This window comes from Paenibacillus sp. GSMTC-2017, assembly GCF_016019935.1.
Classification (GTDB): domain Bacteria; phylum Bacillota; class Bacilli; order Paenibacillales; family Paenibacillaceae; genus Pristimantibacillus.
The window spans coordinates 57,672-115,342 of the sequence record NZ_JAECMT010000006.1; the positions used below are offsets into that span (position 1 = coordinate 57,672).

A 57,671-nucleotide genomic window follows, 5' to 3' on the forward strand; every position below is an offset into this window, starting at 1 on the left:
AGATTGACGAGTACGATAGTCATGCAGTCTTTGTCAGCTTCTACATAAGCTTCGGTTAAATCTGTTTCTAGTTGTATTCCGAATTTATCAACTTTACCTTTCAGACTGTTCAGTACAAATTGGATAACTTGCTGTACATCGAGGCTTTCTTTATTAAATTCAAAATCATACTTTTCCATTGAGGCAAGCTGCAGAACCTTTTCAACCATTTCATAAAGGCGATCTGTTTCACTTTTAATCGTTATCTTTGCTGTTTCAATCAGGTTCTCGTCGTCAGGATACATATCGAGCAAATCGAGATAGGCTTTTATAGATGTTAACGGGGTTTTAAATTCGTGAGTAACGTTTCCGATAAACTGCTTTTGCTGCTTATCAAGTTGGGATAATTTATTTACCGCTAGTGTTAATTTTTCTCGTTCTTGATCCTTGTCCCGCATCGTTTTCATAATTTGTTCGCTCATTACCCGAATACCATCGCTTAGTTCACCGATTTCATCTTTACGTGTGAGCGTTTCTGTCTCAAAATGTCCTTCTCTAATCTTGTCCACCGTTCTATTCAGTCTAATGATTCCACTAGCAAAGGAATTAAAATAAAAATAAGCGAGTATAAAGCTGAGTAAAAATACACCTGTTCCGATATAAATAAACATTTGCTTAATTTGATTGTAGAAGGCAATATTTTTCGAGAGGGAGTAGTTGAACTGTACAACACCTACTTGCTCATTACCTACTTTTAATGGAGTGAAGTAAGTTAACGATTCTTTTTCCGTCAAATAGGCTGTTTTATTGTTGAGTGCGTATGTTAACGTCTTTTTAATGCCAGTGGATGTGATATTCGTATTATCCTTATTAACAATTGTCCCTTGCTGATCATATAACACGACGGATTGCCCGCTAATCAACTCCAATTGCTCCGCAAATTCGATACCTTTCGACGTTAGAAATGTTTGAGGTACTTTAATAGATTCGTCCATAATGTTCTGGATAAAATAAACGTTAGCAGTTGTTGCTTGCTGAGTAAAATATTGCTCAACTTCTATTTGCTGATTTTTTTTAATCCCTTCCAGCACGAGCAAACTTAACACGAATACAGTCAGAAGCAATAGCGCCGCCAAAAAAATGCTGAATTTAATTTTTATACTTATTTTCACTGTAACCTCCCGCGGCTTTATAACCGATACCGTGAACGGTTTGTATCGTTTCGCTGATCGTAGGTCCAAGCTTTTTTCTCACACGTTGTACATGAATATCGACGGTACGCGTACCGCCTGCATAATCCATTCCCCACACCAAATCCAAAAGTTGCTCTCTCGTATAAACTCTATCAGGTCTAGATACTAGTAGAGCGAGCAAATCGAATTCTTTAGGCGTTAAGTCGAGTTTCATATCATCTGCAAAAGCTGTTCGTTTACTAACATGCAGCACGATTTCACCTAGTCTAATCTCGTCCTGCTGTTGTGTTTCTCCTGCCGATTGCATTCTTCTAAGCAACGACTTTAAACGTGCAAGTAGCTCTAGCATGTCAAACGGCTTTGTGATATAGTCATCTGCACCTAGCTCAAGTCCTAAAATTTTGCTTACAATATCCTCTTTGGCAGTGAGCATAATTACACCGATGCGCCCTTTATCTTGCAGCTTTTTTAGAATGTCATAACCATCTATACCAGGAAGCATCACATCCAAAATGATAGCATCCGGACGAAATATATATAACCGTTCCATAGCTGATCCTCCATGATCAACAACTTCGACGGTGTATCCTTCTCTTTTTAAGGCGTAGGCAATTGCATCTGCAATTTTTCTTTCATCTTCTATAATCATAACTTTTGTGTTCATCGGTTCACCAACCCATTCCTGCTATATATTAACAGTCTATCATTGTTATATTTAAAGAAGTAGTTTAGGTATCAAATAGGGTCAGGTAAGAGGGAGAGAATTTATAGCATTAACTAAAATTTCGGAAAGGATTTCTTACTTTTTTGCTGAACATATATTCTTAGAAATAATTTCTTTATTCTACGAGAAAAACGTATGTTTGCTTAGCAAGGGCGTTGGCTGCTTTGGTAAATAAGATTCCATTGTCGTAAAACACGGAGAGTACGTTATCCGTTAATACAACGTTAAATTTAAGGCGGTACAAATCTCTTAAGATGATCATATCAATCGGGAGGAGTGACTGTATCTTGCTTTTTAAAGGATATATATTGGAGGGAATTGCTAATAGTACAATTTCGTTAGCATTTCGTCGATGGAGTAAGGCGCGTGTTAAGAAAGGAAGCCAATTGCACACCTCTATTGGGCTTATTGAGATTATGTCTATCGTAATTGTCGCTGATACGGAGATAACAGAATCCGATGTCGTTCTTGCGGGTTTCTCAACACGTTCAGCGCTATTTAAGGAGCTGGATTCGTTTAGTCAGGAAGGGGATATATACCGGATTGGAGTGTCGCGGGTTGGAGCTGATCCGCGTGAGGAACTGCGCGAACGAGATATTCTAACTGATGCAGAATGGTCTAATTTGCTTATACGGCTAGGACGACTGGATCGAGCAAGCTCATCTGGACCGTGGACATCGGAGTTCCTTAAGCTCATCGATAAGCATCCCGGCGTCAGGTCTACGGAGCTTGCTGCAGCTATCGGTTGGGAGACAGAAAAATTAAAATTGAATGTCCGCAAACTGAAAAACCTCGGCCTAACAATCAGTCTGGGTACGGGTTATCAGATATCGCCGCGCGGGAAGGCCCTCATGGACAAGTTTTGAAGCAGGGTAGAGGCTAATATAGATGGGCTACTTCAACTTATTCCGAGAGATTTCCATGAAAAAACAAGACATACTGGAGGACATCAATTTTGGGGAGGGAAAAGATAACTTGATTAAGGAATGGGTACATGTTCAAGCACCACCAACGGAAAAGGATATTCAAGCTGTTGAACAATATCTGGATGTTCAATTTCCTAAAGATTATATAGCCTGTGTTACAACGTATCATGGGGGCAGGCCACGTCCTTCTCTTTGTAAAACGGAAACAGATGACGAAGCGATCATCAATCAATTTCTAAGCTTTGATCCTAAAGGAGATAGTTATATCCTTAATAGCAAAGAAAATATTCAAGAAGGTCTTCCTGATGGAGTTATACCGATTGCTGCAACTGCTTGTGGAGACTACATCTGCTTTGATTATTACACGGAGAATACAGAGCCTATCATCGTTTTATGGAGCCATGAAACTGCTCCGAGCGAATACGAGTGCGGTAGTCAGGCCGAAATGCGCAATGCCAGTATATTTAAAATTGCAGATACATTCGATGAATTTCTTAATGGGTTATATTTCTCTAAGGACTAATTATACGTATTGGGAAAAACGTACTAAGCTTAAAACGTAAGATTATAAGCCGAGCTGATTTCAGGTATTCTCTCCTGATTTCAATCGGCTTTTCTTTGTACTCAAAAAGAGGGACGAATCCCCCTTTTACGAAAAATTTAATGCCATAAATCTGCTCGGCTATGAGGATTGTGATGCTGCGATTGTTGCGCCACGCTCCCGCTCTACATATGCGGCAATCTCATTAATTGCATGATCTAAAGGCTGGAAGCTAGCTTTTATCGATGTACTTCGGTTTCTAAACGTCGAATCAGACAGCACTTGCTGTACCGCTTCCCGTAGCTCCTCCGCACTTGGAACCATATTTCTTATGTAAACCCCGATTCCAGCACGTTCTATCATTACAGCACCCATAAATTCATCGAACGCTTGTGGTATGACCACTTGCGGAACCTCAAAGCATATGCTTTCGTACACGCTGTTCGTACCTGCATGATTAATAAACACGGTTGCCCGCTCTAGTATATCAAGCTGCGGTACGTAGTTGCGGACGATAAAATTGTCCGGAATACCTTTAAGGTCCTCCACCCGCAAATGGTATCCCACCGACATCACTACTTGTACATCAGATTGACCAAAAGCTTCAAAGCAGTTCAAGAATAGGTCCTCCAATTCGTTCAAGATCGTACCGAATGAAATATAAATTAACGGCCTGCCATCGAGCAGTTCGAAAGGAAATTCCACTGTCTCGTTGCGCGGAGTAATTGAATAACCAGCAAATAAATAGCTATCGTCGAACGAATCGGGGAATAAATAAAATGATTTGGAGCTATATAAAATATTTAGTTTCTCTTTGCTGCCGAGAATATCATTTATGACATTAACTTTATTTAGTCCGTATTTTGTTGCGATCGTCTTGGAGGACATATCGACCAGTCTCCGGTATAGATCAGCACTGTTATAATTTTTATAGACCGAATCATCTTCAATCCGAATAATGTTAGACATAAAAAAGTCAGGGTCATAATTCGCCATTTCGTCGATATATGCGAACGTAGCGAATGCCGAAATGCCAGGAACACCAAGCAGCTGGGCAAATTCTTTCCCCCAATATGCAAATGCATCATGAATAATGTAATCAGGTTTCCATGCAATAACCTCATCGCGGAATCGTTCTACGAGTTCTCGGCTTTTATCCAAAATGTAATGGGAGAATAGCAGGAACGTATCGACGCGATCTCCTTCACGCATTTCGAATCCACCCATATCCCCATAGCTGCGAAATTGAGCGCCGGTTGCTTCAATTTTTTCACGGAACGGTTCACTGGAATAGTAGAGAACTTCTTCCCCTTTCTCAACGAGTGCCCGTATTAGCCCGAGCGATACATTGATATGTCCATGTAAATCGATTCCAAAATAGATTAGCTTAGACATTACATTCCTCCTTCTTTAATATGCTAAATAGGAAATCTCATTAAACGTGTAGACACCACCTTTCAACATCAACAAACATTTTATATCTAATAAAAACAATTTCTATCAAAAATCGGTAAATCCTCTTTCTTTATGTTCAGAATAGCACTTACTAGCGCCTTCAATTTAAAAAATCGCCATTCTCTTCAGCTGATTAAGCTGAAGGGAGGGCGATTTTAGCAAACACTTATGCCTTTTAATGATGGAGAAACGGTGTATTCATAGTCGTGTTATGGTGCGTACTCCATCATTTCAATTTCACCGATCGACAAGAAACCCGCCCCGCCGTTAGCAGTTACGTTCAAACGATACTTAATATATGCGATAGAATTGTTAAATTCGAACGATTGTTTGACGTTATATTGCCAGCCTAAAACATTGGTTCGAGAGTCAAGAGTAACCCATGAGGACCCGTTCCATCCTTCAAATGTCCAATTTTTTGGCATATAACTTACAGCGTTGTTGATGTTGGGTTCGAGTGTATATTTGGTTATCGTTTTTGCCGATGAGAATTGGTATGCAATCCACCCCGTCGTTCCGCTAGAGTTATGCCAATGATTTTGATTGCTCGTTGTATTGTCGAATGCTTTCCAAGCATCGTAAGCGCTGCTCCATATGCTGCTGGCGCTAGCTATGCCGGAGGGAGCTGTATTGGATGTCAGATGTGGGATGACGTCTCCGGTATACGCTTTTTCCATCAATTCCAATTCGGCAATGGATAAATAGCCTGCTCCACCGTTTGCGGTAACGTTTAAGCGGTATTTCGTATAAGGCGTATTATTGGTAAATGTGAATTCTTTTTTGACATGCCATGCCCAGCCAGTTACATTGACACGAGTATCCAGAACGACCCAACTGCTGCCGTTCCAAGCTTCGAACGTCCAATTTTTTGGTGCATAACTAACGTGGTTGTCGTTGTTTGGTTGAATCGTATATTTGGCGATACGTTTGGAGGACGTAAATTCGTAAGCGATCCATCCGGTAGAGCCGCCGGCTATGCTTGTATGCCACTGACTTTGGTTCGCGCTAGTGTTGTCAAAGACTTTCCAAGCCTCATGATTACTGTTCCATATGCTGCTCGCGCTTGCCGTACCTGAAGGATTAGTATTGGATGTCAATTGCGGGACAAGATCAGCTGTATAAGAAATAGCAGATGCACTCAAGCTGAACATTGCAGTAATCATACATAGCAAAACAAATACAATGGACAATTTTCTCTTCATTTTACGATCACCTCATCAGTTATTGTATGTAGCTAAATGTTTGAAAATGGATTGGGTGTGTGCGTTCACTCTAAAGATGTTATTAAACGGAATTCTGGATTATTATCTTTTTTTTATGGGTAAGGAAATTAAGAAGTGGCGGTGTACAAAAAAAAGACAGAAGGGCATGTATTACTCCTTCTGTCTTTCGATATGATGCATAATAGCGTTGTACAGAAATTCAGCTAAGTCCCCATTGCTAAATTGATTGATATAATTTTTGAATCGATTATCATAGTTATACGAATTTGCAATACAAATTAACATTTCTGTGTCACATGCAATAGATTGTTCAAGATGGTTTTTCCATTCTAGAACTAATTGTTGTACCTCATCAGAAGCAGGGGTTTGATTCATACAGATAGCCATTTTATTAAAAATATGTTCCATGTTTTGTTTGAATTCGGAATCTAATTTCGCTCTCTCACTAGGAGAGCGCTTATTTTGTTTTTCCTCAAAAGCTTGATATGTTTCTGTTTCTCCATAGATGAGCTTCGCTTCTCGATCATATTGTTCTTGTAGGGGTAAAGCGGATGAATGATTGAAAATGGATAAGTGATACAAATCTTTTCCTGATACATACTTATCTAACGCAGTAATGATTGTTTCTAGTTGTTGTTTTTTTAATAATAACGTTTGGCTATGCTTTTTTAATATTTCTCTCTGTTCTTGTTTCGTATGTGTCAAAATGTTCGCAATTTCTTTAAGGGAAACGTCCATTGCTTTTAAAAATAAAATCGTTTGAAGCTTTTCTAAATTGTCCCTATCATAGAGCCGATAGCCATTTTCTGCGTGGTAAGACGGTTTTAACAAATTAATTTTATCGTAATAATGCAAAGTTCTTTTAGTTATACCTGTAATTTGAACGATGTCTTTAACTGCAAATAATGGTTTCTTCATCCCAAAATCCTCTAGTTTCTTCTAGTATTAGGTTAGCAGGGGTAATGGTAGCTTCATAGATCGTTTCCCCTGTTTTTTCTAAATAATATTTAATTAAATAATAGCCACAGGCGTAACCCGCTGCATAAGGCAAATTGACCGGCGTACAGTTTTGAAGTTTTGCTAATTCGTCACCATACAGATAAGGTGTAATATTTTCAAAGCCTGTTAGTTGCAATTGATCCTTGAGCACAGGCTTAATTTGCTTATTAAGCATTTCCATAGTTGTTTTCGTAACCCAAGGGCCAAGAAACTCGTCCCCGTAGATAGAAGTAGCGAAGTTTTCTGCTAATCCCTCACTAACGATAAATTCACCTAATGTAACAGCGGAATGATCCCACTTAATAAATTGATAGCGAACATTATGATTGCATTCGTGTGCTAAGGCAGCCTTCATTCGCGGTATTGTATATTCATTTGGCACAAGTACACCAAAGATATAACCTGGAATACCTCCTTCACCACTATATCCTTCATTTAACATTAATAACGGGCTATTTGGGTTCCCTAATAGAATAGTGAATAAATAATGAGAAACAGGGAGGTTCACGCCGTGCTTTATAAATAAATGAAAGCTTTTCTTAACTGCTTCTTCACACTCATACCAGAACGAGTCTGATGAAATTAAGTCGAGGTCTACTAAAATTTCAGTAGTCATTTGAGAAGGTGAGATAGCCGTTAGATTATTCAACGCAATAACATCAAAGCCATTAGGCTCCGCAGCTTTATAAGGAATATGCTGTATTTCCCATTTCCTCATAAATGGAGCCATCATCTCTTGTCTGAACAACTCAACCTTTTCTTCTTGCGGAGCATGTAAAACGTTTCGATAGATATGATCTGAACGTAGTGCCGTAATTTTCATTTGTTCCACCCCTTATTTGGTATAGTTTTCACTATGCACTATGACGTTGCGTTACAGTCAAGGGGTTAACTGTGAGCAAATTTCAGGAATGATTGCAGCTAAAATAATCAAATAGGATCATTATCGGTTTTAATGATAACTTCACCATTTGGATATTTGTCCTTTATGTATTTGTCTCCCCAATCATAAAGTCCCTTCAAAACTTCCTTTAAGGATTGTCCATACTCTGTAAGAGAGTACTCAACTTTAGGTGGCACTTGGTCATATGCTTTTCTAGCTACTAGACCATCTCGTTCTAGCTCTCTTAATTGTTCAGTGAGCATTTTTCTTGTAATCCCTGTTACTAATCGTTGTAGTTCTCCTGACCGTGTTGGTCCGTTAGTTAAGTGGTATAAAATATGCAGTTTCCACTTTCCTTCAATTAACTTTACTACTAACTCGCATCTATTATTAAATTCTGCCCTCATTTGTAACTCCTTCGTACATTTATAGGTACTTTTTCGTGTCTATGGTACAAAAAAGTACGTACTTTTTATTTTCTATGTACTATACCATAATAAGATTCATCAGCAACGTATGTGTCATACACATTAAAAATAGGTTTCAGAGTAAGCAGTATCACATAAATAAATAATAGTAAGGGGTAGAGTCAACATGAAAACAGAAAATCGTACAGCAGACTTTTATGATATTATCCGTAGCCGTCGTTCGGTTCGCACTTATGATTCTTCAGCTAAAATGACAGAAGGAGAACTAAAAGAGATTCTTGAAGAGGCTATGCTTGCACCAAGCGGAACAAATTTAAACCCTTGGCGGTTTATGGTGTTCACTGACCCTGCTGAGAAAGCCAAGCTTTTTCCGATCGCTTTTGGTCAACAACAAGTTGTTGATGCATCTGCAATCATTGTTGTTTTGGGAGATATGAATGCTTATACAGTCGAGAATGCTAATAGAATTAATCAAAGAGCTGTAGATGCTGGCTATATGACAGATGAGGTTAAAGATATTATTAACAACGGTGTAGAGAACTATTATGGCTCTGCAAATGAACAAACGAAAAAAGAGTGGCAAATGCTAGATGGAGGCTTATTAGCAATGCAATTCATGTTAGCTGCCAAAGCAAGAGGATACGATACCATACCTATGCTTGGTTACAGTATTGAACAATTCCGCAATGAGTTTAACGTTCCAGAAAACCTGGTTAACATCCTAATGATTGCTGTTGGTAAAGCGAGTGGACCAGCCTATCCAACCGTTAGATTAGGTGTTGATGAGGTAACTACTTGGAATGGAGTGGTATAATTATCATAGCTGTAAAATCTCATGAGGGATTGTGATGGGGATATGGTTAAATCAGTTCAGTAGACCTCCTAAAATGAACAATGCAATAATTTTAGGAGGTCAAAATAAATGATTTTTAATCCAATTGACATGAATAACTGGAATAGAAAACCCTATTTTGAACATTATTTAAACGATGTCAGATGCACCTATAGTATGACTGCAAACATTGACATTACCCTTCTGCTTTCAGAACTTAAGATTAAGGGGGTTAAGTTGTACCCTGCACTCATTCATATGATAGCTACGGTAGTAAATTGCAACAGTGAATTTCGCACATGTTATGATTCTGAAGGCAGATTAGGTTATTGGGAAAGCATGTCTCCTAGCTATACTATTTTTCATAACGACGATAAAACTTTTTCAAGCATTTGGACGATGTACAAAGAAGAATTTGATGATTTTTATAGCTGTTATAAAGATGATCTAAAAATGTACGGCAATGTTAAACAATTTACTCCTAAAGCAAACGAACCATCGAACACCTTCCCCATTTCTAGCATTCCGTGGGTTAACTTTACGGGTTTTAACCTGAACGTTTATAACGAGGGAATTTATTTATTACCCATCTTTACGATGGGGAAATATGTTCAGCATGATGGAAAAATACTATTGCCAGTATCCGGGCAATTCCACCATGCCGTTTGTGACGGCTACCACGCAGGCTTGTTTTATAATGAGCTGCAATTACGTGCAAATACATGTAGGGAATGGTTGCTAAGCAATTAATTTAGCCATTTTGTTTGGCAAAAAGGAACGATAACGCAATAATAACGGCAGTCTAGGACTTTGTTTTCTTGTCCTAGGCTGTCGTTTTTTTGAACACCTAAGTGATTATTATCACAGCGATATACGACCATTCGTGATGTAATGAAGGTAGGTCAAAGATACATATTATGAATCTAGGAGTGTTGATCATGCATTTCGAATATCTACATCCTGCGGATCAAAGTATTCTGATGATGGGACGAATCTACGACTACGATATGACCACAATTTCAGGGGAGGAACCACTTAATAGTGGAAGACAACGGAGATATTTAGATTTTCTTTGCTGGGAAAAAGACCGAAAGATCCCTTTCGAATAGTTGTAAAACATATAGGCAGGCAAGGGGGAACATCCGTGGGATCAACAAAACCAGACCAAATCGCTTTTATAACGATAGAAAATGGGATTAAAAAAGCAAATTTGCCTTTATTATCTCAAATCGTGTTGGGATTCGCAGCGGGGGCTTTTATTGCAATTGGCTTTTTATTAAGTATAAGGGTTAGTGGAGGCATGCCAATGGAGTGGGAAGGCTTCAAAAGCTTTATTGGCGCAGCCGTCTTCCCACTGGGGCTGATCTTATGTTTAGTAGCGGGCGGAGAATTACTCACAGGAAACATGATGGTTGTACCGATGGCTTGTTACGCCGGTAAGGTTCCTTATCGGAAGTGGGGAATTAATTGGTTGGTCATTACAGGAAGTAATTTTATCGGAGCTATTTTTGTAGCTTATGTATTCGGTCATGTTGCAGGCATGACGGAGCAGGGGCCGTATTTGGATCAAATGGTAGCTTTAGCTCATTCCAAATTAGAAGATTCATTCCTAATTGCTTTTATATCTGGTGTTGGCTGTAACTGGTTAGTTGCGCTTGCGGTTTGGATGGCCTATGGATCAAAAGACGGTACTGGGCTAATTTTAGGCATATGGTTTCCGACGATGGCTTTTGTAGCGCTCGGATTTCAGCATGTAGTGGCTAATATGTTTTTAATTCCTGCTGCGATCTTTGCAGGGCATGCGACATGGGCGGAATTCGCAACCAATTTTGTTCCTGTCTTTTTAGGTAATGCCGTTGGTGGAAGTATATTTGTTGCAGGTATTTATTGGACCGCCTATATGAAGAAAAAAACGACAGCTTAGTTTAGAAATAAGTCCTTCTTTAGAGCTATATCAAATCCGGCAAACTTCCTTCGGGCAGCTAGGACATGCGGGACAATGGCACATTAGCCTCAATGCGTTGAGGTTTAAAATAATGATTCGACCTTTGACGATGTCAATTGTTCCGTCCTCCTTTAATCCATTCAACATGCGGTTCACACTTTCCCTTGTTGTTCCGATGAAATCGGCAAGTTCAGCATTCGTAAGTTTGAGACTAATTCGGATACCCTCTGCACAGGCAATGCCATATGAATTGGCCAAACGAATAAGAGTAGAAGCAAGCGCCCCTGGTTTGCCGAATAGGAGAAGATCACGGAATTTGGATTCAGTTACCCGATGCATGAGGGCAGTCCAGTTAAGGAACCGAACAGCAAAGTCCCCATGACGATATAGTAGAATCTCAAGATCTTTCCACTGAATGACACCAAGCTCCGCATTTTCAATGACCTCAGCGCTAAAGCTATGTACCCCGCGCATACCGTCTTCTGGTTCGCAGAGCATGTCTCCAGGCTGAAGAATCGATAAAATAAAGTCTTTTCCATCTTCAGTAGATTTTCTTAGTTTCACTTTACCAGAGCGAATATAATACAGCTTGCCTGTCGGCTCACCTTCCCAGAACAGGAAACTGCCTGCTTCGGCACGTTTAGGATACATGAGTTCTTGAATTCTGGCGAACTGCTCCTCCGAGAAAAAATTTTCAATACCAAGGGGATTTTCTTTCTGTACAGTACCCTTGTCTGATTTATTCCATTCGGTTTCGTTCATTACCATATCCGCCAACCCCTTTTACTTGATAATTTCATCATATCCCTCGCGGATAGTAATTGTTATCAGGGAAAGTCCTGATTTTAATAGAGGGAATTCCCTTAAATTACTGTGCGAAATATCACAAATGTAAAGAAACTAGAGGTTTTCCTCCTCTATAATTCAGGGATGTCCCTGAATTACATCCAATGGCAACTAGGTTACACTTAAATTCATATAAGGCTACAAAGAAAGGAGGGAGTTGCATGGAGAGTTTAGAGTCTACCTTCATACTAGAATTAAACAGGCTACGAGGTGAATTAAGCAGCGACTTCTGCGCGTTAGCGATGCTTGATGTGGACGGATTTACACTTAAATGGAAGCTCGCATCTGGCAATGAAAATGAACGGTTTCGCAAAATGACCTTTCGATATGGAAAAGGTTTATCTGATACAGTAGTGAAGGTAGGGCGAGCTGTATCGCTGAATCTCACGGATATTATCTCTTCTCGCCAAGTACATGAATATCCGATTCTAATAGCCGAAAGTTTAAGGTCTGCTTATGCAGTTCCCTTGCAGGATGGAATCAAAGTAATAGGCGTGTTACTCGTAGGAGATCGGAAAAATCGTATCTATCGTGTAGATGAAAAGCGGGTCGTTTTGCAAGCTGGCGTACGAATGTCTGCAGTCATTTCGCATAGTTCGCCTAATCGGATTCTTTTAAATTAATATGGTAAAATAAATTAACTGGTTTTTAACTATCGGGAGGGGAAATCGAATGCTTCGTATATTAGTGGTAGACGATCACGCTGTCGTTCGTTCGGGACTTATCTTGTTACTCGATGGCAAACACAACATGCACGTGATCGGGGAAGCGGCAGATGGTGATGAGGCTATCCAGAAAGCTATCGAGCTGAAGCCGGATATCGTACTTATGGATCTAAGCATGCCCCACGGCAAAAATGGACTGAGCGCGACGGAAGAGTTAAAGAAGCTACTACCGAGCACGTCTGTATTAATTTTGACGATGCACGATGACGAAGAATATTTGTTCCGGGCTATTCATGCCGGAGCTTCCGGATATATATTGAAGAGCGCCCCGCATGAGGAACTGCTGAAAGCCATTGTTCATATCGCATCGGGTGATGCTTATTTGTACCCATCTGCAACGAAGCGACTGATAAAAGATTATTTAGATAAAATTAAAAACGGTGAGCATGTTGATTCTTACGAGTCGCTATCAATCCGTGAAAAAGATATATTGGCTAAAGTTGCCCAAGGATATTCCAATAAGGAAATTGGAGAACAGCTCTTCATTAGTGTGAAGACGGTAGAATCCCACAAAAGCAATCTGATGGAAAAGCTAGATTTAAAAACGCGGCCTGATCTCGTCAAATTTGCGATGAAGAAAGGACTGTTGAACTTTGAGTGAACTGGGCCAGAGGGAACAATATCCGTCTGAAAATATCGCAGTCAATGTCGTTTCTCTGCTCGAACAGTTAGATGGTAATGTTCATGATCCCGAACTGAGAGTGCTTTTGAAGCGAACGCTTAAGCAACTTGCTGATGTTAAATTTGCGCTGGACGAAGCATCTATCGTAGCAGTTACAGACCATAAGGGAACGATTCAATACGTAAATGATAAGTTTTGTGAGATTTCAGGTTATACAAGAGAAGAATTGCTTGGACATGATCACCGCCTTGTTAATTCAGGCTATCATGGGAAGTTGTTTATTCGTGACCTCTGGAGGACGATATCCTCTGGCCAAGTATGGCGGGGGGAAATAAAGAACTGTGCCAAGAACGGCAGGGAATATTGGGTCAATACAACAATTGTTCCATTCGTCGACTCTGAGGGCCATCCCTATCAATATCTTGCTATTCGTCATGAAGTAACGCAATTGAAGGAAACGGAAGAAGAACTGCAATTCATGGTATCTCAGATGATGCAGGTCCAGGAGGAGGAACGTCGTCGTTTCTCGCGGGATTTGCACGATGGGATCGGTCAAAGCTTGTTTTCCTTAAAGATCTCCCTTGAGCGTTTGATGCAAGATGGTGGCGACGTAAGATTAGAAGCATTTGGCGAGCAAATCTCTCAATTGATGACAGAAGTTCGTGAGATGGCGTGGGAGCTTCGTCCCTCTGTACTAGACGACTTAGGTATTGTGCCTGCACTGAGAACCTATTTTGAAAATTTCGAGCGTCATTACGGAATCCGAATTCGATTTCACTGTAACCTAAAGAAGAGATTGCCTCTGCTTGTGGAAACGACAATTTACCGCGTTGTTCAAGAGGCACTAACGAATATCGGTAAATACGCTGATGTGTCCGAGGCATCTGTAGCGCTGCAAGATAGGGATACGAATGTTGAAGTTGTAATCGAAGACAAAGGGATCGGATTCAAGCGGAAGGAAACAAGCCAAGGGGTTGGCTTATTCAGTATGGAGGAACGCGCAAGAGTTGTATCTGGCGAGTTGCGTATCCATTCGGAGCGGGGAGTAGGTACAACTGTTAAGCTGTATTTGCCCATCGAATCGCCTGATAGCAGTAGATAGTTGCATAATAGTTAATGGTTTATCGATAGAGGGCACTATCTTATAAATAGAGAAATCTATTTATAAGATAGTGCTTTTTTTGTGTTTAGCCCGACATTTGCGGGTTAAAGCTTCTGTATCTTGTTTTTGCAGAGGATTAACCCGACATTTGCGGGTTAAAGCTTCTGTATCTTGTTTTTGCAGAGGATTAACCCGACATTAGCGGGTTAAAGCTTCTGTATCTTGTTTTTGCAGAGGATTAACCCGACATTTGCGGGTTAAAGCTTCTGTATCTTGTTTTTGCAGAGGATTAACCCGACATTTGCGGGTTATCGCTCTGCATTTTGCTCTTCCTGAGGGTATGTCCCAAAAGCCATAGGCTTTTCGGACAACTTTTTTGTGCCTAGTTCGTGGCATCCGATCTACTATGTGATTTATTTCACAAAAATCTTTCAGATGTGATGAACATCACATTCAGAAATCGAATTCTCATCCATAATGAGGGTGTACAGATAAACAAAACACAGTGTTGGAGGGAGATGACCATCATGGTCATGAAATGGTTTAGAGAAAATGTATGGGTTGCTGTCGCGATAACGTTGCTGAGGATTTATGTAGGTTGGGATTGGATGGTCCATGGATGGGAGAAGATGACTGGCGGATTCGACGCAACAGGCTTCCTGAAATATGCGATAGGAAAGCCGGTGGCTGACAAAGCCACGCAAGAAGCCTTGTTTCCTACTTACAACTACTTTCTAGAACATTTTGCATTACCGAATGTGAAACTAATTAACTTCCTTATCCCAGTTGGCGAATTCTTGATTGGTCTTGGACTTATTGTAGGTGGATTGACACTTACCGCTACATTCTTCGGGATGATGCTGAACTTCATGTTCCTCTTCGCGGGAACGGTAAGCACGAACCCTTGGCTATTAATGCTCTTAGTTATCATTTTCATCGCTGGAACAAATGCTGGACGCTTCGGACTTGACGCTTATCTTACACCATTGCTTCGTAAAGGTTGGGCTAGGGTGACAGGTAAACCCAAAAAAGATGCCAAGAGCAAAATTATACCGCACTGACAAAACTTATTGGAGGCTAGATTATGGCGATCAAAGAAGTTAAAAAAAATGTACAGACGGTGAGTGTATCCGCTCAGGAAGAAGTAAACAAACTGGCGGAACGAGCGAAGCGGGCACAAGCTGCTTATATGCAGCTAGATCAGGAGCAAGTGGATCGAATTGTTCAGCAGATGGCGCTTGCAGGACTAGACAGGCATATGGTTTTGGCGAAAATGGCAGTTGAAGAAACTGGACGCGGTGTGTACGAAGATAAAATTACAAAAAATATGTTCGCTACAGAATCCATTTATCATAGCATCAAAGGCGTAAAAACAGTTGGAGTCATCGAGGAAAACAGTTATGAAAGCTACCGCAATATTGCCGAGCCGGTAGGCGTAATCGCTGGTATTACTCCAGTAACGAATCCAACATCGACAACCATGTTTAAAGCTTTAATTGCAGCTAAGACACGTAATCCAATCATCTTCGCTTTTCATCCGTCTGCCCAGCGTTCTAGTAGTGAATCGGCAAAGACACTATTAGATGCAGCGGTCGCAGCAGGAGCTCCAGAGCACTGTATTCAATGGATAGAGTTACCTTCCGTGGAGGCGACACAATTGCTTATGAATCATAAAGACGTTGCACTTGTACTAGCAACCGGCGGTTCAGGAATGGTGAAGGCTGCTTATAGTACAGGGAAACCTGCACTTGGCGTTGGACCCGGAAACGTTCCGTGCTTCATTGAGCGGACAGCTAATTTGGATCAAGCGATCACGGATCTCATTTTATCCAAAACGTTCGACAACGGTATGATTTGCGCATCTGAGCAGGCGGTCATTCTCGACGAAGCGATTTATGACGAAGCGAAAAAACGAATGATCGATCAGGGTTGTTATTTCTTGAATAAAGACGAAACGGAAGCCGTTTCCCGCTTAGTCATCAATTCCGAAAAGTGTGCAGTTAACGCAGTCATCGTTGGTCAATCAGCTGTAAAGATCGCTGTGATGGCAGGGTTAACCGTGCCAGCAAATACGAAAATGTTAGTTGCAGAGCTCGAAGGCGTGGGAGAAAAATACCCGTTGTCCGCAGAAAAGCTAAGTCCTGTGCTCGCTTGTTATAAAGTGAAGACGGCGGAAAAAGGGATTGAGCGTGCAGCGCAAATTGTTGCTTATGGTGGGATGGGCCACTCGTCAGTTATCCACTCAAATGATCAATCGGTCATTGCCGCATTCCAAACAAGGCTACAAACGGGACGCATCATCGTGAATGCTCCTTCGACTCATGGTGCTATCGGCGACATTTATAACACAAACCTTCCGTCCCTGACGCTTGGATGCGGATCGTATGGTAGTAATTCCACTACTTCTAACGTTACTGCGGTCAACTTGATTAACGTAAAAAGAGTGGCGTACCGGACAATTAATATGCAGTGGTTTAAGATGCCGCCGAAAATTTATTTCGAACGTGGATCGACGCAATATTTGGAGAAAATGCCGGATATCAGCCGCGTTATGATCGTCACTGACGATGCAATGGTGAGTCTTGGTTATGCAGAAAAGGTTGAGTATTACCTACGCAAACGCAAAACGCCAGTGTCTATTGAAATCTTCTCGGATGTTGAACCTGATCCATCTGTTGATACTGTCGAGCGCGGAAGAAAGATGATGGAGCAGTTCAAACCAGATTGTATCATTGCGCTTGGTGGCGGCTCTCCTATGGATGCGGCAAAGGCGATGTGGTTGTTTTATGAGTATCCAGATACGAACTTCGATTCGTTGAAACAAAAGTTTCTCGATATTCGCAAGCGTATATACAAATATCCTCGTCTAGGTCAGAAGGCGAAATTCGTTGCTATTCCGACAACTTCGGGAACTGGCTCTGAGGTGACATCGTTTGCGGTTATCACTGACAAGAACAAAGGCAACACCAAATATCCGCTTGCCGATTACGAGCTGACGCCAGATGTGGCGATCATCGATCCAGACTACGTCGATAGTTTACCGAAGACAGCAGTCGCTGATACGGGAATGGACGTGTTGACTCACGCAATTGAATCGTATGTATCCGTTATGGCTAACGATTACACCGATGGCCTTGCTCTTAAAGCGATCCAGCTCGTGTTCGAGAACCTTGAATTGTCGTATTCGACGGCTGATCCGAAAGCACGGGAAAAAATGCATAATGCTTCGACTATCGCAGGTATGGCTTTCGCAAATGCATTCCTTGGAATCAACCACAGCTTAGCGCATAAGTGGGGCGGTCAATATCATACGGCACACGGAAGAACAAACGCGATTTTAATGCCGCATGTTATTCGATATAACGCTCAGAAGCCAACAAAGTATGCATCGTTCCCGAAATACGATCACTTTGTAGCCGATAAGCGATATGCGGATATTGCAAGAATGCTTGGACTTCCTGCGCAGACGGTAGAAGAAGGCGTAAATAGTTTAATAGAAGCGATTCGCACGTTGAACCGTTCGCTCGGAATTCCTGAGTCTTTCGCTGAGCTTGGTTTCGACGAAGTAGATTTCGAGGCAAAAGTAGATTATTTAGCGGATCGAGCATTTGAAGACCAATGTACGACGGCTAATCCTAGAATGCCGCTTGTTACTGAGCTAGCTGACGTATACCGCAACGCATTTTACGGGAAGTTCCAATAACACTTGTTAACTGTGGAGGTGTCAAACGATGACAACAACTAATCATTCATGCTCATGTTCAAACATTCAAACGAGCTGTCTTGATGGATGGCGGGGATTTCGGACAGGGCAATGGCAGCGGCAAATTGACGTCAATGATTTTTTAGGACTCAACCTAACCCCGTATGAAGGAGATGAGTCCTTCCTCGAAGAGCCAACTGCAGCGACAGAGCAGCTCTGGGAAATTGTATTGGAACTGATGAAGAAGGAACGTGAGAACGGTGGCGTGCTTGATATCGATACGGAAACGGTCTCTACGATCACTTCACATCAACCTGGATACATTAACCGTGACTTAGAGTGTGTGGTCGGTTTGCAGACAGATGCTCCGCTCAAACGTTCCGTTCAGCCGCTCGGCGGAATACGAATGGTCATTGATGCTTGTGAGGCTTATGGTTATCAGCTTCCTGAGGAAATACAACGTGTATATACCGACATCCGAAAAACACACAATCAAGGCGTGTTTGATGCCTATACGACGGAGATGAAGCTCGCCCGCAAAGCGGGCATCATCACTGGACTGCCGGATTCCTATGGGCGGGGACGGATTATTGGGGATTATCGGAGAGTCGCGCTATATGGAGTCGACCATTTAATTGAAGCTAAGAAGGCTGACATGGTACAGATGGAAACGGATGTTATGACGGAAGAAATCATCCGAGGTCGCGAGGAAATTTCGGAACAAATTCGGAGTTTATCAGAGCTTAAGATGATGGCGAAGTCCTACGGCTATGATATCTCTGAACCGGCAGCTACCGCTAAAGAAGCGGTGCAATGGTTATACTTCGCTTACCTAGCAGCTATTAAAGAACAGAATGGTGCAGCGATGAGTCTCGGACGTGTATCCAGCTTCCTTGATGTTTATATCGAACGCGATATTGCGGAAGGCAGATTGACCGAGAAGCAAGCGCAAGAGCTAATTGACCATCTCGTTATGAAGTTGCGTCTAGTCAAATTTTTAAGAACACCTGATTACAACGAGTTATTCAGTGGCGACCCGACATGGGTGACCGAATCGATTGGTGGCATGGGTTTCGACGGTAAAACTAGGGTTACAAAAAACTCGTTCCGATTCCTTCACACATTATACAATCTCGGTCCTGCACCGGAACCGAACTTGACTGTGTTATGGTCGACCCGACTTCCAGAAGGGTTCAAAAATTATTGTGCTAAAGTGTCAGTCGATACCAGCTCCATCCAATACGAAAATGATGATCTGATGCGCCCGATTTTCGGCGACGATTATGGGATTGCATGCTGTGTATCCGCGATGCGCATAGGCAAACAAATGCAGTTTTTCGGAGCAAGGGCTAACCTTGCGAAAGTACTTCTTTATGCAATAAACGGCGGCGTGGACGAAAAGCTTGGTATTCAAGTTGGCCCGGTACTGGCACCACTATCAGGAGAGACGCTCGATTACGAGGATGTAATGAAACGTTACGACGATATGCTGGAATGGCTTGCAAGGCTGTATATGAACACATTAAACGTCATCCATTACATGCATGACAAATATAGTTACGAACGGATCGAAATGGCTCTACACGATAGCGAAATATTGCGCACGATGGCATGCGGTATCGCTGGGCTGTCGGTTGTAGCTGACTCGCTCAGTGCGATCAAATACGCCAAAGTTAGGCCGATACGAGATGAGAGGGGAATAGCAATCGACTTCGAAATCGAAGGCGAATACCCGCAATATGGGAACAACAACAATCTTGTTGACGATATTGCCATTGATCTAACGGAGAAGTTCATGAACAAGCTGCGTAAACATAAAACGTATCGTGGCGCGGTACCAACTCAATCCGTATTGACGATTACTTCCAATGTGGTGTACGGCAAAAAAACCGGTAGTACTCCTGATGGGCGTAAAGCCGGAGAACCTTTCGCACCCGGGGCAAATCCGATGCACGGAAGAGACCGTAAAGGAGCACTCGCTTCACTGAATTCAGTTGCCAAATTACCATATGCGAGCAGTCTAGACGGAATCTCTAATACGTTCTCGCTCATTCCGAAAGCACTTGGACGAGAGGCGGATACTCGGGTTCGTAATCTAGTATCGCTGCTGGACGGTTACTCAGCTAAGGGCGGGCATCATTTGAATATTAATGTGTTTAATCGGGAGCAATTGCTTGACGCAATGGAGCGCCCAGAGGAATATCCACAGCTCACTATCCGTGTGTCGGGTTATGCCGTTAATTTCATCAAGTTAACTCGTGAGCAACAACTAGATGTCGTTAATCGGACGTTCCACGGTACCGTTTAACACCTAAATGATCGAGAGAGGGGAAAACAACTATGCATACTGGGAGAATACACTCTCTCGATACGTTCGGTACTGTCGACGGACCCGGAATAAGATTTGTCTTATTCATGCAAGGCTGTGCACTGCGCTGCCATTACTGTCATAATCCCGATTCATGGGACACGAACGCCGGAATAGAGAAAACCGTTGATGATATTCTTGCGGAAATCGAGCCATATGTCGAGTATTACAAAAGCTCAGGAGGCGGCATTACCGTATCGGGAGGCGAACCGACGCTTCAGGCCCCTTTTGTGGCAGAGTTATTCAAAGCTTGCAAAGAAAGATGGGGATTGCATACCGCACTTGATTCATCTGGCTTCTGCGAGCCTTCCCATGCGCAAGCGCTTCTGGATGTAACAGATCTTGTGTTGCTAGACCTCAAATTCATTGATTCAGAGGGGCACCGCGAGTTAGCCGGACAGCCAAATGGGCGGATTCTCAATTTTGCCAGACATCTGTCGGAGAGGGGCACTCGGATGTGGATACGTCGAGTTCTCATTCCCGGCTGGACGGATCAATCCGAAGAACTTATTGCTTTGGGAAAATTCATTCGTGAGCTGGCAAGTGTAGATAAAGTCGAAGTGTTGCCTTATCACCGGATGGGCGTGTACAAATGGCGACATCTTGGTATCCCATATCCGCTAGAGGGTGTTACGGAGCCAGAACCTCATGAAGTTAATCGGGCATACCAATTAATCGAGCAACGTTAACACGGGAGGGATTACTATGTTCTATCATCATATATTGGTAGCTTTTGACGGTTCGAAAGCATCCGAAAAAGCGTTGCAGCATGCTATTAGGATCATCGAGGACCATTCGGGGAGCAGACTTACAGTTGCCCATGCTGATTACCGTCCGACGTTCGCAATTGGAGGACTAGGGTGGATCACTCCAGAAGGTTATCATGAGCAGCTACAAGCGTATGAAGAAGCGCTTCTGTTACATGCTAAAGAATTAATTGCCGATCTGCCGTTTGCCGAAATAGTCGTACTGAATGGTAATCCGGCTACGGCTATTCTAGATTACGGGGAAGAGATTAATAGCGATCTTATCGTCATGGGCAGTAGGGGGCTGGGAGCTTTCAAAGAATTTATGCTTGGCAGCGTGAGCCATCATGTCGTCCAGCATTCGAAAGTGCCTGTTCTCATTGTGAAGTAGCTAGGAGCGCAAGGGGAGAAGGAGGGGAAGAAGTTGATTTCGGAATCGATTACTGGTGCTATATTAGCGGGAGGACCGAACACCGGGATGTCTGGCCAGCATAAAGCTTTGCTGATGGTAGGCGGTGAAACGCTTATTCAGCGTCAAATCCGGATTATGCGTGAAGTTTGTACGGAAATCATTGTTATTACCAATACGCCGAAGCCATTTTTTAACCTACTAGATCCTTCTATTCGTATCATTACCGATTACTTTCCAGGGCATGGTCCTCTTGGCGGCATACATGCAGCATTGTATCTCGCGCAGAGTCCATCCGTCTGGGTAGTAGGTTGCGACATGCCGCTACTGTCTGCGGAAGTGGCAAAACGTTTATTGAATAGTCGAACGGAGAGCTGCCAATCGGTAGTACCGATTATCAGCTCCCTTCCTCTCCCCTTGCATGCTATATACGATAAAAGAAGTGCTGAGACTGCTTCAAAGCTGCTTGCAGACGGAGAGAAAGGACTATCGGCGTTTCTTGAAAGTATCAAATGGTTAGGTATTCCGGTGGATAATCACTCGAAGGACGCTGGCGTTTACGATTTTGACTATACCTTTCATAATCAGGATGACTTTGAATATGCTCAAAAGATCCTGGCTACCCATGATAAGGATAGTTCTCTAGTTGATTAGCTCTAAACCGATAACTTGATTTTCATAAAACCTTAATGCATTTCAAAGATAAGTTAGTATAGACGGAAAGAAATAACCATCGTATGAAAAGTACAATTATTACTGTCAATTCCTATAACTACATGGCATTTTAATAGAAGAACTTTTTTAAATACTGGAGTAACTCGATTTTAATACTACTATGCTTCGAATTAACATGTTCCCGACTGTCTTATATACTAATTTTTCGTGAGTATGGGGCGATTTGAAAACTTTTTTCATTCTTAACGTAAATATACAATTATTTTCGACAGTAACTCGATGTGTGTGGCATTCTTAATACAAATATGCTCTTATTTTCGAAAGTAGTTCGATTTAGTGGCCTTTTTAAAGGAGATATACACTTATTTAGAATTATTACTTTATATGAGGTTTTTATTAGCGCATTGGTATATCTCGGTAGCCTGATATAACCAGATAGTTAGAATTAAATATTGGTTAAGCTAATTAATAAACAGGAAAATGTGATCCTACGGATGCAATTTCCTGTTTTTTTGTTGTCGATTATGAATTAGGGCGAGAAATATTCCAGCTTATAGAATAAAATGGAGGATCTTGTTATGATTCTAAAGTATATCCTTTTTGCGGAAAACGAATAGACACTTTATTTTCAACGAACTTGGGAGGAACATGGACATGAGTCAATTTAGCCAAAGTTTTCACCTTAAAACGATTGATCGCACACAGGCAGTGGAACTTATACGTGATGCTGGTAAGTGGGGGTATGTTTACCCAGAAGTGAAGGGATGGGTTTCATTTGTAGTTGAAAATAGACGTGGAAATGCAGACGAAATTATAAGCCAATCAAATCCTAGCATTTTAGTACATTATGTCTTCTTTGAAGATCATATGTGGACGTTAAAAATATACAATAAAGATGAACTTGTGTTTGACTATGAAGCAGACTGGGCAGGAGAAGGGCTAGTTATTGAAAAAAGATTGTTTGATCTTGAGATTTTGAGTGAATTAATTATGCAGGAAGGTAACAGGGTTGATGATCTGGAGCAAATCTTTGATTTTAAGGATGACAAGATAGACTACGATAACCCACCAGCTTATCTAATCGCGCAAAGACTTGGTTTGCAAAATTTCGATTGGATATCAATAGAATATTCAGATAGTTTGGACGATAGTGAATTAGAAGAGATGGGAATAGTAGCAGTCGAATAAATTTCTAACAATACCAAGTTCCTATAAGTGAGGAATCCTATAATGAGAAAGTTGATTGCAGGCATTGAAATACAACTGATGGTTGGTGATATTACTAAGGTTGAAGTCGATGCTATCGTTAATGCCGCTAATACTAGTTTACTTGGTGGTGGTGGAGTAGATGGAGCTATACATAAAGCAGGTGGCAAAGCAATATTAGAAGCATGTATGAAAATCAGAGATCGGCAGGGTGGGTGCTCAGTTGGGGAGGCTGTTATTACTCCAGCAGGCTTATTAAAAGCTAGATTTGTTATACATACAGTTGGTCCCGTGTGGAACGATGGTCGCTCTGATGAAGAATCTAAACTTAGCAGTTGTTATAGTAAATCGTTGGCTATCGCAAATCAGAATGGGGTAGAGAGTATAGCATTCCCTGGTATTAGTACGGGAATATATCGGTTTCCTAAAGATAAAGCGGCTACTATCGCATTGGATGTAGTGAGAAATTATATTCTCAAAAATAGTGGAGAAACATCTATAAAGAGATTTTTATTCGTTTGCTTTGATTCTGAAAGTTATGATAGTTATCAAAGCTATTTGATGGGACTGTAATAACATGAATGAAAAAAAGGACATATAAACCGCTAGATGATCTATCCGCTGAGGAAATACAAGAACAACTAAAACGAAATCAGTTAGATGAACTAATAAGACTACCTTTTTCAGTAGGTGAAAAATCATTATGACTGGAAGTTTGCTACTGAGGATAACAAGCTAAAGTAAATAGAGTACTCGAACTAAATTAAACTAAATAAGGAGGACAAAACATGCCACAGTACTTTTCAGTTGTGTATTCATTTCCTTATTCTTCTGTATCAGATCAGTTTGTTAATCAAATATATTCAATCATTTTTAAGCATTTTCCCTTTAAGTCTGGATATTGGAATTCTGAAAATAATTCCTTAGATGAAATTACAAGATGGAATTCAGAGTTGCTTTTACGTAAATTTGAGCTTGGTTATGATCAACATGTTATGCATAATTATAAACAAATCCTTTTAGCATCTAAACAATATGAGCATCTCAGGATATTTTGGAATTATCATGACGATGAAGTTCAGCTGCACTTAATTGTCCCTGAGTATGAAATATTACTAGATGACGAGGGTTGGAGATTTGAGGGGGAGCATATTATCGCTTTTATAAGCCTCTCGGTAGAATTGTGGGAAAATCAAAAACTAAGTCTTATACAGACTCATCTTGAAATGGATACAGCTGAATCTCTTAGTAATGTATTAAACGGAGTAGTGCCACTATCAAATCCTTTTTGTATTGTGAATGATGAAGTTTTTACGAATTTAGAAAACCAATTAGAAGCTAAATGTTACTGCATCAAGCAGTTAAAAAACGGGGTCATAATAATTGAAAGAGAATATGAAAGTTTATTATAAAAAAAGATATCAAGGTAAAATACATTCACTGCAAGCTTGTCCGATTTGATAACTTTAAACTCCAATTGGATTGATCGCCTCTGTCTGATACAATATGACAGTACAAACTAGTCTAAGGAGGGGCACCATGACATTCGGAGCTCGCATGCTCAAGACTGGAATAGCAGTCACACTGGCCCTGTACATTAGTACATGGCTTGATTTTTCCCCACCGGTAATTGCAGCGGTGGCGGCCATTTTTGCACTGCAACCATCGATATACCGATCTTGGCGGTATTTCCTCGAACAGGTGCAGACGAACACGCTCGGAGCAGCAATTGCATTGCTCGCGGGAACGTATTTTTCAAATGAGCCAATCGCTATCGGTGTTGTCTGTATTCTTGTTATTATGCTCTGTATGAAGCTCAAGATGAGCGAGTCCATCGGATTGACACTGGTTACTGTTGTAGCCGTGATGGAAGCCTCTGGGCAGTGGGATTTTGCACTGAATCGTTTCTTGCTAAGTATGATCGGAATCGTATCAGCATTTGTGATCAATATTGCATTCGTACCACCAGATCCAAGAGTACAATTCAACAAGCAAATCCATTTGGTATTCAATCAGCTTTCCTTGTTGCTTCGCACTGTCATCTCTAACGAGATAAAGGAAAAGGTATTTCGGGAACAAAAACAAGAGCTGGCGGATGGCTTACAATCACTGACGGATAAGTATAAGCTTCTAGAAGAGGAGCTTAAGAAACTGAAGCGGGCGAAGTATCGGCAAACACGTCAGATCGTCGTGTACAAGCAGTTGTTGCACAATTTGCAAAAAGGATTTGAAGTGCTGGAAGCAGTACAAGAGCATTATTTCCAGTCGGACCGAACCCCGGACATGAATAAGTGTTATGATCAGCATTTGGAGAAACTGATTAAGTTTAATGAACATGTGCTACTCAAATTTGATGAAAAGGTAAAGCCAGAAAGTTGGAAATCCGATTCGGTTGAGGAAGCGAACGATTCGTTCATGAAAAACGCGACTAATTGGTACAACGAAGACAAGGACGGCTCGTTCCGACTGTTTATCGTAGCTGCGGCGATTTACGATTATGGGTATCAGACGGTTCGATCGGACCGCTTGGTTGAACGTACAGAGTCGGATGATCAGCAGACTAATTCTTTCTTATAAAGAGTTCTTGAATGACATGACTGCTCTATTGTTCATAAATGTCGGTTTTGTAGAAACGAAGACGATAGAAACAGAGGTGATTTTGTGTTCGATCCTAAGGTCTTCTTCTATTAGTTGTGTCGAACTAATGGCTAAACGAGCCAAAATTTGACCCGACACAGCGGGGATGAAGATGTTTACACTGGAAGAGATAAGATGCTGGGAAAAAGAAACACAATGTAGTGTTAAAACCACTACGAAATACAAGGATCCAAGGAAAGATAAGCAAAAGGATTTCCGTAAGGGAATCAAAGGCGTTCATTACAACAAAGAAAGTAAGCCTGCTAGAAAAGATGATTACCGTCGCTATAGAACACGAATGAAGCGTTTAATGCGTGGAGAGCAATATGAATTGCTTCACGGATATCAACGTACAAGTGGTTGGATTACTTGGTAATATTAATTTGAATAGTTCATTAAGATTAACGGCAGCCTGTTATAGGCTGCCGTTTTTTCATCTCATGTGTAGGTAGAATAGCTATTAACTACTATTAACAAAGATCAAAGGCGAGACAATGAATCGTTTTTTTACGTTAAACAAAATGTTTTTCCTTGTATTTGTAGTGAGCTCAATCATCACATTTTTCATTGTATATAAAGATATGGATAGTTCTTTTTTACATAAATTTGTTCTAGGTTATTTCGTATTTCGTATTTCGTATTTCGTATTTCTTATGTCTTACGCTATGTATTTTATTTGTAAAATTATTATTAATCTAACGAAATTAAAATTGGTTGAATTAAGAAAAAGATTGCTGACATTCTTTTATAGGTTTACTTTTTTTAGTGGTACTTTGTTTCTGTTCAACTTCCTATTTAGGCCTACAGAAATGGATGTTTGGGATTTGAGTATTCCCATTGGATTATCTATAGGTATAACCTTTTACGATTTAATGTTTTTTCGGAAGAAGGAGTAACATATATCAAAATTACTTCATCACATTCCTCCAATACCGTCAGTCTATATCTTTACACGCCCAAGCATCGATTTCGACTTTAAAGCCAGGTGCGGCTAGCGCAACGACATAAATCAATGTCATGCATGGTCGATGATCGCCTAAAAAATCATTTAATATTATTTTTCTTTGTTCAGCCGGAATGTCACCGACCAAATAAAACACTAGCTTTGTTAAATCATGAACGCCCATGTTAGCTGCTTCAAGGTTTTTGAGTATATTGTCTAGTGCCAACTGGAATTGTTCTAAAGGATTATCTGGTACAGCCCCATCTACTTGCATACCTAATTGTCCAGACAGCGTTAACCATTTGTTCGGCCCAGTTACTTCAATTTGATGAACATAAGAGGCTACTGGTGGATGGATTTCCAAAGGATTCCGAGATATTTTCATAGAATGGCTCCTTGTATAGTATAAGAATAATATTCCGTATAAATATTATAATCGCGACTTAAGCAGTTCGCTGAATGAATTGTGTACAAGCATTAATTACATGTATCGAGGATGAGCAAAGGCGACTTGATATACTCTTCAGCGACATTTGGGGAGCAGAAAATCTTGTGAAATGGAATGTGCCTGTTTGGAAGCATGCAGAGTGTTGGCAAACCAGCGGATGCTACTGGATATCGTTAATTTATCGAAGCTTGGGCGAAAAAAAGGTTCTACATCGTAGCGCTAAGCTAAATGTAGAACCCTTTGACTGATTACATATCGTCAAAATTGTAGCATGAACATGAGGAACTAAGAATGTTTATTTGTGTTAGCCAAACCGACGATCATTACGACAAGCACGAGTAGCTGAATGAGTACTTCGTTACTCATATCAATCCCTCCTAGCTACATGTAATGCTCCTTCGTACGGCTTCTCCTCTCGATTCACTGCTGTGTTTGCAAACGTTTCCCATTACATATATATGCGCTAGACATAGTCAATATGTCATTTAATTCAGTGAACTCCATAAGTCTAGAAAGCTGATTGTCGATTATGATAGTATAGAACTTGACCCTATATGCAACAGGTCACTTAATGGGTACTTATAGCAAGGTTTATGAGCTTCGAGTTTGGTAATTATTTAATACAAGGGAGTGGAAAGATCAATGATTAGTAAAATCGCTCAAGTTATGTTGTATGTAAATAACCAAGATGAGGCAAAAGAGTTTTGGACAGAAAAGGTAGGGTTTAAAGTTATAGCTGAAGAGGATAATGGAGAAGGTTTTAGATTTATTGAGATTGCACCAACGACAGGGGCAGAAACAAGCTTTATTCTTCATAATAAAGAGTTCGTTGCTAAGATGTCACCTGGAGTGAATTTAGGCACACCTTCATTAATGTTTGGTTCGGACAAGCTTGAGCAATTGCATGCCGACCTATCAAATAAAAATGTAACCGTTGGAGAAATTGTAACGATGCCTTTCGGAAGGGTATTTAACTTTGCAGATAATGAAAAAAATTATTTTGCAGTTGTGGAACAAAAGTAAATCCAGGTTATACCAGTATCCCAAAAAGGCGGCTGACAGTAATTGTCGGCCGCCTTTTGCAATAATCAGGTATCAGTTATTTCACTTGATTTTTAGTCGGGTTTTACGGCTGATGCATGAAGAATAAGTTTCATACCTTCGACTTTCAGCTTATTCATCTGCTCAACCCAGTTTTTGATCTTGTTGAATGTTTCGTCATCGTAACCAAATAGCTGCTGCATTTCACAAGCTATCCGTTTTTCCTCGTCGTTATAATTACCATCCGCGAAGATTAGTAATAACATTTCCGCTAAAAAAATATGTTTGAGTTGCTCGTCCTGCAGATTGCCTACCAATTCGTCAGTCGAATGATTCGCCTCGGCGCTAGGTTCCCAATCTTCGAGGCCTAGTTCATATGTCCAGCTCTGAATATAATTTAATTCATTACGGTTTACGAATCCGTCTGATTTGGCGATCCGATGTGCAAGCTCCATAAATGCTTCTTTATGCTCACGTTCTACTATAAAATGCAAGAACATCTGTGCCAACCCCTCTTCTGAAATGCTGTATATATACGATTGTTGGAAAAAGAAAGATACGTTCAGTTTAGTAGAGTCTAGAGAGAAATTCAAGCTAGCTTAATTCGGAGTAAGTTTGGTACGAGGTATAGGTTGACTCAAGCTTATTTAATATTGATTATTGGTCAGCTTGCAATTATTGATCTCTTACCTAATAAGAAACAGTTTTGTCACGGAGATACGAATCATTAATCGATGAGTATTTGAAATGGTCAGGCTAAACTGAAGAAGAAATGTAAATCATAGAAATGGAGAGATTAAGAGGGGGACTTACACTAGGGGAAGAGTGGTATTTTGTTAGTGATAAAACTACCATACATGCCAAAGTCATTAAAGAAACGGTAGAGCGATTCCTAAAAAGAGACCTTTTCTTATTGAATGATGTCATCTCAACACTATTCAAAAAAAGAGGTCTGCTCTATGGATTATTTTATATCAGATTTGGTCAAGATGAATAACAATTAGTCTAGTAACACAGCTTGAGTAGGATCCTTGTACAAATTATACATCGTTTGAATCTGTTTTTTTGTATTGCGTTCAAGTGATAAATCGGGTAATTGGTCTATTTCAAAGAAATTTATTTCGCTTGTTTCAACTCCAATTTCAGGCGCTCCTCCGACAATAGTACACAGTATAAAAAATTTATAAACATGATAGGGAGATTCAGGATGTTCGTGAAACTTTTTATCATAAACCGCCAACAGTCTGCATGGTGATACTATGTAACCAGCTTCTTCTTTAACTTCTTTTACTGCCACTTCGGATGGGGATAATCCTATGTCTGCCCATCCTCCCGGAAGAGCCCAAGCCCCGTCCAATGTTTCTTTGACTAACAAAATCTTATCTTCTTGAAAAACAACTGCACGGATATCTACCTTTGGAGTTGCATAGCCAGATTCATTGGCAAATAAATCTCTAATTACCGACATGTCAGATTTAGTGTATTCATGCATGATCTCAATGCTTATATTTCTTAGTAACTCGTAGCGTTCCAAATCATATACATCCTTGCTATACGTAAGACCAATCTGAGAGATAGCTTGTAATTCTTTAGCCCAATCCAACCATTTTGTACTCATAAAATCCTCCGTTTATAAGCAATATTTTAGTAAAAGTAGCCCTTGATTTATGATCGTATTTTCGTTTGTGCCGTAGAACGTTTTGATCTTAATATGCTGCTTCATCTGCGTTTTGTTTGTTCCGATACGTACTTTTTCATCAAGCGAAATCGGTACTATTCGGCGGTAATTCGTACATATGTAACTGCAATGGTCGTAGAATCTATGATACTTTTTTTGTTTGAATCAATAGCTTATTTCAGTTCTTAGTGTACATCATCCCTAAACTTTTAGAAACAGCATTTTCTATTTTTGGAAAAATGAAGTATAATACATCTATGCTTGCGAAGTGATAATGGAATCAACCTGCTAGTGATTGATGCTCTAGTAATTTTATAGTAAAAGCTGTGTTCGTTATAAAATACGTCATAAAAGGATCAAATGTTGCAATCCTAGCTCCTCAAAAATTTTACTAGGAATGAAACTCCTATCCCAATATGTTCTTACTGGCCCATTTGTCTTTGGGATATGTAACACAATACGACGATTGTGACTTTGTAATTAAAACGCTCACCACCATCGAACCCATTCAAAAGTTATTTCAATAATGCCACTTATTTTACCTCTAGATTCTTCTGAACATACCGCATTTCGACGCATATTCAATAAACCACTCAAAATACTAACAGATCTATCACCATTGTCTTTTGCACAGTAATTCCCTACTATATTCAGCTAATGAGGATTGCTAACGTTTCATGCTACCATGCAAAACAACTAGAAATCGCGCCTAGTCGATGTGACGTGTGGTAATTTCGTTTGTCCTCCATTAATTTTCCGGCGGGTAAGGTCTGATCTGAAGTCAAAAGTGTTTTTAGAATCTCTAAAATACTTGATTTCTCAATTGGCATGAATTAATATAAATGAAATAAAATTAAATTTAAGTAAAATTCTTTCAAAAATGGAGAGTGGTTTAGTGGGAGGAATAAAAGGTATAATTTTTGATTTTGATGGTACATTAGCAGACACAATGCCACTTGTGTTTACTGCTTTTTACAATGTATTTAAAGACTACGATGGCAGATTATTGTCAGATCAGGAGATCGCATCTTATTTTGGACCTAGTGAAACCGAAGTAATTAAACTGAACTTGAATAACAAAGAAAGCATAAAAGATGCGATTTCAACTTACTACGACGTATACACAAGAAATCATGATCAATATGTTAAAGAGAATGTAGAGATAATTGAATTACTAAAGGAACTAAAAGGAAGGGAATATCAACTTGGCATTTTTACGGGGAAGGGAAAAAAGAGCTTGGAAATATCGCTATCGCAGTTGAATATGAGTGAGTACTTTGATCACATTATCACTTCAGATGATGTTAGTGAGCCGAAACCTAACTCAGAGGGAATGTATCAATTACTAGGTCTAATGGATTGTTCACCTGAAGAAGTAATAATGATAGGAGATAGTGATGCTGATATTGCTGCTGCTCAATCAGTTGAGATGAAGAGTGTAGGAGTACATTGGTTCAAAAATAATGTATTTAATATTAATCCTGATTATGAATTAAACCAGATATCCGAATTTCATAAAACGGGCATTTTGTAATAAAATGTATATATTTCTTTAAAATAATGGTCTTGGCAATTTATTTTTCTATTTTTTAAATGGAGCTGGTTAGAGTGAGTTATAGGAACGAAACGGCAGTACTAGTTAGTAAGGAACAAATAGAGTACGTAGAGAGTGACTTATCATATACAGAAAAAGAGTTAATTGTAAAAACCAAACTTTTGGGAGTATGTACCTCAGACTGTTTAAATTACATTAACAATAACTCTCATTATTTTGGACATGAATTGATTGCCGAAGTTATTTCTGATTATGGAGATTTTAAAAAAGGTGATATGGTTACTATTTTTCATAAACACGGATGTCAGAATTGTTTGAATTGCAAAAATAATCTTTTCCACTTATGTCTTTCAGCGACTTATGTCCCTGTCGGTTTTCAAAATTATATACGTGTCCCTCATGAGAGTATTAATAATTGCGTGTTTAAAGTTCCGAAATCCGAAGATTATACAGAATACGTTTTTCTCGATTCGATCAGTTGCGTAACACATGCAATTGGAAAACTTAATTTAACCACGAAAAAGGAAAAAGTATTGATTTTAGGAACAGGTTTTATGGCAATGCTTTTTGCTATGTTGCTTAAAAATGAAAATAAAGAAGTGGAGTTGTGGGGACGTAATCCTAAAAAGATTAGCAATATAAATCATCATTTGCCTGAACTGAAATTTATAAACTCTATCGAGGAAATCGGGAAATACGATATCTGTATAGATACGAGTGGAAAATCCGAATTAATTAACGAACTTCAAGAATGTATTTTACCACAGGGGCAGTTGCTCTTGTTCAGCAAATTAGACAAACCTATAGTATTGGATCATTTTAGAAATAATGAAATTGTTATTCTCTTTTCTAAACATACGACTCGAGCAGACATTCAAAAGTCCATAGAATTAATTAGCAAAAATGAAATAACAACAAAACCTTTTTTAACCTTTTTCAATCATTTACATGACCTGGAGGGCGCGATACGCCGTACTTTATCTCATGATATTGTGAGGGGGGTAATAACACTTGATTAATGTTTATACCGCGGAAAAAATTTTAGAAGAAAGTCATGATGGTCAAGGGTTTTTACGAAAGGTTAGAGCTTATCAATCCAATGATTTCTCAACTAACATTGATTTTATTGACTATATTGAGGTTCCACCAGGAGTAACGATTGGTCACCATCAACATGCAAACAATGAAGAAATATATTTCATTGTAGAAGGAACTGGGCAGATGGGAATAGAGGATCGTGTTCTTACTGTTGAGAGTGGTAACGTAATTGTTAACCCAGTCTACGGATCTCATAGTCTTATTAATACTTCCCAAGCTGTGATGAAAGTATTCATATTCCAAGTAAGTAAATAAAGTCTGTGCAGATATGAGGCAGGTGTAGATGGAATGGATGTAAGTATGGTGTTCGATATTGGTGGAACTTCATTTAGAACCGGCATATTTAATAGTGATCTTGAGTTATTAGAGCACAGTAAAGTGGATTCAAATAACTATCTAGACGGTGTATCGAATGTAGCTTCACTACAAGAGGGCTTTTTGAATCTGATTGCCGATGTGAAGGATTCCTATGCCAGAAAAGGATACAAAATAAAAAAGATTGGTCTTGGGTTTCCTGGACCGGTCAATAAAAAAGGCGAAGTTTTAAGTGCCCCTACTTTATGGGGACCCATGAAAGAGATTTATCCGTTAAATGAAAAGTTAAGTGAAATGTTTAGAGACACAAAAGTCTTTACAATTAATGATTTAACTGCTGCTGGATGGCGTTATATAAAAGTGAATAATGGAACTTTTTGTGTAGTAACCATCTCTTCTGGGGTAGGCAACAAAGTGTTTTGGAAGGGTGAAGTCCTCATCTCCGATGATGGATATGGTGGAGAATTAGGTCATGCATTCTATGGCAGTGAGTATTCGGCATATGAGTGTGGCTGCGGGATGAATGGACATATTGGAGGGGTATCCTCCGGAAGAGGTATTGAAAAAATAGCGGAGCAATATTTTATCAATAATAATCAATCTACTGGACAAAAATTTACTACTTATGATCTAATTCGCGGATTAAATAGCGGAGATCCTCAATGTGTAGAAATTTTAACCTTGAGTACACTACCAATAGCAAAAAGTATACAGTTTATATTTTCTGTAATTGGTATTGATCGGTTCATTATTATTGGTGGTGTTCCGTGTTCTATTGGTCAACTCTATATTGATAGTTTGCTTAGCCATATGAAGAATATTGGATTTATGGGCAAATCGAACGATCAACTCTCTGAAATGCTCATTTTAGGGAACTATGATGACTTAAATGGTATTTATGGAATGGCAAATTATCTAAATTCAATCAGTTAAAGGGGAATTAATTATGCATCTTACTGAATATTATTCTAAGAATCTAGCAAAAAATACATGGCCTAACTTGAATTCAAACCCTATTGTAAAGGGCGAAGGAATCTATTTTTGGGACACTGATAATAAAAAATTCACGGATTTTTCTAGTCAAACATTGAATTTGTTATTAGGGCAATGTCATCCGGCGATTGTTGATGCAATAAAAGCTCAGGCAGAGACACTTACGTATGCTTCCAGCCGATTCTCCTCTCTACCATACCTAAAAGCAGCAGAGGAATTGGTAGGTATAGCTCCTAAAGGCTTTAATAAAGTTAATATAAAAATGTGCGATGGATCAGATGCTAATGAAGCAGCTGTGAAAACGGCAAAGAAATATACTGGGAAATCAGGCATTGTTTCTTTTGTAATGGGTCATACAGGTCAGACGACACAAACAATTCAACTTCGAGGATATATGAGGGATCCTGAAATCTTCAGAGGAAATGTAGAGGATGTCATATTTATTGACTGGCCAGAATGCCGTACTCAACATGACTATCTTATGGTATTGGAAAAGATGCGTTCTGAAATTATTAAACATAATAATGTCGCGGCAATTCTTGTTGATCCTATGATGGTTAATGCAGGTGTTTTAGTTAATGAAGGCACGGGGGATTTCTTGAAGGGTATAGAGTCAATTTGTAAGGATTTTGGCTGCCTGTTTATATTAGATGAAAATCAAAGTTTCGGATGGTTGCCAGGTTTGTTTGCAGCTACCTATTATAATGTTTCTCCAGACATGATAACTATGGGAAAAGGACTGTCCGGAGGACATCCATTATCAGGGCTTTTGATTAAAGATGAATTGGATGGCGTTCTAAACTATAATGATGCAGACTTTACGCACGGTGGACATGCATTGACTTGTGCAGCGGCAATTGCATGCATATCAGTTCTTAAAAGTACAGATTTTGAGATCGAGAAAAAAGAGGAATTAATTAGAAATCGGTTATTGAAACTTCAAAAAGAATCAGCAATTAATTTTGTTTACAGAGGTGTAGGATTAATTCATGGTCTTTCTATAGAAGTAGGGGATCGGGAAAAGAATAAATCTATAGCTGAAATAATCTTTAAGCATTCATTAGATGCAGGTGTTTTCTTTAGATTATTTGAAAATAAAATTGTTTTAAAACCACCTGTTATCGTTACTGAAGATCAAATTAATAGTGTTTTAGATGTGCTGGAATCAGCGTTTAATGAGGTGACCGTTAAATGGAGTTAGGTCTATTTACACGCGCATATCAGGAATTCGATATCGATGAAGCATTTCAAAAAATTCAATCCCTGGGAATTAAGCATATTGAAGTCGTAGCTAACCATGGAAGCAAACATTTGAACCTAGAAGAAGCTTTGACTTCGAATTATCACTCACGATACCAGAAGGCTCTAAATGATCATGGGTTACGAATCTCATCACTAACCTTGCATCGTGATGCTCAAATGGTAATGGGTCCTCATGGTGAAGCAACTCAGCACTTTTTCAAAGGTACTTCCGAAGAGCAAATTGAATTTGGGGTTAAGAGAGCAAAGTTGGCTGCGGATGTTGCAAAAGAGTATGAAATCCCTGTAGTTGTAGGTTACCTTGGCTGCGCTAACTTTTCTCACTTTTTTCCTTGGCCTTATAAAGAAGGTTGGGAACGACAGCTTAAACTAACCTATGAGAGATGGATGCCTATACTGGAATATTATGAGCGTTCAGGCGTTATATTTGCTCACGAAGTAGGGCCTCAGCAGATAGCTTACGATTTGGAAACGGCATTGGAAATTTCCGAAATGTTCAATACTTCCGGGTTTGGCATTTGCCTGGACCCATCTAATCTTATACTGGTGGGTGTTGATCCAGAATGTTTTATAGAGCAATTGAAAAGAAAAATTGTTCATGTTCATGGTAAAGATGCGGAGCTTACTTATAAAAGGCCTTATTCGGGCTGGCTTCCACATGGGGATTTGAGCCGACCGGATCGTGGGGTTCGATTTAGAATTCCTGGCTGGGGTGATGTTAACTGGAAAAAGGTTCTTACTTCTTTAAAGATGAACGGTTATAACGGCATTATATCTATTGAATACGAGGATTCTACTTTTAATGTGGAGGAGGGATTGGAAAAGTCTATTGATTTTTTAAAACCACTGTTATTCAAATAAAAAGAGATCTAATTAACTGGGAGGGAAATTATATATGAATAAAAATACTTTAATTGAAAAAACAACTGATACTATCGCAGTATATGAAAAAAACGATTTCTCATTTGATATTTATTTTGCTAACAACATTTTTCAAACGAGTCAATTAATTAAGGAAATTTGCGAGGACAACAAGTGCCTTGTCATTATAAGTGAAACTATTGAAAAATATTATTATTCTGAAATTGAAAATTATTTTAATAATAACTTTGAAAATAAATATAAGATCATAGTAATTCCTACAACAGAACAAAATAAAACGATGGAAACTGTTTTAGAAATCTGTAAAGCTGGCAAAAACTTCGGCTTGGATCGTAGGTCGTTAATGATAGGAATTGGGGGAGGAATCCTTCTAGATATTGTTGGTTTTGCTGCTACGATGTTTAAAAGAAAACTTAAATATCTGCGCATTCCAACTACCCTAGTAGGGCAAATTGATGCGGGTGTCGGCATTAAAACAGGCATAAACTTCGAGGGGGCAAAAAACTATATCGGTTCCTTTTATCCTCCTGTTGCTACTATTATAGACAATAATTTCTTAAAAACATTACCAGAAGAACATTTTTTATGTGGATTAGCTGAGATATTAAAAATGGGAATTATAATGGATAATGATTTATTTTGTAGAATCCAGGATAACTATAAGAGTCTTATTCAGAATAGATATCAACTCGACCCAATGCTTTCAAAAGAAATTAATTATAAAGCAGTAGACGATATGCTATCGGAACTACAAGGTAATTTCTTTGAATATAATCTTGAAAGATATGTAGATTTTGGTCATACATTCAGTCCTTTTATAGAAGAGCATTCCAACTATTCTATTAATCACGGTATTGCCGTTGCTATGGATATCGCTATCTCAACTGAAATATCTTTCCTACTAGATATGATTTCAAATGAGCATAGAAGTAGAATACACAACCTTCTCTTAGATATCGGCTATGACATATATGATGCCCAAACTTATTTATTTGAAAAAATGTGGAAATCATTAGATAACGTTATTTTGCATAGAGGAAATAATTTAAATTTAGTAGTACCAACAGAAATTGGGAAAGCGACGTTCCTTAAAGAGAGAAGCGACATTAGTGACACTTTATTACAGACAGCTATTTTAAGTTTAAAAGAATACCAAGAAAGACATAGAGAAATGGCATATGCGTAATTGTTCAAAAAAAATATTTTAAAAGGAAGTTAATGATGAAAAGACTTTTTGGTACGGATGGAATTAGAGAACTGGCAGATCCCTTTTTTACAGACCAAGAGCTGCAGAAAATCTGCTTAAGTATTGCTACTTATTTAAATGAAAGAAATGCAAGCAAGGTTGTAATAGGTTTGGATACTAGAGAATCAGGTAACCGCATTGTAGCTAAGGTTGCAGGTTGCTTTAGATCCTTAGGGTATCATGTCATCCAGCTTGGAGTAATTCCTACTCCAGCTGTTGCTTTCTTAACGAAACATTACGAAGCAGATATGGGAATTATGATATCTGCTTCGCATAATAGTTTTGAATATAACGGAATCAAGCTGTTTGATAGAGATGGTTACAAAATTTCAGACGAGGCACAACAAGAGATTGAGCTCATTTATAGGCAAGGTTCTGATCCTAATCGACAGGAAGAGGTAACAGGAGGAATCATCGACGATAAGGCGGAAGAAGGGCAAAGTTATTATGTGAAATATTTAAAATTATCAGAAGAATACAACTTTAATGGTTTAAAAATTATAATGGATTGCGCAAATGGTGCAGCATACAAGTTGGCGCCTAAACTTTTTAACGAACTTGGAGCAGAAGTAATTGCCATCAATGCTGAACCTAATGGAAAGAACATTAACCATGGCGGTTCGCTAGATGTAAGTAAGCTTCAAAGCGAAGTTTTAAAGCATGGTGCTGCTGTTGGAGTTGCTTTTGATGGAGATGCAGATCGTTTAATCGCAGTTGATGAAATGGGTCAAGAAATTGATGGAAACCAGCTACTTTATTTATTTGCCGTAAGATACGTTGTTGAAAATAAAGAGTGCTCAAGCATCGTATCAACAGAAATGTGTAATTTAGGATTAGTAAAGTCGTTAAAAAAATTGGGTGTAAAGGTCATCCAAACCAGTGTCGGCGATAGAAACGTTATGTTTGAAATATTAAAAACAAATAGTGTCTTGGGTGGAGAGCCTTCGGGACACATCATGTTTAAAAATTATAGTTGTACTAGCGATGGTATGTTGGCTGCTTTGAAACTAGTATCTACTAGTCAGATTTCATGCGTCCCAATGAGTGAGCTTAAGAATGAAATGATCATTTACCCACAAGTTATTAATAATATTCCTTATTTAGGAGAATGGCAGTTCTCAAGTGAATTAACTTTGTTAAAGGAGAAAATTAAATCAAAATTAGGTGATGATGGCAAAATTATCATTCGTAAATCAGGCTCTGAGCCAGTAATCAGAGTTATGATAGAAAGTGCTGACATAGACCTTATATCGGAATATATGCAGCAAATACAAGAGTTAATTCATTGTGAGAAGCAATATTCCGTTACTATCAACGAAAATAGATAAAAGGACTGATCATTATGAGGAACTTGGAAAGTTTATCTTTAGAGGAAAAGGTAGGGCAAATGATTATAGGCGGATTTGATGGCTATCAGCTATCTAGTGAGCTTATTACTCTAATTGAAGACTATAAAATTGGTGGAATAGCATATTATAGACGTAATATTGACAATAATGAGCAGCTCTTCTCTTTATCAAAAGCTATGCAAGAAAGAGCTATTGAAAAAGTAGGTATCCCTTTGCTCATTTCAATTGATCAGGAAGGAGGAGTAGTGGGAAGAATAACGGATGATTTTACATTAATACCGGGAAATATGGCTCTTGGAGCAGTAGGTAATCTAGATTTAGTGTATGATTCTGCTGCAATTTGTGCAAAAGAATTAAAAGCACTGGGTATTAATATGAATTTAGCTCCCTGTTTAGATATTAATAGTAATCCGAATAATTGTGTTATCGGAGTACGTTCATTTAGTGATGAGCCTCTAAAGGTAAGCGAATTGGGCATTGCGGTCATTAATGGATATCAGAATAATGATCTTTGTGCAACGATTAAACATTTTCCAGGACATGGCGATACAGAATCTGATTCTCATTACTCTATGCCTATCATTACACAAGGTATTGATCTTCTTTACGATAGAGAACTGTTACCGTTTATTAAGGCGATTGAAGCCGGGGTGGATGCTATTATGACCGGTCACATTCTTGTCCCTGAATTGGATAAAAACTATCCATGTACGGTATCAAAAATTATAATTACTGATCTATTAAGAAATAAGCTTGGATATGAAGGTGTAGTTGTTTCCGATTGCCTTGAAATGAAAGGGATATCGTCTGCTTATGAATTTAATGATCTAGTAATAAAAACAGTTCAAGCTGGGGTCGATTTGTTATTTTTTGCTCACGGATTTGAGAATAAAATTGAAGCGATCAATTGTATTATTCAGGCTGTTAAAAATGGAATAATACCGATTGAGCAAATAGACGCTTCTGTCCAAAGGATTTTGGATCTTAAGAAGAAAAGAAACTTAGAGTCCTTTATAGGAAACTGGGAAGAAGCAAAAAAAGAAATTGCAAAAAAGGAACATACTGAATTTCTACTCTCATTGAGTGAACAAAGCATTACTTTAGTTAAAGATGAGAATAATAAGATTCCTTTAAATACAAACAGAGAAGTTCTTGTTATTAATTTGGAAGTTAGAACAGATACCGAGATCGATATTGTATTCCATCTAGAAGAAACATTAGGCTATTATTTGAAGAAATACGGTTGTTCAGTCAATGAATTGAGCTACAGTATTGATCCTAGTGAAGAAGACATTGAAGAAATTTTAAGTTTTACTACACAATATCAAAACATTATTGTCACTAGTTATAATACTGTAAAGTATGAAAATCAACGTAAGCTAATTAAGAGGCTTGAAAATTTATATAAAGATAATTTAATTATATTAGCAGTTCGTAATCCATATGATATTTTAATGTTTGAAGAAATTAAAACCTATATATTAAGTTATGAAAGCAATCCTGTATCTATGGACTCTGCTGCAAAAGTTTTGTTAGGGAAGAGTATTGCAAAAGGGAATTTGCCTGTTAAAATTTACTAAAGTCTTACTTGGAAAAAGGGGCAAATCATTTTGAGAATATTTAGTTCTCTAAAAAAGATGTTTACCATTAAAAGTATGATCCCACTAATAACGGTGAACATATTATTTGGTATTTCAAATTCATTTGTCGTACCGTTCATGTCCATCTTCGGGATAGAGGAAGTTGGAATGAGCAACACATCGTTCGGGATTTTTATGGCACTTTCTTCTGTTGCTAACGTTGTTATCAGTACTTATATCGGAAAGATTTCGGATTCTAGAATAGATCGTAAAACGATTCTAATCTTAGCAACTACTTCATTAATAATTGGTTATTTGGGATATGCATTTATTCGAGATTACTATATATTGCTGTTTATAGCGATGTTTGTATTAGGTATAGCCTCTTCGGGGACACCACAAATTTTAGCTTTTGCAAGAGAATCTATTAATAATTCAAATGTATCACCAAAGGAAACTCCTTTATTTCTAAATATATTCAGAATGACTTTCTCTTTGTCCTGGACAATAGGACCCGCAATTGCAGCAATAATTTTAGTCCATACTGATTTTAGAGGGACTTTTATGATTGCTGCAGGCGGTTATTTTATTATGCTAGTGTTAATTATTTTTTTTATAAAATCAAATAAGATTGCCAAAACAGAAAGAAAACCGCAGCCACGTCTAGTAACCCATTTGAAAAATCCTTTTATATCAGCCAATGTTATCGCGTTTATTCTTATTACGGCTGCAAGTAATATGAATACCGTAAATATGTCTTATTACGTACTGAAAATACTTAATGGCTCTAAAGAACAGATTGGGATTATTTTTAGTATTGCACCAATTTTCGAAATTCCATTCATGCTAGGAATGGGCATATTGGCAACTAAAATTGATAACAAAATTATTATAAGAATTGGGGCTTTAATTTCTGTTTTATATTTTGTTCTGTTATCTATTGTAGATTCCGTCTGGCAGATTTATTTGGTCCAAATTTTAAGTGCTGCTTATATATCGATTATTATGGGCACCGCAGTTTCGTATTTCCAGGATTTCATACCAAATGAGGCAGGTACTGCTACCACACTTTTTACAAGCAGTACTCGCATAGGTGCGTTATTAGGTTTCTTACTATTTGGAGTGTTTTCTCAATACATGGGCTATAAGTTTGTTTATCTGCTTTGTATCGTATTCACTTTGGTAGCATTAATTATGCTCGTTATATTTAATAAGAATCCTAACAGTGAAGTCCAAGTAACGCATCAATTAACTATTGATAAATAAAGTTTTCGTCGCACTGAGAACATTTACAGGTCTCGAGGAAAAAATACTCGATAAAAATATATTGAAGATATAAGGAGACTCAAATGAATTATAAAATTAGAGAAGCAAAGATGTCGGATGCACTAAAAATTTTTGAATTATCTTCTCAATTGGGATACCCTCTAGAAAAAGATGCAGCTAGTCTGCGCCTTTCCTTCATTTTGGACAAATCTGATCAAGCTGTATTTGTAGCTGAATCAGATAAGGAAATAATAGGATGGGTGCACGTGCATATAAGATGCTTAATTGAAACACCCGTGTTTGCAGAAATTGGAGGACTTGTTACAGATATTAATCATAGAGGAATGGGAATAGGTAAAGCATTAATGGTTAGATGCGAAGAATGGACAAAAGAAAAACAGGTTTCTGAACTTAAAGCTAGGTCTGGAGAAAAGAGAGTTGAGGCACACGAGTTCTATGAAAGAATAGGCTATATAAACATGAAGAAGCAGAAAGTTTTCAAAAAAGCTTTTTAAACCTAACATTAATCAGCCGATTACTGGAGGAGCTGATCAAATAACAGGTGGATGGCTTAAGTATGCGCATAACATTCACTTTCATTCTATTTTCCATGTGTTGACATATAAAATATTCCTATGTTAGGATTGCAATAATTGATACGAACGGAGGGGTTACGTGTGGTTAACTAATTTTTCGATACTTTTTGCATAGGGAATGAAATAGTGGCTTGAGGCTATTTTGTGTGCATAGTAATCGAGAAATGGTTTGCCTTCAGGGTAACCTAATTTAGTTGTATACGGCTTGAGACAAGGGGAAACTCTATCCTCATTTCGTATGTACTAAATCTAAAGAAAATGAAATGAACCTTGTAGTATTCATTTCACGATTCTTTTTTCGATTATTGTAAACACAGGCCAATAGCCTGTGTTTTTTATTTTATCTAAACGATTGGAGGGATTTTCATGAACGAACAACTAGTAAAATTAGATGGAATTGAACTGTGTACCGATAGTTTCGGGGAACGAGCTAATCCCGCGATATTGCTCATTATGGGTGCCCAATCTTCACTGATTTGGTGGGAAGAAGAGTTTTGTCAACGTCTAGCTGATACGGGCCGTTTTGTTGTTCGTTATGATAATCGTGATGTTGGACGTTCTACAACCTACGAGCTAGGTCAACCGGGTTATACTTTTGAAGACATGGCTGATGATGCAATTCGAATATTGGATGCGTATGAGATTAAGAAGGCACATATCGTAGGCATGTCCTTAGGCGGCATGTTGACCCAAATGATTGCGATTCGAAATCCAGAAAGAGTGTTAACGATTACCCTTCTATCAACGTCAAATTTTGCTCCTCACCTACCACCAATGGAGGATAAGCTTATTCAATTTTTCTCCAAGTCGGCCGGAGTAGATTGGGCTAACAAGCAATCAGTCATTACATTTATAGTAGAAAGGTCAAAACATGCAATAGGCTCGAAGCATATATTTGATGAAAATAGGGTTTATCATTTAGCTAAAGAAGACGTGAAAAGAAGCAATAATATGGCTAGCATAAATAATCACGGTATGGTGAGAGGTGGAGAATCTTGTATAGGTAGGACGAGTGAAATAAATGTACCCACCCTCGTTATACATGGTACGGAAGATCCAGTTATTCCATATGCACATGGTCAACATCTAGTAAACGAAATTCGAGGAGCAGTATTGTTAACGTTGGAAGGTGTAGGTCACGAGATGCACTATGATGATTGGGATTTAATTATCGATACGATCTCAAAGCATACTTCGAAACCAGATTAACTCAATTGACATAAGCGATGGTCCTATAAAACAGCGACAGTATAAGCGATTTTTCTCGCCAAGAACTGTCGCTGTTTCTTTTAAAAGGTGCTAATGCGGATGATTTTATGTAAATTTTTGATAGATTTTAATGATTTTTATTAAAATCTACGATTTTTTGATCGACAAGTCGTATTGACTAGTTTAGATGAGCTTTGGTACAGTAATGCTATTCCTATCATTTTGACTTCACATTTGCTCCCTCAGCGCTAAATCAATAAAGTGCAATCACTTCTTGAATCAGCTCAATACTCCTTAGATTTACTCTACTCTCCTTAGATATACTTAGCAGCATTCATTTCGGTGTTTCTCTTCCTAGAACTGCACGATAAAATTCCAATCTATTAACACTTTAATCTATTAAACTATTAATCTTGTAAAGGGAAGGGGCATGCCTGAAGCTCAGCTTCTAAAACGAATACGAATGATAGTTAATTTGGCATAACGGAGGGATTTTTAATGAATGTACCGACGTCGGTACTGACGTTGAGCGATGTCACTCACCCTTTGACCCATCCGCAGAAACGAATATGGTACATGGAAAATATATTTCCAGGTACGTCACTAGCGAATATAGGCGGACCAGTTCGGGTTAAAGGACTTATCAATTTTGGCTTGCTGGAGCAGGCAATTCATACACTAATACGCCAGCATGACGGTTTGCGCCTGCAACTTGCCGAATTAGATGGTGAAGCGATACAGATCGTAAAAGAATATGAGAAGCAGCCGCTTGATTTTTTCGATTTCTCTATGGAGGCTGATGCTGAAACAGCCTTTAGGTCATGGGTGCAGAACGAAGCCAGTAAACCGTTTCAACTAGTGAACTCGAAACTATATTATTTTGCGATGTTTCGTATATCGGATAAGGATAACGGATACTTCGTTAAGTGCCATCATATTATTTCTGACGGTTGGTCAAACCAACTGACAACATCACAGATTGCTGATCATTATACGAAGTTGGTCAACAGGGAGGTCATTGATACCGAGCTGCAATCGCCATCATACTTGCAATATGTTAAAGAAGCAGAACTTTATTTCGAATCACCGCGATTCATCAAAAGTAAGCAGTTCTGGAATGAGAAATTTAAATCGCTTCCCGAAGGGGCAACTCAAATATCCGTCAGCAGTACAGAGGGAAGGCGTCATTCCTTACAGCTCGATATAGAGCTTTCACTGCGTATTCAATCATTTGCAAGTGGAGCGGGTATATCACTGAATACGGTTTTTGTACTCGCCTATTTGATCTATTTGTATAAAACTACGCAGCAACGCGATCTAGTCGTTGGTACTCCTGTGCTCAATCGATCAGGTAAAAAGGAAAAGTCGATGTACGGGATGTTCACAACGACGATGCCATTCCGATTTAACCTTGATACGGAGGCAACAGTAGAGTTCGCGCTGAAACTTGTTCAAAAGGGACTTATGGAATGTTACTTCCATCAGCGATACCCTTACGATCTGCTCGCACAAGATCTGGAACTGAAGAAAAAAGGCTACGATCAGCTGTTTAAAGCGAGCATTAATTACTACAATACAAAGCTTCTCACTGAAATGAATGGCGTGCCAATCGAAAATGAGGAATTCTACAACGGCCATCAACTATACGAGCTTCAACTAGTCATTAAACATTGGTCAGCAGATGGCGGTTTAACTCTTGATTTCGACTACCGACTTGATAAGTATAGTGCCGAACAAATTGAAGAGTTATCCGGTGATTTGTTGCTTTTTATCGAACAGATGTTAGGAAAACCACAAGCGACTATTAAAAGCTTGTCAGTACTAACTGAGGCGGAAAGAAGCCGTGAAATTTATGACTATAACAAGACGAATACTGAGTACCCGAAGGAACGATCAGTACTGCAATTGTTTGAGGATCAAGTAGAGCAAAAACCAGACGATGTTGCAATTGTACACGAACGAGTACAGTGGACCTATCGTCAATTAAATGAACAGGCCAATCGACTAGCACGATATCTAAAGCAGAAGGGAATTGCACACGAGTCTATCGTCGGGCTATGGATGCAGCATTCCATTGAAGCAGTAGTAGCTATTTTGGCAGTTATGAAGGCAGACGGCACATACTTGCCGATCGATCCAGCATATCCAGATGAACGGATCCGTTATATGTTGGAGGATTCAGGTACAGAGCTTGTACTTACAAACTTTACCGATGCGACCATTGTGGGATATTCGGGTGAGATTTTGGACTATCAGGGACTTTTACTTGATGGACTAGATTCATCTAATCTTGCACACGTCCATGAACCACACGATCTGGCCTATATCATCTACACATCAGGTTCCACTGGTCGTCCAAAAGGCGCGATGATCGAACACAGAGGGTTGACGAATTACATCTGGTGGGCGAAGAAGGTGTACGTTCGTGATGAGATTCCAACATTCCCATTGTATTCATCGTTAGCGTTCGATCTAACGGTCACATCAATATTTACACCGCTAATATGCGGAGGACGTATTTGCGTTTATCGGGACGACGGCGATGAGTTTATTTTGTATCGTATTTTGCGAGATAACGTTTCTACCATTATTAAGCTGACGCCAGCACATCTGGCTTTACTTAAAGAACGAGATTATAAGCATGCAGTAGTTAAACATTTTATCGTTGGAGGTGAGGATTTAAAAACAAATTTAGCAAAGGAAATTACCGATACTTTTGGGGGTGAAATAGCAATTTACAATGAGTACGGCCCGACTGAAACGGTAGTTGGCTGTATGATTCATCAATATAACGGCAATGAGGATGATCGGGCTTCTGTACCTATTGGCGTACCAGCGGATAACGTCATGTTATACATTCTTGATCCAGATCTGAATCCCATGAAGCAAGGGGCTATTGGGGAACTTTATATAGCAGGAGACGGTGTTGCCAGAGGGTATCTTCATCGTGAAGAGTTGACACGCGAGAGGTTTCTGGATAATCCGTTTGTCCCTGGTACTCGAATGTATCGAACGGGGGATCTAGCTAAGCGGCTAGCAGACGGAAAGATTGAATATGGGGGCCGTATAGACCACCAAGTGAAAATACGAGGTTATCGGATTGAAACAGCGGAGATCGAGAAGGTGATCATCCAACACGAGGGTATACTAGACGCGGTTGTTATTGACCGTGAGCATGAAAATCTCGGGAAATATTTATGCGCTTATATCGTGAAGCAATCACCACTAACGACTGCTGAACTGAAGCAACATTTATCTCTGAAGCTGCCATCCTACATGGTGCCATCGATGGTTGTGGAACTTGATGAGATCCCGCTTACGATCAATGGAAAAGTTAATCGGGTATTGTTGCCGGAACCTGATACCACTTCAGCTGGGGAATCTGAATATGTCTCGGCTCGGACTGACAGGGAAGTACGGTTAGTAGAAATCATCAGTGGAGTTTTGCAGAATGATCGAATAGGGGTCAATGATCACTTTTACAACTTAGGCGGAGATTCGATTAAAGCGATACAAGTGTCATCACGCCTGAACAGAGTTGGTTTTTCACTCAAGGTTAGAGATATTTTGGAAAATCCAATTATCGAACAGATGGCGCTTCGAGTAGAGCTGTTAAAGACTGTCAACGTTGCTCCGCAAGGGCTTTGTGAGGGTAAACTCGAACCACTGCCGATTACCACATGGTTTTTCCAGCAACAGCTTAAAAGGCCGGAATATTACCATCAATCTGTACTGCTTCACTTACAAGCAGAAGTAGATGTGGATGTATTAAAAAGAATTCTGCTACAGCTTGTTGACCATCATGATGGATTGCGTTTGCAAGTTAATTTAGAGACACATGAGTTGTCCTATCATAACGAAAGGGACCGTTTGCTACTCGTTCAGTCGGTCTCGTTAGCGGATACTGATGATCATACGCAAAACGTACGGATGGTTGAGCTATGCGAAACGTTTAAATCACAATTCCATCTGCAAAATACACTGCTCATCGGAATATGTCTATTCGATCTTGGCCGAAACGGGAAGAGGTTGCTTATTACTGCGCATCACCTCGTTATAGACGGAGTATCGTGGCGTATTTTGCTAGAAGATTTCGCGGAAGCACTTAACAGCCATTCACGAGGTGAAATCGTTACATTTCCGCCCAAAACAGCATCTCTACAAATGTGGTCACAACATGTGAGGAATTACCTATTACCCGAGCAGGAACAACATTATTGGCAATCTATTAGTAATCGGCTTACGACTATCCCTATTGATTATGCAGATGGAGAAGCCAGTGTAAGGAGCTCGAGTACAATGGAGCATTGCTTTACAGCTGAGCAGACGAACAAGTTGCTTTATGAATGCCACCAGGCGTATGGAACAAAACCACTGGAGTTACTAGTAGCGGTACTGACTCGTGCAATTTATAGCAGTTTTAGTTTAAAGGAAGCTGTTGTGGAGTTAGAGTCACACGGGCGAGAGCAACTTCGTGATGAAGTCGATCTTTCTCGTACAGTTGGCTGGTTTACAAGCATTTATCCAGTAAAGTTGTTGCAACCAGTTCACGAGTCTGATGAGTCAACTTTAGGTTCTCTCATTAAGTCGGTGAAAGAGCAGCTCCGATCGATACCTATGCAAGGAATAGGATTTGGCTTACTACAGGCACAACAGAAATTAGTAGCCGATTATGATGCTAGAAAGTTAATGCGATTTAACTTTCTCGGTGATTTTGACGGCCTGTGGGACAACAGCTGGTTCACATTGGCGAGTGGAAGTAGCGGCTTAGATACGAGCAAGGAGAATGAACTTACTTCCTTGTTGGACATTAATGCAATGATAGTCGATCAATCTTTGCGCTTAAGTATCACATATAGTCGAAATCGGTTTAAAGACGCGACGATTACTAGATTCATGCAGTCCTATAATGAGGCTTTGATGCTAATTATTAACCACTGTGCTCACAAAGGAGTGATGGAATATACACCTTCGGACTTTGAGACAGTTGCCTTGTCACAGGAAGAGCTTGATAGTTTGTTTCTCTAACTGCTTATAGTTGACTCGATTGCACCTTACGTTTGTAATCTGAGGTATCAATGGAGGTCGTCCTAATGTCTAGAGTAGTGTTTTTTGGTGTCGATCTGCATGGGCATGTCAATCCCACGCTTGGATTGATCAGCAAGCTGGTCGAGAGGGGAGAAGAGGTAATCTACTATTGTAGTGATCCTTTTCGCGAAAAGATTGAACAAACGGGAGCTTCATTCTGTAGCTATCGAGGGCTGCTGAGCTTTGGACGGCATAACGGAACGGGAATTGAAACATTGCTTGTATTTGCAGATTTTCTGATGAACAAGTGCCGAATTTTAGTAGACGCACTGTATGATGAGATCTATCAATTGCAGCCCGATTATATTATCCATGACAGCTTTTGTTTATGGGGTAAAGAACTTGCAATCGGGCTGAATATCCCGGGTATCGCCGTGTTTGCTAACTTTCCATTTATTGATGAGATGGCGCAAAAGGACCCTGCTTTTTTTATGGAGTATGTGCTACTGGCTTCTGAGGAGCCATTTTATGTTAAGCATAAGGGTCAGCATGATGTATATCGTAAACTGCTTGATAAGCTTGCACGTGTAATTGCTCTAAAGTATGGGAAACAATCGATTAATGTGATAAATGATATTTTTTGCAGCAAAGAGGGGTTAAATCTGTTGTTTACATCTCGTGAATTTCAGCTTCATGAGGAAACCTTTGATGATACCCACTTGTTTGCAGGTTATGAGGTTTATCCAAGAGACGAACCAGTAGATTTCCCATATGAGCTACTAGACGGCAGGCCGTTAATTTACATTGCGTTTGGCACAATTCTTCATAACTTGTCCGATCTCTATCAAACTTGCTTTGATGCATTAAGAGATTCGGATTATCAAGTGGTTATGTCAGTAGGCATAGAAACAGACTCTTCAATATGTGATTCTGCTCCTGCTAACTTTATCGTTCGACCTTATGTGCCTCAATTAAAGCTATTAAGTAAAGCAGATATCTTTGTTACACATGGCGGGGCTAATAGCATTTACGAATCATTATGCAACTGTGTACCGATGGTTGTTATGCCGCAAGTATTCGATGAGTTTATGGGTGCGTTGATGGTTGAACAATCAGGTGCTGGAGTCTACATACGCAATAAAATGCCAAGTGCAGAGGAGCTGCGAGAGATGATCCGGCAGGTGAAAACCAATCCAATTTATCTCGATAATTGTAGACGTATTAAACAATCCTTTGAGGCGGCAGGCGGCTTGAATTATGCAGTAAATGAGGTCATTCATTTTGCGAAGCAGAAGGTGTGTCATGAGTAATTTTAAACGGATAATGTTGTCCATTTGTTTAATAGCCACTCTTTTTATATCTGTGAGTGGAAGTTTGGCAGTAGCGGCTTCAACGGTTGGTTCTGCAGAGATAACCGATATTGATGCCTATATCGAAGATATGAAGGATAAATCTGAAATACCAGGGATGTCAGTAGTAATAGTTAAAGGTGGCGAAACCGTCTATCAGAAAGGGTTTGGTTATGCTGATGCCAAGAGCAATGTACCAGTAGGGCCAGAGACATTGTTTGAGCTAGGCTCAACGAGCAAAGCTTATACGGCATTAGCAGTAATCCAGCTAGAAGAACGTGGGCTACTTAATCTGGATGATCCAGTAACGAAGTATCTTCCTTGGTTCAAGACAACCTACGAAGGTCAACCCGCTGATATTCAATTAAAGCATTTTCTATACCAAACAAGTGGTTTGCCTTTTCATAGTATCGGGGATATCCCTGTTGCAGAGGATGATCTGGCACTTGAAACGACGGTTCGTACACAGATTGGGCAGAAACTCGATCATAGGCCGGGCGAAAAATATTTATACGCAACCATTAACTACGATGTGCTTGGTCTCATTATTCAAGGAGTATCAGGAATGTCTTATGAGGAATATGTACAGTCGAATGTTTTGGACCCATTAAATCTGAAACAAACGTATATGTTCCGTGAGGACGCAGCACAAGGAGAAATGGCTGTTGGTTATAAACTCAGCATGCTAAATCCAGCTGTATACGATGCACCTATGTATAGAGGTAACACACCTGCTGGTTACATTATCTCCAATTCAACGGATGTGGCGAAATGGCTGAAAATCCAGCTAAATGCTGATCCAGAAGCAGAAGCATTCAGCAAATGGATAACGAAATCCCATGAGCCAAACCGTGCCGTTGCACCTGCGAGTGATGGTTCATCGTATGCGGCTGGCTGGAGCGTCTATCAAGAAGGAACGGGTATGCTCGCCCATGCTGGAGCGAATCCTAATTTCTCGACTTATTTTGCCATCCGTCCTACGGACGGTTTCGGTGTAGCTGTACTTGCCAATCTGAATTCTCCATACACAAGTACAACAGCACAAGGCATTATGAACATGCTCATCGGCAAAAAAGTTCCCGAAACTGGGGGTGATATGTACAAAAGTATCGATACGATATCGTCGGTCGCCCTTCTCATAACTGCACCTGTTCTGCTGCTCGTGCTATGGCTGACGGGGCAGGCAATCTTACAGACCATAAAAGGTACTCGTACGTATGTAGGGCGTCACGCTACAACCGTTTCGGGACTCGCGATATACGCCACGTTTATGGCAGGGCTTGCTTATTGCTTTTATCAAATACCGGATACTCTCTTTTGGAATTTGAACTGGACTTTCGTGCAAGTGTGGGCGCCCAATATATTTACCTATACAGTTGTTTCCTTATATACAACGATAGCGCTATTCGGACTATATTTCTTGTTTACGACGGTATTCCCGAAATCGGACGACCGTTCGTTTTTTGCACTAACACTGCTTAGCATTGCAAGCGGCTTTGGCAACGCACTTATTATATTCATCGTTAATGAGACGCTGAATCGAGATATCCAGAAGTTCCAGAGCGGTATGCTAGTCTTTTTTGTACTCGGAATTGCGATTTATGTCTTTGGGCAGAAGCTTGTCCGTACTAGATTAGTTAGAATTGCTAACGATATGGTGTACGAGAAACGAGTCGAACTGCTCGGGAAAATACTAAGTACGTCCTATCAGAAGATCGAAGGAGTGGAGGAGGGTAAAATACCAGCTTCGCTCAATAATGATACGGAGACGATAAGCGGATTTTCGAACATCGTTATTACGGGTGCTACTAGTTTAGTTACGTTAATTAGCTGTTTTGTCTATATGGGCATGATCAGCTTTATGGGGGTGCTTGTCGCGATAGGTTTTATCGTGCTCGCTGCGGGTATTCATTATTTTGTTGGTTTGAAGGCGAATCGACTTTGGGAGCAGATGCGTGATATCCAGAACGTATTTTTCAGATTTATTAGTGATTTGACTGGTGGATTCAAAGAGCTCAGTTTGAACAAAAACAAACGTGCTGATTTCCAGCAGGATATGCAGGCAAATTGTCATTCGTATCGAGAGAAACGGATCGGCGGCGATCTTAAATTTGCTAATGTAAATGTAATCGGTGAACTGCTATTTACATTTGTTATCGGCGCAGTCGTCTTTTTGTTCCCATTGTTATTTAGTGAGCTGAAGACCAATACGATGCGCAATTATGTGTTTGTCCTTTTGTATATGACAGGGCCAGTACATGGCATACTCGGAACCATTCCAAATATTTTCCGAGTGCGAATTAGTTGGAACCGAATTAATGAGTTATCAAAAGAACTAGATTCTATACAGGAAGCGCAGAAGCAAGTCGCAACGAGTGTGGAAGCGTCTGATTCGATGGATCTAAAACTGAAGTCGGTTGAATATCACTACGGAAATAGTGAGGGTGAGAAATTTGCTGTAGGTCCTATCGATTGTTCATTCCGATCAGGCCAAATTACTTTTATTACGGGTGGCAATGGTAGCGGGAAATCGACTTTAGCAAAGCTGATAACCGGTCTATACGAACCTGTACACGGTGGCATTACGATAAACGGTCAGTCCATTCATATGAGTGAATTAAGTGGACATTTTTCAGCGATATTCAGCGATTTTTATTTGTTTGAGAAGTTATACGGTGTTCCCTATTCATCTAAGCAAGCGGAGATTGCTCATTATCTGAATGTACTTCATCTACAGGATAAAGTTGAGATTCGTGACGGTTCTTTAAATACAAGGAAGCTGTCGACAGGTCAACGAAAGCGGCTTGCATTGTTAATTAGTTATTTGGAGGATCGGCCAATCTGTTTATTTGATGAGTGGGCAGCAGATCAAGATCCGGAATATCGTGCATTCTTCTACGATACATTGTTGCCTGAGCTGAAGCAGAGAGGGAAATGTGTTATTGCGATTACCCATGATGATCGATATTTCCATACGGCGGATCAAGTGATTAAGATGGAGCTTGGTCAAGTTGTGGAAGTGGTGCAAAACGAGTCGAACAGCAGTCACGTTTATTCATAGTAGGGCCAAGACTGTTTAGTGAACTGCCTGAGAGGATGGAGCTATATGAGAGAGAGCCTTTCAAACAAATTGGACAAGGAAAATGTAGAAGATATTGTCGCATTAACGCCATTGCAAGAAGGCTTGTTATTTCATTATAGGAGTGACAAGGATAAACATTTTTATAAGGAGCAATTTTCTGCTCGATTATTAGGGAATTGCTCCGCTCAAACATTTAAGCAGGCTTGGCAGACCGTCGTTCGAGCCAATGATGTTCTACGATTGGTCTATCGATGGGAGAAGCTTGAGAAGCCTGTCCAGATTGTATTGAGAAATCGTGAAGTGCCAATTGCCGTTTATGATTATTCCGATCATGCTATCGAGCAAGCAGAGGAATTAGTTTCCAGTCTAAAAGAGCAAGACCGTTGGAAGGAGCTAGATCTTGCAACGGCGCCATTTCGGATTATGTTATGTCTGCTAAACGACGAGACAAGCGAGATGGTCATTACTTGGCATCATATTTTATTTGACGGCTGGAGCAATGGGGTTCTGCTTAAAGAGTTTATGCAAGCTTATGAAGCAATCTCGGAAGGTTCATCGTTACCGTTGAAGGATGGTATTAAAACACCTTTTAAACAATTTGTGCAGTTGCAGCAGCGCCAAAACAAAGGGTTGCAGCAACAATATTGGAAGCAGGAGTTTACGGGGTGGCAGGAGCGCACCTTGCTGACTGAAGCGTTAGAGTCGCAACTGGAGCGGGCCCACGAAGGTAAAGGTGCTCGCCACACGATAACCATTCCTACAATAGCGGCAGCGGAAATCAATCGGTATGTACAACAACATGAGGTTACGTTAGCTGCTTTCTTGTATACGGCTTGGGGAATTTTGATTGGTCGTTATTGTAGGTCAGATGATGTGTTGTTTGGCACAACCGTATCAGGTAGAACGCCCGAACTCGCGGGAATTGAAGAGATGATCGGGTTGTTTATTAATACGATTCCACTTCGTATGTGCTGGAAGTCCGATGATGGAGTGAGCGAGCTCGTTAACGCTGTTAATGAACAATTAAAGCGACGAGTAGATTATGAGCTGACACCGTTAGTGGATATTAGCTCCTATAGTGGAGCTGACCAGTATGGATCATTATTTAACACGATAATGGTTATCGAAAACTATCCGCTGGATACCAACATTGGTCAAACGGGTGCGCTGCGAATCGATCGTTATACGATGGTAGAAGACACGCACTATGGGATGACGATAGGCGTCCAGATGAGAAGAGATGGTGAGCTTGAGCTTGAGTTTGCTTACGACGCAAGCAGCTTCTCCGAACCAATGGTATCGAGGTTAGCTAATCATTATAGGGAAATTATTAGTCAGATGTGTAGTAATGCGGAGCTAATGATCAGCGAGATTAAGCTGTTAACAACGGATGAGCATGAACGGCTCCTATACTCGTTTAATGATAGGCTGTCGCCTGTACAAATGCCCGAAAACCAAGAGCTAGACACGGTGCATAGCCGATTCGAGCAACAGGTCGAGCAAACACCTGATCGTGTTGCAGTTATATGTGATGAACGGAGCTATACGTATAGCGAAATTAATGGAGCCGCCAATCGGTTGGCACATCGGATTAGGGCGCTGGGTGTTTGTGCTGATGAGCCTCTAGCGATCTGGCTAGATCGATCGGAGCAACTTTTAATTACGATGCTGGCTGTACTTAAGACGGGTGCTGCTTATGTACCTATCGATTATGATTACGCTCCAGGTCGGATTAATCAGATGTTGCAAGATTGCGAGGCGAGGATTTTAGTTACAACTGATTATGATTTGCCAGAAGCTATCGCATTTAATGGAACAATTGTGAGTTTGGCTACACATCAATCGCTGTTTGATACGAGCGTAATAGGTGATGAAGCTGACAATGAAGTTCAAATAAATGATGCTGGCAACCAGCCTTCTATTAACAAGTCTAATGATACGGCTTATATTCTATACACATCAGGCTCGACCGGCACGCCAAAAGGGGTAGTTGTTGAGCATCGCAATCTATTAGCTTATGTGGATGCATTTCAGCATGAGTTCCGCTTGAGCAAAGACGATACCTTTTTGCAGCAGGCTTCTCCTTCCTTTGACCAATTTGTAGAGGAAGTATATCCCGTGTTGCTAGCTGGAGGTCAGGTTGTTATTGCTCGCAAAACAGATGTGATAGACATGCCTAGGTTAGTAGAGCTGATCGACAGACATCAGGTGACGATCGTATCCGTTTCTCCGCTACTCTTGAATGAGCTGAACAAACAGTCAGGGATGGACAGCGTCAGAATTTTTATTAGCGGCGGCGACGTTTTGAAGACTGAATATATGTCGGCATTACTAGAAAAAGCGGATGTCTACAATACGTATGGACCAACTGAAGCGACAGTTTGTGGTACGTATCATAGATGCTCAGCTACAAACGCTGTACGCGGCAGTATACCGATAGGCAAGCCCATATTAAACTATCGCGTGTATGTCCTTGACCCGTATGGACATCCTCTTCCAATTGGTGTTCCGGGGGAGATTTGTATCGCGGGAGCAGGTGTCGCCCGAGGTTATTTGAACAGACCCGAGCTTACAGCGCAAAGCTTCTCCATAGATCCATATTATACGGAGGAGCGAATGTATCGAACGGGAGATATCGGATTATGGATGCTAGATGGAAGCTTGCAATATGTTGGCAGAAATGATCAGCAAGTGAAAATTCGAGGATACAGAGTGGAGCCCGGTGATATCGAGTATCGTTTGCTCAGCTTAGCAGCGATTGATGAAGCGAGTGTGCTTGCACACGAATATGAACATGGCATGATGTCGTTAGCTGCGTATGTGAAGACGAATCGTGATGTAACAGCTAATGAGCTTCGTAATGAGTTAGCCCTAAGTTTACCAGCATATATGATTCCGAATTCTTTCTATCACATCGATTCCGTTCCTATGACAGCTAATGGAAAGTTAGATCGCAAAGCGTTATTGCAGGTTTCGAATAGGTTAGCTAGTGATGTACGAGCTATGATAACAGACAGTGAGGCAAGCGAGACGGAGAAAAAAATTGTTCGTGTATGGAAAGACGTACTGAAGGTGGATGATGTCGGGTTGCAAGAACATTTTTTTGACCTAGGCGGTAATTCGATCTTACTTATGCAGCTGCATGCCAAGCTCGAGAAGGAATATGCATGGGGTATCCAAATTGTAGATCTCTTCTCCTATACGACAATTGCTAGATTAGCTCAGTGGGTAGACGAAAAGCAAAGCTATAAAGAGAATGATGATGGAGCTGTATGGGGTAACTATCAACAGTTGCCAGCGACATTTTTTCATCGTCAGATGAACGGTAGTGGAGTAGGAGTTGTCAGGTTTCATCTTCAAACTAATCTGCTTGCATCCATTATTGAATATGCTGAAAGTGCCAAAGTCGAATGGTTTGATGTTCTGTCAGGCATGATGGTGTATCTCATTAGTGAGTGGAATGGCAAACCTGATGTGGCGATTCAATGTTTGGTAGAGGGAGGAGATCAGGTATCCCCTCTGTTAGTGAATATGAATGTCATTAATGGATTTGAAGGGTTGTTTCAATTCGTACATCAGGCACGCAAGAGCGGAAACAAATACGTCTATCCTATCGATCATATTCTCTCATCTAAGCTTATAAAAGGAGAAAACGATGTGCTGCCATTGCTCTATCGCAATCAAGATATCGAAATCGATGCAGCATTGCTACAAGTATATGATATCGCTTGGGGCGTAGAGGAACAGACTGATGAAAATAAGTTGTCTATATCGATCAAATTTAATGACAAGCGAATGAAAAAGGATGCCATTCATACGTTGGCGAGCGGATATATTGATCTGCTGCGTCAATTGACTGCAAGTATCATGATGTCGTGAGAGGAGTTCGTGGATGAGAAAGCTAGCGCTTCTATTTCCGGGTCAAGGTTCGCAATATATTGGGATGGGCAAGGAACTGCTTGAACGATCATCAACAGCACGAGTGGTATTTGCTGAAGCTGATGAAGTGTTAGGGTTCAATCTGCAGCAGCTTATTGCAAATGGTAGTCCCGAAGAGTTAACTCGTACGGAGAACGCGCAGCCTGCTCTGCTTACCGTTAGTGTTGCTGCGTTTCGTGTATATATGGAGGAAATTGGTGTTGAACCTGCCTATATGGCAGGACATAGCCTTGGTGAGTTCTCTGCACTTACTTGTGCAGGAGTGATGTCGTTTGCTGATGCGCTGCGACTTGTTAGAAGTAGAGGTCAGCTTATGCAACAAGCTGCTGCCGAAGGGGTCGGCGCGATGTGTGCCATTATCGGCAGCAATCGGAATCGTGTAGAAGAGGCATGTGTACGAGCATCAACTTCGGAGGAGCGGACAGTTGTAATCTCCAATTATAACTCCTCGGAGCAGCTAGTCATCTCCGGACATCGTTCAGCTGTTGAAGATGCAGCTCGTGAACTGGAGTTGATTGGAGCTCGTATCGCGTTTCTTAAAGTGAGCGCACCATTTCATAGCCCGCTGATGAACTCTGCAGCCATTCAGTTTCAAGAGGAGCTTGCTGCCTATTCATATACTTCGTTCAAGTGGCCGGTACTATCGA

At 39.9% G+C, this 57,671-nt stretch carries 51 protein-coding genes (2 of these 51 cut by a window edge); 40 read left to right on the forward strand and 11 right to left on the reverse strand.

Annotated features, from left to right (window positions below; all coding sequences use genetic code 11):
• Both I6N90_RS25315 and I6N90_RS21065 read right to left on the reverse strand, forming a co-directional pair.
• Positions 1 to 1,151 carry the 5' portion of a sensor histidine kinase gene (locus I6N90_RS25315; protein WP_197937634.1) on the reverse strand. The gene continues 316 nt to the left of window position 1, outside the view, so only the first 1,151 of its 1,467 coding nucleotides appear in the window; the start codon lies at positions 1,149 to 1,151; the stop codon falls past the left edge of the window.
• Positions 1,129 to 1,836, reverse strand: a complete 708-nt coding sequence (locus tag I6N90_RS21065; protein WP_197937635.1) for a response regulator transcription factor — start codon at positions 1,834 to 1,836, stop codon at positions 1,129 to 1,131. Before I6N90_RS21065 ends, I6N90_RS25315 begins: the two co-directional genes overlap by 23 nt.
• A gap of 347 nt (positions 1,837 to 2,183) precedes the next feature.
• On the opposite strand from I6N90_RS21065, the gene I6N90_RS21070 reads away from it, so the two are divergent.
• Genes I6N90_RS21070 through I6N90_RS21080 form a run of 3 tightly spaced genes read left to right on the forward strand, consistent with a single transcriptional unit; the run spans position 2,184 to position 3,345 of the window.
• Positions 2,184 to 2,762: a hypothetical protein gene (locus I6N90_RS21070; protein WP_197937636.1), complete on the forward strand. Its 579-nt coding sequence runs from the start codon at positions 2,184 to 2,186 to the stop codon at positions 2,760 to 2,762.
• 18 nt (positions 2,763 to 2,780) lie between these two features.
• Complete coding sequence (locus I6N90_RS25495; RefSeq protein ID WP_197937870.1) at positions 2,781 to 2,870, forward strand: HNH endonuclease; 90 nt, start codon at positions 2,781 to 2,783, stop codon at positions 2,868 to 2,870.
• A 1-nt stretch (position 2,871) separates the two neighbouring features.
• On the forward strand, positions 2,872 to 3,345 hold the full coding sequence (locus I6N90_RS21080; protein ID WP_197937637.1) for an SMI1/KNR4 family protein: 474 nt from the start codon (positions 2,872 to 2,874) through the stop codon (positions 3,343 to 3,345).
• A gap of 159 nt (positions 3,346 to 3,504) precedes the next feature.
• On the opposite strand, the gene I6N90_RS21085 is transcribed toward I6N90_RS21080, so the two are convergent.
• The 5 genes from I6N90_RS21085 to I6N90_RS21105 form a co-directional block, all read right to left on the reverse strand.
• Complete coding sequence (locus tag I6N90_RS21085) at positions 3,505 to 4,758, reverse strand: macrolide family glycosyltransferase (protein ID WP_197937638.1); 1,254 nt, start codon at positions 4,756 to 4,758, stop codon at positions 3,505 to 3,507.
• Positions 4,759 to 5,027: 269 nt separating this feature from the next.
• Entirely contained in the window at positions 5,028 to 6,020 is a 993-nt protein-coding gene (locus I6N90_RS21090; RefSeq protein ID WP_197937639.1) for a hypothetical protein, read from the reverse strand.
• 171 nt (positions 6,021 to 6,191) lie between these two features.
• Complete coding sequence (locus tag I6N90_RS21095) at positions 6,192 to 6,959, reverse strand: MerR family transcriptional regulator (protein WP_197937640.1); 768 nt, start codon at positions 6,957 to 6,959, stop codon at positions 6,192 to 6,194.
• Positions 6,934 to 7,863, reverse strand: coding sequence for a DUF2268 domain-containing protein (locus I6N90_RS21100; protein ID WP_197937641.1), 930 nt, complete (start codon positions 7,861 to 7,863; stop codon positions 6,934 to 6,936). The genes I6N90_RS21095 and I6N90_RS21100 overlap by 26 nt, the downstream gene beginning before the upstream one ends.
• A gap of 107 nt (positions 7,864 to 7,970) precedes the next feature.
• The gene (locus I6N90_RS21105) at positions 7,971 to 8,330 is read right to left on the reverse strand and encodes a winged helix-turn-helix transcriptional regulator (RefSeq protein WP_197937642.1); all 360 of its coding nucleotides are present in this window, start codon (positions 8,328 to 8,330) and stop codon (positions 7,971 to 7,973) included.
• Positions 8,331 to 8,517: 187 nt separating this feature from the next.
• Between I6N90_RS21105 and I6N90_RS21110 the strand changes: the two genes are divergently transcribed.
• The 3 genes from I6N90_RS21110 to I6N90_RS21120 all read left to right on the forward strand — a co-directional run bounded on the left by I6N90_RS21110 (position 8,518) and on the right by I6N90_RS21120 (position 11,107).
• Positions 8,518 to 9,165: a nitroreductase family protein gene (locus tag I6N90_RS21110; protein ID WP_197937643.1), complete on the forward strand. Its 648-nt coding sequence runs from the start codon at positions 8,518 to 8,520 to the stop codon at positions 9,163 to 9,165.
• A gap of 108 nt (positions 9,166 to 9,273) precedes the next feature.
• On the forward strand, positions 9,274 to 9,933 hold the full coding sequence (gene catA / locus I6N90_RS21115) for a type A chloramphenicol O-acetyltransferase (protein WP_197937644.1): 660 nt from the start codon (positions 9,274 to 9,276) through the stop codon (positions 9,931 to 9,933).
• Between the two features lie 394 nt (positions 9,934 to 10,327).
• Positions 10,328 to 11,107: a formate/nitrite transporter family protein gene (locus I6N90_RS21120; RefSeq protein WP_197937645.1), complete on the forward strand. Its 780-nt coding sequence runs from the start codon at positions 10,328 to 10,330 to the stop codon at positions 11,105 to 11,107.
• A gap of 30 nt (positions 11,108 to 11,137) precedes the next feature.
• Here I6N90_RS21120 and I6N90_RS21125 read toward each other — a convergent pair whose 3' ends face one another.
• A complete protein-coding gene (locus I6N90_RS21125; protein WP_332262490.1) occupies positions 11,138 to 11,896 on the reverse strand; it encodes a Crp/Fnr family transcriptional regulator in 759 nt (252 codons plus the stop codon).
• Positions 11,897 to 12,135: 239 nt separating this feature from the next.
• Between I6N90_RS21125 and I6N90_RS21130 the strand changes: the two genes are divergently transcribed.
• The 15 genes from I6N90_RS21130 to I6N90_RS21195 all read left to right on the forward strand — a co-directional run bounded on the left by I6N90_RS21130 (position 12,136) and on the right by I6N90_RS21195 (position 26,543).
• Entirely contained in the window at positions 12,136 to 12,597 is a 462-nt protein-coding gene (locus tag I6N90_RS21130) for a GAF domain-containing protein (protein ID WP_197937647.1), read from the forward strand.
• Between the two features lie 49 nt (positions 12,598 to 12,646).
• Positions 12,647 to 13,300 (forward strand): response regulator transcription factor, encoded by a 654-nt coding sequence (locus tag I6N90_RS21135; protein WP_197937648.1) that lies wholly within the window; start codon positions 12,647 to 12,649, stop codon positions 13,298 to 13,300.
• Position 13,301: 1 nt separating this feature from the next.
• A complete protein-coding gene (locus tag I6N90_RS21140) occupies positions 13,302 to 14,423 on the forward strand; it encodes a PAS domain-containing sensor histidine kinase (protein ID WP_442950978.1) in 1,122 nt (373 codons plus the stop codon).
• A 527-nt stretch (positions 14,424 to 14,950) separates the two neighbouring features.
• Positions 14,951 to 15,484: a DoxX family protein gene (locus tag I6N90_RS21145; RefSeq protein ID WP_197937650.1), complete on the forward strand. Its 534-nt coding sequence runs from the start codon at positions 14,951 to 14,953 to the stop codon at positions 15,482 to 15,484.
• Positions 15,485 to 15,507: 23 nt separating this feature from the next.
• On the forward strand, positions 15,508 to 18,126 hold the full coding sequence (gene adhE, locus I6N90_RS21150; RefSeq protein WP_197937651.1) for a bifunctional acetaldehyde-CoA/alcohol dehydrogenase: 2,619 nt from the start codon (positions 15,508 to 15,510) through the stop codon (positions 18,124 to 18,126).
• Positions 18,127 to 18,154: 28 nt separating this feature from the next.
• Positions 18,155 to 20,434: a formate C-acetyltransferase gene (pflB, locus tag I6N90_RS21155; protein WP_197937652.1), complete on the forward strand. Its 2,280-nt coding sequence runs from the start codon at positions 18,155 to 18,157 to the stop codon at positions 20,432 to 20,434.
• 32 nt (positions 20,435 to 20,466) lie between these two features.
• A complete protein-coding gene (gene pflA, locus I6N90_RS21160) occupies positions 20,467 to 21,183 on the forward strand; it encodes a pyruvate formate-lyase-activating protein (RefSeq protein WP_197937653.1) in 717 nt (238 codons plus the stop codon).
• Between the two features lie 16 nt (positions 21,184 to 21,199).
• Positions 21,200 to 21,631 carry a universal stress protein gene (locus I6N90_RS21165; RefSeq protein ID WP_197937654.1) on the forward strand — a complete coding sequence of 144 codons (432 nt, stop codon included), beginning with the start codon at positions 21,200 to 21,202 and terminating at the stop codon, positions 21,629 to 21,631.
• Between the two features lie 33 nt (positions 21,632 to 21,664).
• The gene (gene mobA / locus I6N90_RS21170) at positions 21,665 to 22,303 is read left to right on the forward strand and encodes a molybdenum cofactor guanylyltransferase (RefSeq protein WP_197937655.1); all 639 of its coding nucleotides are present in this window, start codon (positions 21,665 to 21,667) and stop codon (positions 22,301 to 22,303) included.
• 675 nt (positions 22,304 to 22,978) lie between these two features.
• Entirely contained in the window at positions 22,979 to 23,512 is a 534-nt protein-coding gene (locus I6N90_RS21175) for a hypothetical protein (protein WP_197937656.1), read from the forward strand.
• A 63-nt stretch (positions 23,513 to 23,575) separates the two neighbouring features.
• Entirely contained in the window at positions 23,576 to 24,103 is a 528-nt protein-coding gene (locus I6N90_RS21180; protein ID WP_332262495.1) for an O-acetyl-ADP-ribose deacetylase, read from the forward strand.
• An 8-nt stretch (positions 24,104 to 24,111) separates the two neighbouring features.
• Entirely contained in the window at positions 24,112 to 24,237 is a 126-nt protein-coding gene (locus I6N90_RS25160) for a hypothetical protein (RefSeq protein WP_269669541.1), read from the forward strand.
• An 81-nt stretch (positions 24,238 to 24,318) separates the two neighbouring features.
• Positions 24,319 to 24,942 (forward strand): hypothetical protein, encoded by a 624-nt coding sequence (locus I6N90_RS21185; RefSeq protein ID WP_197937658.1) that lies wholly within the window; start codon positions 24,319 to 24,321, stop codon positions 24,940 to 24,942.
• 127 nt (positions 24,943 to 25,069) lie between these two features.
• The gene (locus I6N90_RS21190) at positions 25,070 to 26,107 is read left to right on the forward strand and encodes an FUSC family protein (protein ID WP_197937659.1); all 1,038 of its coding nucleotides are present in this window, start codon (positions 25,070 to 25,072) and stop codon (positions 26,105 to 26,107) included.
• A 172-nt stretch (positions 26,108 to 26,279) separates the two neighbouring features.
• Positions 26,280 to 26,543: a hypothetical protein gene (locus tag I6N90_RS21195; RefSeq protein ID WP_232243221.1), complete on the forward strand. Its 264-nt coding sequence runs from the start codon at positions 26,280 to 26,282 to the stop codon at positions 26,541 to 26,543.
• A gap of 559 nt (positions 26,544 to 27,102) precedes the next feature.
• Here the strand turns inward: I6N90_RS21195 and I6N90_RS21200 are convergent.
• Complete coding sequence (locus I6N90_RS21200; RefSeq protein WP_197937661.1) at positions 27,103 to 27,495, reverse strand: RidA family protein; 393 nt, start codon at positions 27,493 to 27,495, stop codon at positions 27,103 to 27,105.
• 705 nt (positions 27,496 to 28,200) lie between these two features.
• On the opposite strand from I6N90_RS21200, the gene I6N90_RS21205 reads away from it, so the two are divergent.
• The gene (locus I6N90_RS21205) at positions 28,201 to 28,581 is read left to right on the forward strand and encodes a VOC family protein (protein ID WP_197937662.1); all 381 of its coding nucleotides are present in this window, start codon (positions 28,201 to 28,203) and stop codon (positions 28,579 to 28,581) included.
• A 92-nt stretch (positions 28,582 to 28,673) separates the two neighbouring features.
• On the opposite strand, the gene I6N90_RS21210 is transcribed toward I6N90_RS21205, so the two are convergent.
• Positions 28,674 to 29,099: a TerB family tellurite resistance protein gene (locus I6N90_RS21210; RefSeq protein WP_197937663.1), complete on the reverse strand. Its 426-nt coding sequence runs from the start codon at positions 29,097 to 29,099 to the stop codon at positions 28,674 to 28,676.
• 287 nt (positions 29,100 to 29,386) lie between these two features.
• Between I6N90_RS21210 and I6N90_RS21215 the strand changes: the two genes are divergently transcribed.
• Positions 29,387 to 29,596 carry a hypothetical protein gene (locus I6N90_RS21215; RefSeq protein WP_197937664.1) on the forward strand — a complete coding sequence of 70 codons (210 nt, stop codon included), beginning with the start codon at positions 29,387 to 29,389 and terminating at the stop codon, positions 29,594 to 29,596.
• 3 nt (positions 29,597 to 29,599) lie between these two features.
• Here I6N90_RS21215 and I6N90_RS21220 read toward each other — a convergent pair whose 3' ends face one another.
• Complete coding sequence (locus I6N90_RS21220) at positions 29,600 to 30,217, reverse strand: NUDIX hydrolase (protein ID WP_197937665.1); 618 nt, start codon at positions 30,215 to 30,217, stop codon at positions 29,600 to 29,602.
• A 955-nt stretch (positions 30,218 to 31,172) separates the two neighbouring features.
• Between I6N90_RS21220 and I6N90_RS21225 the strand changes: the two genes are divergently transcribed.
• The 17 genes from I6N90_RS21225 to fabD all read left to right on the forward strand — a co-directional run.
• A complete protein-coding gene (locus tag I6N90_RS21225) occupies positions 31,173 to 31,811 on the forward strand; it encodes an HAD family hydrolase (RefSeq protein WP_332262491.1) in 639 nt (212 codons plus the stop codon).
• Positions 31,812 to 31,885: 74 nt separating this feature from the next.
• A complete protein-coding gene (locus I6N90_RS21230; protein ID WP_197937666.1) occupies positions 31,886 to 32,851 on the forward strand; it encodes an alcohol dehydrogenase catalytic domain-containing protein in 966 nt (321 codons plus the stop codon).
• Positions 32,844 to 33,185, forward strand: a complete 342-nt coding sequence (locus I6N90_RS21235) for a cupin domain-containing protein (RefSeq protein WP_232243223.1) — start codon at positions 32,844 to 32,846, stop codon at positions 33,183 to 33,185. Before I6N90_RS21230 ends, I6N90_RS21235 begins: the two co-directional genes overlap by 8 nt.
• A 33-nt stretch (positions 33,186 to 33,218) precedes the next feature.
• A complete protein-coding gene (locus I6N90_RS21240) occupies positions 33,219 to 34,178 on the forward strand; it encodes an ROK family protein (protein WP_197937667.1) in 960 nt (319 codons plus the stop codon).
• A 13-nt stretch (positions 34,179 to 34,191) separates the two neighbouring features.
• A complete protein-coding gene (locus I6N90_RS21245; RefSeq protein WP_197937668.1) occupies positions 34,192 to 35,439 on the forward strand; it encodes a class-III pyridoxal-phosphate-dependent aminotransferase in 1,248 nt (415 codons plus the stop codon).
• A complete protein-coding gene (locus tag I6N90_RS21250; protein ID WP_197937669.1) occupies positions 35,430 to 36,359 on the forward strand; it encodes a sugar phosphate isomerase/epimerase family protein in 930 nt (309 codons plus the stop codon). The genes I6N90_RS21245 and I6N90_RS21250 overlap by 10 nt, the downstream gene beginning before the upstream one ends.
• A gap of 34 nt (positions 36,360 to 36,393) precedes the next feature.
• On the forward strand, positions 36,394 to 37,566 hold the full coding sequence (locus I6N90_RS21255; RefSeq protein ID WP_197937670.1) for a sedoheptulose 7-phosphate cyclase: 1,173 nt from the start codon (positions 36,394 to 36,396) through the stop codon (positions 37,564 to 37,566).
• 32 nt (positions 37,567 to 37,598) lie between these two features.
• Positions 37,599 to 38,954 carry a phosphoglucosamine mutase gene (locus I6N90_RS21260; RefSeq protein ID WP_232243224.1) on the forward strand — a complete coding sequence of 452 codons (1,356 nt, stop codon included), beginning with the start codon at positions 37,599 to 37,601 and terminating at the stop codon, positions 38,952 to 38,954.
• Positions 38,955 to 38,977: 23 nt separating this feature from the next.
• A complete protein-coding gene (locus I6N90_RS21265; RefSeq protein ID WP_197937672.1) occupies positions 38,978 to 40,555 on the forward strand; it encodes a glycoside hydrolase family 3 protein in 1,578 nt (525 codons plus the stop codon).
• A 30-nt stretch (positions 40,556 to 40,585) separates the two neighbouring features.
• Positions 40,586 to 41,821, forward strand: coding sequence for a sugar efflux transporter (locus I6N90_RS21270; RefSeq protein ID WP_269669543.1), 1,236 nt, complete (start codon positions 40,586 to 40,588; stop codon positions 41,819 to 41,821).
• 83 nt (positions 41,822 to 41,904) lie between these two features.
• The gene (locus I6N90_RS21275) at positions 41,905 to 42,336 is read left to right on the forward strand and encodes a GNAT family N-acetyltransferase (RefSeq protein ID WP_197937674.1); all 432 of its coding nucleotides are present in this window, start codon (positions 41,905 to 41,907) and stop codon (positions 42,334 to 42,336) included.
• Positions 42,337 to 42,783: 447 nt separating this feature from the next.
• On the forward strand, positions 42,784 to 43,626 hold the full coding sequence (locus I6N90_RS21280) for an alpha/beta fold hydrolase (RefSeq protein ID WP_197937675.1): 843 nt from the start codon (positions 42,784 to 42,786) through the stop codon (positions 43,624 to 43,626).
• A gap of 498 nt (positions 43,627 to 44,124) precedes the next feature.
• On the forward strand, positions 44,125 to 48,654 hold the full coding sequence (locus I6N90_RS21285; RefSeq protein WP_197937676.1) for a non-ribosomal peptide synthetase: 4,530 nt from the start codon (positions 44,125 to 44,127) through the stop codon (positions 48,652 to 48,654).
• Positions 48,655 to 48,719: 65 nt separating this feature from the next.
• Complete coding sequence (locus I6N90_RS21290; RefSeq protein WP_197937677.1) at positions 48,720 to 49,964, forward strand: macrolide family glycosyltransferase; 1,245 nt, start codon at positions 48,720 to 48,722, stop codon at positions 49,962 to 49,964.
• Entirely contained in the window at positions 49,957 to 53,064 is a 3,108-nt protein-coding gene (locus I6N90_RS21295; RefSeq protein WP_232243225.1) for a cyclic peptide export ABC transporter, read from the forward strand. Before I6N90_RS21290 ends, I6N90_RS21295 begins: the two co-directional genes overlap by 8 nt.
• Positions 53,065 to 53,109: 45 nt before the next feature.
• Entirely contained in the window at positions 53,110 to 56,964 is a 3,855-nt protein-coding gene (locus tag I6N90_RS21300; protein WP_197937678.1) for a non-ribosomal peptide synthetase, read from the forward strand.
• Between the two features lie 13 nt (positions 56,965 to 56,977).
• Positions 56,978 to 57,671, forward strand: partial view of an ACP S-malonyltransferase gene (gene fabD / locus I6N90_RS21305; protein WP_197937679.1) — the 5' portion only. The gene runs 575 nt beyond the window's last position; 694 of the gene's 1,269 nt are visible here — the first part of the coding sequence; the start codon lies at positions 56,978 to 56,980; its stop codon lies off the right edge, out of view.

What these genes read in the sequence shown, in the direction of transcription:
- I6N90_RS21200 (WP_197937661.1), bottom strand. Translation starts at nt 27,495, where the DNA reads ATGAAAATATCTCGGAATCCTTTGGAAATCCATCCACCAGTAGCCTCT.
- I6N90_RS21110 (WP_197937643.1), top strand. Translation starts at nt 8,518, where the DNA reads ATGAAAACAGAAAATCGTACAGCAGACTTTTATGATATTATCCGTAGC.
- I6N90_RS21190 (WP_197937659.1), top strand. Translation starts at nt 25,070, where the DNA reads ATGACATTCGGAGCTCGCATGCTCAAGACTGGAATAGCAGTCACACTG.
- pflB (WP_197937652.1), top strand. Translation starts at nt 18,155, where the DNA reads ATGACAACAACTAATCATTCATGCTCATGTTCAAACATTCAAACGAGC.
- I6N90_RS21085 (WP_197937638.1), bottom strand. Translation starts at nt 4,758, where the DNA reads ATGTCTAAGCTAATCTATTTTGGAATCGATTTACATGGACATATCAAT.
- I6N90_RS21175 (WP_197937656.1), top strand. Translation starts at nt 22,979, where the DNA reads ATGAGTCAATTTAGCCAAAGTTTTCACCTTAAAACGATTGATCGCACA.
- I6N90_RS21210 (WP_197937663.1), bottom strand. Translation starts at nt 29,099, where the DNA reads ATGTTCTTGCATTTTATAGTAGAACGTGAGCATAAAGAAGCATTTATG.
- I6N90_RS21255 (WP_197937670.1), top strand. Translation starts at nt 36,394, where the DNA reads ATGAATAAAAATACTTTAATTGAAAAAACAACTGATACTATCGCAGTA.
- I6N90_RS21185 (WP_197937658.1), top strand. Translation starts at nt 24,319, where the DNA reads ATGCCACAGTACTTTTCAGTTGTGTATTCATTTCCTTATTCTTCTGTA.
- I6N90_RS21250 (WP_197937669.1), top strand. Translation starts at nt 35,430, where the DNA reads ATGGAGTTAGGTCTATTTACACGCGCATATCAGGAATTCGATATCGAT.
- I6N90_RS21195 (WP_232243221.1), top strand. Translation starts at nt 26,280, where the DNA reads ATGTTTACACTGGAAGAGATAAGATGCTGGGAAAAAGAAACACAATGT.
- I6N90_RS25160 (WP_269669541.1), top strand. Translation starts at nt 24,112, where the DNA reads ATGAAAAAAAGGACATATAAACCGCTAGATGATCTATCCGCTGAGGAA.
- I6N90_RS21130 (WP_197937647.1), top strand. Translation starts at nt 12,136, where the DNA reads ATGGAGAGTTTAGAGTCTACCTTCATACTAGAATTAAACAGGCTACGA.
- I6N90_RS21125 (WP_332262490.1), bottom strand. Translation starts at nt 11,896, where the DNA reads ATGGTAATGAACGAAACCGAATGGAATAAATCAGACAAGGGTACTGTA.
- I6N90_RS21065 (WP_197937635.1), bottom strand. Translation starts at nt 1,836, where the DNA reads ATGAACACAAAAGTTATGATTATAGAAGATGAAAGAAAAATTGCAGAT.
- I6N90_RS21280 (WP_197937675.1), top strand. Translation starts at nt 42,784, where the DNA reads ATGAACGAACAACTAGTAAAATTAGATGGAATTGAACTGTGTACCGAT.
- I6N90_RS21090 (WP_197937639.1), bottom strand. Translation starts at nt 6,020, where the DNA reads ATGAAGAGAAAATTGTCCATTGTATTTGTTTTGCTATGTATGATTACT.
- I6N90_RS21240 (WP_197937667.1), top strand. Translation starts at nt 33,219, where the DNA reads ATGGATGTAAGTATGGTGTTCGATATTGGTGGAACTTCATTTAGAACC.
- I6N90_RS21275 (WP_197937674.1), top strand. Translation starts at nt 41,905, where the DNA reads ATGAATTATAAAATTAGAGAAGCAAAGATGTCGGATGCACTAAAAATT.
- I6N90_RS21100 (WP_197937641.1), bottom strand. Translation starts at nt 7,863, where the DNA reads ATGAAAATTACGGCACTACGTTCAGATCATATCTATCGAAACGTTTTA.
- I6N90_RS21205 (WP_197937662.1), top strand. Translation starts at nt 28,201, where the DNA reads ATGATTAGTAAAATCGCTCAAGTTATGTTGTATGTAAATAACCAAGAT.
- I6N90_RS21145 (WP_197937650.1), top strand. Translation starts at nt 14,951, where the DNA reads ATGGTCATGAAATGGTTTAGAGAAAATGTATGGGTTGCTGTCGCGATA.
- I6N90_RS21245 (WP_197937668.1), top strand. Translation starts at nt 34,192, where the DNA reads ATGCATCTTACTGAATATTATTCTAAGAATCTAGCAAAAAATACATGG.
- I6N90_RS21095 (WP_197937640.1), bottom strand. Translation starts at nt 6,959, where the DNA reads ATGAAGAAACCATTATTTGCAGTTAAAGACATCGTTCAAATTACAGGT.
- I6N90_RS21220 (WP_197937665.1), bottom strand. Translation starts at nt 30,217, where the DNA reads ATGAGTACAAAATGGTTGGATTGGGCTAAAGAATTACAAGCTATCTCT.
- I6N90_RS21105 (WP_197937642.1), bottom strand. Translation starts at nt 8,330, where the DNA reads ATGAGGGCAGAATTTAATAATAGATGCGAGTTAGTAGTAAAGTTAATT.
- catA (WP_197937644.1), top strand. Translation starts at nt 9,274, where the DNA reads ATGATTTTTAATCCAATTGACATGAATAACTGGAATAGAAAACCCTAT.
- I6N90_RS21215 (WP_197937664.1), top strand. Translation starts at nt 29,387, where the DNA reads ATGGAGAGATTAAGAGGGGGACTTACACTAGGGGAAGAGTGGTATTTT.
- I6N90_RS21260 (WP_232243224.1), top strand. Translation starts at nt 37,599, where the DNA reads ATGATGAAAAGACTTTTTGGTACGGATGGAATTAGAGAACTGGCAGAT.
- I6N90_RS21285 (WP_197937676.1), top strand. Translation starts at nt 44,125, where the DNA reads ATGAATGTACCGACGTCGGTACTGACGTTGAGCGATGTCACTCACCCT.
- I6N90_RS21290 (WP_197937677.1), top strand. Translation starts at nt 48,720, where the DNA reads ATGTCTAGAGTAGTGTTTTTTGGTGTCGATCTGCATGGGCATGTCAAT.
- I6N90_RS21295 (WP_232243225.1), top strand. Translation starts at nt 49,957, where the DNA reads ATGAGTAATTTTAAACGGATAATGTTGTCCATTTGTTTAATAGCCACT.
- adhE (WP_197937651.1), top strand. Translation starts at nt 15,508, where the DNA reads ATGGCGATCAAAGAAGTTAAAAAAAATGTACAGACGGTGAGTGTATCC.
- I6N90_RS21165 (WP_197937654.1), top strand. Translation starts at nt 21,200, where the DNA reads ATGTTCTATCATCATATATTGGTAGCTTTTGACGGTTCGAAAGCATCC.
- I6N90_RS21135 (WP_197937648.1), top strand. Translation starts at nt 12,647, where the DNA reads ATGCTTCGTATATTAGTGGTAGACGATCACGCTGTCGTTCGTTCGGGA.
- I6N90_RS21300 (WP_197937678.1), top strand. Translation starts at nt 53,110, where the DNA reads ATGAGAGAGAGCCTTTCAAACAAATTGGACAAGGAAAATGTAGAAGAT.
- pflA (WP_197937653.1), top strand. Translation starts at nt 20,467, where the DNA reads ATGCATACTGGGAGAATACACTCTCTCGATACGTTCGGTACTGTCGAC.